Annotated in this window: 50 protein-coding genes (1 of these 50 running past the window's edge); 33 read left to right on the top strand and 17 right to left on the bottom strand. The window is 55.0% G+C overall.

The genetic code is table 11. The annotated features are described in order from the left end of the window. Nucleotides 1-626, bottom strand: partial view of a sigma-54-dependent Fis family transcriptional regulator gene (locus ACT3UM_RS14020; RefSeq protein WP_498899726.1) — the beginning only. Its footprint begins 1,357 nt before the window's first position; the window shows 626 of its 1,983 coding nt (coding positions 1-626); its start codon is at nucleotides 624-626; the stop codon falls past the left edge of the window. A 290-nt stretch (nucleotides 627-916) separates the two neighbouring features. On the opposite strand from ACT3UM_RS14020, the gene ACT3UM_RS14015 reads away from it, so the two are divergent. The 3 genes from ACT3UM_RS14015 to ACT3UM_RS14005 all read left to right on the top strand — a co-directional run bounded on the left by ACT3UM_RS14015 (nucleotide 917) and on the right by ACT3UM_RS14005 (nucleotide 4,945). Then, entirely contained in the window at nucleotides 917-2,725 is a 1,809-nt protein-coding gene (locus ACT3UM_RS14015) for an NAD(P)-binding domain-containing protein (protein WP_498899724.1), read from the top strand. A gap of 15 nt (nucleotides 2,726-2,740) precedes the next feature. Beyond that, the gene (locus ACT3UM_RS14010) at nucleotides 2,741-3,805 is read left to right on the top strand and encodes a 2,3-butanediol dehydrogenase (RefSeq protein WP_498899722.1); all 1,065 of its coding nucleotides are present in this window, start codon (nucleotides 2,741-2,743) and stop codon (nucleotides 3,803-3,805) included. A gap of 543 nt (nucleotides 3,806-4,348) precedes the next feature. Further along, entirely contained in the window at nucleotides 4,349-4,945 is a 597-nt protein-coding gene (locus ACT3UM_RS14005; protein ID WP_215093776.1) for an OmpW/AlkL family protein, read from the top strand. A gap of 77 nt (nucleotides 4,946-5,022) precedes the next feature. Here the strand turns inward: ACT3UM_RS14005 and pepQ are convergent, their stop codons facing one another. From pepQ to ACT3UM_RS13970, 7 genes are all read right to left on the bottom strand, one after another. After that, entirely contained in the window at nucleotides 5,023-6,321 is a 1,299-nt protein-coding gene (gene pepQ, locus ACT3UM_RS14000; RefSeq protein ID WP_498899719.1) for a Xaa-Pro dipeptidase, read from the bottom strand. A gap of 58 nt (nucleotides 6,322-6,379) precedes the next feature. Further along, a complete protein-coding gene (locus ACT3UM_RS13995; RefSeq protein ID WP_498899717.1) occupies nucleotides 6,380-7,291 on the bottom strand; it encodes a LysR family transcriptional regulator in 912 nt (303 codons plus the stop codon). 49 nt (nucleotides 7,292-7,340) lie between these two features. Beyond that, nucleotides 7,341-8,402 (bottom strand): ABC transporter ATP-binding protein, encoded by a 1,062-nt coding sequence (locus tag ACT3UM_RS13990; RefSeq protein ID WP_498899715.1) that lies wholly within the window; start codon nucleotides 8,400-8,402, stop codon nucleotides 7,341-7,343. Continuing rightward, a complete protein-coding gene (locus tag ACT3UM_RS13985; protein ID WP_035579890.1) occupies nucleotides 8,399-9,415 on the bottom strand; it encodes an ABC transporter ATP-binding protein in 1,017 nt (338 codons plus the stop codon). The genes ACT3UM_RS13990 and ACT3UM_RS13985 overlap by 4 nt, the downstream gene beginning before the upstream one ends. A 7-nt stretch (nucleotides 9,416-9,422) precedes the next feature. Further along, nucleotides 9,423-10,376 (bottom strand): ABC transporter permease, encoded by a 954-nt coding sequence (locus ACT3UM_RS13980; protein WP_498899713.1) that lies wholly within the window; start codon nucleotides 10,374-10,376, stop codon nucleotides 9,423-9,425. Then, nucleotides 10,373-11,422, bottom strand: a complete 1,050-nt coding sequence (locus ACT3UM_RS13975) for an ABC transporter permease (protein WP_498899711.1) — start codon at nucleotides 11,420-11,422, stop codon at nucleotides 10,373-10,375. The genes ACT3UM_RS13980 and ACT3UM_RS13975 overlap by 4 nt, the downstream gene beginning before the upstream one ends. A 192-nt stretch (nucleotides 11,423-11,614) precedes the next feature. Then, nucleotides 11,615-13,195, bottom strand: coding sequence for an ABC transporter substrate-binding protein (locus ACT3UM_RS13970; protein ID WP_498899709.1), 1,581 nt, complete (start codon nucleotides 13,193-13,195; stop codon nucleotides 11,615-11,617). Between the two features lie 299 nt (nucleotides 13,196-13,494). Between ACT3UM_RS13970 and ACT3UM_RS13965 the strand changes: the two genes are divergently transcribed. After that, complete coding sequence (locus ACT3UM_RS13965) at nucleotides 13,495-14,034, top strand: hypothetical protein (RefSeq protein WP_498899707.1); 540 nt, start codon at nucleotides 13,495-13,497, stop codon at nucleotides 14,032-14,034. A gap of 62 nt (nucleotides 14,035-14,096) precedes the next feature. Here the strand turns inward: ACT3UM_RS13965 and ACT3UM_RS13960 are convergent, their stop codons facing one another. Beyond that, a complete protein-coding gene (locus ACT3UM_RS13960) occupies nucleotides 14,097-14,483 on the bottom strand; it encodes a glutaredoxin family protein (RefSeq protein WP_498899705.1) in 387 nt (128 codons plus the stop codon). Nucleotides 14,484-14,756: 273 nt separating this feature from the next. Between ACT3UM_RS13960 and mpl the strand changes: the two genes are divergently transcribed. The 3 genes from mpl to ACT3UM_RS13945 are packed head-to-tail and all read left to right on the top strand — an operon-like array spanning nucleotide 14,757 to nucleotide 17,434. Next, nucleotides 14,757-16,166 carry a UDP-N-acetylmuramate:L-alanyl-gamma-D-glutamyl-meso-diaminopimelate ligase gene (gene mpl / locus ACT3UM_RS13955; protein ID WP_498899703.1) on the top strand — a complete coding sequence of 470 codons (1,410 nt, stop codon included), beginning with the start codon at nucleotides 14,757-14,759 and terminating at the stop codon, nucleotides 16,164-16,166. Then, complete coding sequence (locus ACT3UM_RS13950; RefSeq protein ID WP_498899701.1) at nucleotides 16,163-16,807, top strand: flavin prenyltransferase UbiX; 645 nt, start codon at nucleotides 16,163-16,165, stop codon at nucleotides 16,805-16,807. Before mpl ends, ACT3UM_RS13950 begins: the two co-directional genes overlap by 4 nt. A gap of 3 nt (nucleotides 16,808-16,810) precedes the next feature. Further along, on the top strand, nucleotides 16,811-17,434 hold the full coding sequence (locus ACT3UM_RS13945) for a LysE family translocator (protein ID WP_498899699.1): 624 nt from the start codon (nucleotides 16,811-16,813) through the stop codon (nucleotides 17,432-17,434). A gap of 5 nt (nucleotides 17,435-17,439) precedes the next feature. On the opposite strand, the gene ACT3UM_RS13940 is transcribed toward ACT3UM_RS13945, so the two are convergent. Genes ACT3UM_RS13940 through ACT3UM_RS13930 form a run of 3 tightly spaced genes read right to left on the bottom strand, consistent with a single transcriptional unit; the run spans nucleotide 17,440 to nucleotide 20,664 of the window. Then, on the bottom strand, nucleotides 17,440-18,837 hold the full coding sequence (locus ACT3UM_RS13940) for a bifunctional DedA family/phosphatase PAP2 family protein (protein ID WP_498899697.1): 1,398 nt from the start codon (nucleotides 18,835-18,837) through the stop codon (nucleotides 17,440-17,442). A 43-nt stretch (nucleotides 18,838-18,880) separates the two neighbouring features. Then, nucleotides 18,881-19,813: a diguanylate cyclase domain-containing protein gene (locus tag ACT3UM_RS13935; RefSeq protein ID WP_498899695.1), complete on the bottom strand. Its 933-nt coding sequence runs from the start codon at nucleotides 19,811-19,813 to the stop codon at nucleotides 18,881-18,883. After that, the gene (locus tag ACT3UM_RS13930) at nucleotides 19,810-20,664 is read right to left on the bottom strand and encodes a hypothetical protein (RefSeq protein WP_498899693.1); all 855 of its coding nucleotides are present in this window, start codon (nucleotides 20,662-20,664) and stop codon (nucleotides 19,810-19,812) included. Before ACT3UM_RS13930 ends, ACT3UM_RS13935 begins: the two co-directional genes overlap by 4 nt. Before the next feature lie 198 nt (nucleotides 20,665-20,862). Between ACT3UM_RS13930 and ACT3UM_RS13925 the strand changes: the two genes are divergently transcribed. The 11 genes from ACT3UM_RS13925 to lipB all read left to right on the top strand — a co-directional run bounded on the left by ACT3UM_RS13925 (nucleotide 20,863) and on the right by lipB (nucleotide 31,496). Beyond that, on the top strand, nucleotides 20,863-22,170 hold the full coding sequence (locus tag ACT3UM_RS13925) for a glutamate-5-semialdehyde dehydrogenase (RefSeq protein WP_498899691.1): 1,308 nt from the start codon (nucleotides 20,863-20,865) through the stop codon (nucleotides 22,168-22,170). Between the two features lie 41 nt (nucleotides 22,171-22,211). Beyond that, nucleotides 22,212-22,862, top strand: coding sequence for a nicotinate-nucleotide adenylyltransferase (gene nadD / locus ACT3UM_RS13920; RefSeq protein WP_498899689.1), 651 nt, complete (start codon nucleotides 22,212-22,214; stop codon nucleotides 22,860-22,862). Nucleotides 22,863-22,949: 87 nt separating this feature from the next. Next, nucleotides 22,950-23,336 carry a ribosome silencing factor gene (gene rsfS, locus ACT3UM_RS13915; protein ID WP_007112938.1) on the top strand — a complete coding sequence of 129 codons (387 nt, stop codon included), beginning with the start codon at nucleotides 22,950-22,952 and terminating at the stop codon, nucleotides 23,334-23,336. After that, nucleotides 23,333-23,800 (top strand): 23S rRNA (pseudouridine(1915)-N(3))-methyltransferase RlmH, encoded by a 468-nt coding sequence (rlmH, locus tag ACT3UM_RS13910; protein ID WP_498899687.1) that lies wholly within the window; start codon nucleotides 23,333-23,335, stop codon nucleotides 23,798-23,800. The genes rsfS and rlmH overlap by 4 nt, the downstream gene beginning before the upstream one ends. 88 nt (nucleotides 23,801-23,888) lie before the next feature. Further along, nucleotides 23,889-25,796: a penicillin-binding protein 2 gene (gene mrdA / locus ACT3UM_RS13905; protein ID WP_498899685.1), complete on the top strand. Its 1,908-nt coding sequence runs from the start codon at nucleotides 23,889-23,891 to the stop codon at nucleotides 25,794-25,796. Nucleotides 25,797-25,799: 3 nt separating this feature from the next. Further along, nucleotides 25,800-26,960, top strand: coding sequence for a rod shape-determining protein RodA (gene rodA / locus ACT3UM_RS13900; protein WP_498899683.1), 1,161 nt, complete (start codon nucleotides 25,800-25,802; stop codon nucleotides 26,958-26,960). A 107-nt stretch (nucleotides 26,961-27,067) separates the two neighbouring features. Then, on the top strand, nucleotides 27,068-28,108 hold the full coding sequence (gene mltB, locus ACT3UM_RS13895) for a lytic murein transglycosylase B (protein ID WP_498899681.1): 1,041 nt from the start codon (nucleotides 27,068-27,070) through the stop codon (nucleotides 28,106-28,108). Beyond that, nucleotides 28,105-29,142, top strand: a complete 1,038-nt coding sequence (locus tag ACT3UM_RS13890) for a septal ring lytic transglycosylase RlpA family protein (RefSeq protein ID WP_498899679.1) — start codon at nucleotides 28,105-28,107, stop codon at nucleotides 29,140-29,142. Before mltB ends, ACT3UM_RS13890 begins: the two co-directional genes overlap by 4 nt. Nucleotides 29,143-29,238: 96 nt before the next feature. Continuing rightward, the gene (locus ACT3UM_RS13885; RefSeq protein WP_498899677.1) at nucleotides 29,239-30,453 is read left to right on the top strand and encodes a D-alanyl-D-alanine carboxypeptidase family protein; all 1,215 of its coding nucleotides are present in this window, start codon (nucleotides 29,239-29,241) and stop codon (nucleotides 30,451-30,453) included. Nucleotides 30,454-30,519: 66 nt separating this feature from the next. Continuing rightward, nucleotides 30,520-30,831 carry an HP0495 family protein gene (locus ACT3UM_RS13880; protein WP_498899675.1) on the top strand — a complete coding sequence of 104 codons (312 nt, stop codon included), beginning with the start codon at nucleotides 30,520-30,522 and terminating at the stop codon, nucleotides 30,829-30,831. Between the two features lie 2 nt (nucleotides 30,832-30,833). Further along, a complete protein-coding gene (gene lipB / locus ACT3UM_RS13875; RefSeq protein WP_498899673.1) occupies nucleotides 30,834-31,496 on the top strand; it encodes a lipoyl(octanoyl) transferase LipB in 663 nt (220 codons plus the stop codon). 89 nt (nucleotides 31,497-31,585) lie between these two features. On the opposite strand, the gene lipA is transcribed toward lipB, so the two are convergent. Both lipA and ACT3UM_RS13865 read right to left on the bottom strand, forming a co-directional pair. Continuing rightward, entirely contained in the window at nucleotides 31,586-32,650 is a 1,065-nt protein-coding gene (lipA, locus tag ACT3UM_RS13870) for a lipoyl synthase (protein ID WP_144813393.1), read from the bottom strand. A 176-nt stretch (nucleotides 32,651-32,826) separates the two neighbouring features. Further along, nucleotides 32,827-33,813 carry a LysR family transcriptional regulator gene (locus ACT3UM_RS13865; RefSeq protein WP_498899670.1) on the bottom strand — a complete coding sequence of 329 codons (987 nt, stop codon included), beginning with the start codon at nucleotides 33,811-33,813 and terminating at the stop codon, nucleotides 32,827-32,829. A 246-nt stretch (nucleotides 33,814-34,059) separates the two neighbouring features. Between ACT3UM_RS13865 and ACT3UM_RS13860 the strand changes: the two genes are divergently transcribed. The 6 genes from ACT3UM_RS13860 (at nucleotide 34,060) to ACT3UM_RS13835 (ending at nucleotide 41,817) form a co-directional block, all read left to right on the top strand. Next, complete coding sequence (locus tag ACT3UM_RS13860) at nucleotides 34,060-36,627, top strand: DUF3141 domain-containing protein (protein WP_498899668.1); 2,568 nt, start codon at nucleotides 34,060-34,062, stop codon at nucleotides 36,625-36,627. Between the two features lie 313 nt (nucleotides 36,628-36,940). Further along, entirely contained in the window at nucleotides 36,941-39,568 is a 2,628-nt protein-coding gene (gene topA, locus ACT3UM_RS13855) for a type I DNA topoisomerase (protein ID WP_498899666.1), read from the top strand. Beyond that, nucleotides 39,565-40,026: a DUF6586 family protein gene (locus ACT3UM_RS13850; RefSeq protein WP_498899664.1), complete on the top strand. Its 462-nt coding sequence runs from the start codon at nucleotides 39,565-39,567 to the stop codon at nucleotides 40,024-40,026. The genes topA and ACT3UM_RS13850 overlap by 4 nt, the downstream gene beginning before the upstream one ends. A 39-nt stretch (nucleotides 40,027-40,065) precedes the next feature. Beyond that, nucleotides 40,066-40,530, top strand: coding sequence for a ferritin family protein (locus ACT3UM_RS13845; protein ID WP_498899662.1), 465 nt, complete (start codon nucleotides 40,066-40,068; stop codon nucleotides 40,528-40,530). 154 nt (nucleotides 40,531-40,684) lie between these two features. Beyond that, a complete protein-coding gene (locus ACT3UM_RS13840; RefSeq protein ID WP_498899660.1) occupies nucleotides 40,685-41,323 on the top strand; it encodes a L,D-transpeptidase family protein in 639 nt (212 codons plus the stop codon). A 230-nt stretch (nucleotides 41,324-41,553) separates the two neighbouring features. After that, complete coding sequence (locus ACT3UM_RS13835; RefSeq protein WP_022523170.1) at nucleotides 41,554-41,817, top strand: Lpp/OprI family alanine-zipper lipoprotein; 264 nt, start codon at nucleotides 41,554-41,556, stop codon at nucleotides 41,815-41,817. Between the two features lie 186 nt (nucleotides 41,818-42,003). Here ACT3UM_RS13835 and ACT3UM_RS13830 read toward each other — a convergent pair whose 3' ends face one another. Further along, nucleotides 42,004-43,173: a L,D-transpeptidase family protein gene (locus ACT3UM_RS13830; protein ID WP_498899658.1), complete on the bottom strand. Its 1,170-nt coding sequence runs from the start codon at nucleotides 43,171-43,173 to the stop codon at nucleotides 42,004-42,006. 92 nt (nucleotides 43,174-43,265) lie between these two features. Further along, nucleotides 43,266-46,715, bottom strand: a complete 3,450-nt coding sequence (gene mfd / locus ACT3UM_RS13825; protein WP_498899657.1) for a transcription-repair coupling factor — start codon at nucleotides 46,713-46,715, stop codon at nucleotides 43,266-43,268. A gap of 233 nt (nucleotides 46,716-46,948) precedes the next feature. Between mfd and ACT3UM_RS13820 the strand changes: the two genes are divergently transcribed. From ACT3UM_RS13820 to sthA, 9 genes are all read left to right on the top strand, one after another. After that, nucleotides 46,949-48,403 (top strand): glyceraldehyde-3-phosphate dehydrogenase, encoded by a 1,455-nt coding sequence (locus tag ACT3UM_RS13820; protein ID WP_498899655.1) that lies wholly within the window; start codon nucleotides 46,949-46,951, stop codon nucleotides 48,401-48,403. 309 nt (nucleotides 48,404-48,712) lie between these two features. Beyond that, on the top strand, nucleotides 48,713-50,092 hold the full coding sequence (locus ACT3UM_RS13815; RefSeq protein WP_498899653.1) for a Na(+)-translocating NADH-quinone reductase subunit A: 1,380 nt from the start codon (nucleotides 48,713-48,715) through the stop codon (nucleotides 50,090-50,092). Beyond that, complete coding sequence (locus ACT3UM_RS13810) at nucleotides 50,092-51,318, top strand: NADH:ubiquinone reductase (Na(+)-transporting) subunit B (RefSeq protein WP_498899651.1); 1,227 nt, start codon at nucleotides 50,092-50,094, stop codon at nucleotides 51,316-51,318. Before ACT3UM_RS13815 ends, ACT3UM_RS13810 begins: the two co-directional genes overlap by 1 nt. Continuing rightward, nucleotides 51,318-52,139 (top strand): Na(+)-translocating NADH-quinone reductase subunit C, encoded by an 822-nt coding sequence (locus ACT3UM_RS13805; protein WP_498899649.1) that lies wholly within the window; start codon nucleotides 51,318-51,320, stop codon nucleotides 52,137-52,139. Before ACT3UM_RS13810 ends, ACT3UM_RS13805 begins: the two co-directional genes overlap by 1 nt. Nucleotides 52,140-52,141: 2 nt before the next feature. After that, entirely contained in the window at nucleotides 52,142-52,810 is a 669-nt protein-coding gene (locus ACT3UM_RS13800) for an NADH:ubiquinone reductase (Na(+)-transporting) subunit D (protein WP_498899647.1), read from the top strand. 1 nt (nucleotide 52,811) lies between these two features. Further along, a complete protein-coding gene (gene nqrE, locus ACT3UM_RS13795; RefSeq protein WP_009286984.1) occupies nucleotides 52,812-53,429 on the top strand; it encodes an NADH:ubiquinone reductase (Na(+)-transporting) subunit E in 618 nt (205 codons plus the stop codon). Nucleotides 53,430-53,501: 72 nt separating this feature from the next. Further along, entirely contained in the window at nucleotides 53,502-54,734 is a 1,233-nt protein-coding gene (nqrF, locus tag ACT3UM_RS13790) for an NADH:ubiquinone reductase (Na(+)-transporting) subunit F (RefSeq protein WP_498899645.1), read from the top strand. A gap of 221 nt (nucleotides 54,735-54,955) precedes the next feature. Further along, nucleotides 54,956-55,210: a (Na+)-NQR maturation NqrM gene (gene nqrM / locus ACT3UM_RS13785; RefSeq protein ID WP_498899643.1), complete on the top strand. Its 255-nt coding sequence runs from the start codon at nucleotides 54,956-54,958 to the stop codon at nucleotides 55,208-55,210. Nucleotides 55,211-55,272: 62 nt separating this feature from the next. After that, on the top strand, nucleotides 55,273-56,664 hold the full coding sequence (gene sthA / locus ACT3UM_RS13780) for a Si-specific NAD(P)(+) transhydrogenase (protein ID WP_498899641.1): 1,392 nt from the start codon (nucleotides 55,273-55,275) through the stop codon (nucleotides 56,662-56,664). 53 nt (nucleotides 56,665-56,717) lie between these two features. On the opposite strand, the gene ACT3UM_RS13775 is transcribed toward sthA, so the two are convergent. Then, nucleotides 56,718-57,638: a PA2778 family cysteine peptidase gene (locus ACT3UM_RS13775; protein ID WP_498899639.1), complete on the bottom strand. Its 921-nt coding sequence runs from the start codon at nucleotides 57,636-57,638 to the stop codon at nucleotides 56,718-56,720. Nucleotides 57,639-57,671: the final 33 nt, after the last annotated feature.

Raw genomic sequence — 57,671 nt, 5'->3', positions numbered from 1 at the left:
GTTACCAGCGAGAGGCTGAAATTTTGGCTCTCATGCTGAGTAGGCGATTGCAGCGCGGAGATATCCAGCACCGCTATGACATTGCCCTGAGGGTCAGCGATAGGCGCGGCGGTGCAGGTGAGCGAAATATGCGAGGCGTCGAAGTGCTCCTGGCGGTGGCAGATAATTGCCTGGCGGTCGTGCAGGCAGGTACCCACTGCACAGGTGCCCGCAAAGCGTTCGTCCCAATCGGCCCCCAGGTAGAGGCCCGCTCTGCGCAGCTGCTGGTCCTGGTTAGGGTCGCCGCGAAACTCGACGGTAATGCCGCGATGGTCGGTGAGCAGCAGCACATAGCCTAGCTGGGCGATTTGCTGATAGAGCTGGTCAACCCCGGCTCTTGCCACGTGCAAAAGCTCATCGACAGATTCCCGGTGCTCAATCAGGGTCTGCTGGGGTACGACGCGGGCAGGGCGAGGCCGGGTGGGATCGAGCTGGTACTCGTTTAGACAGCGCAGCCAGGAGCGCCGGATGGTCGCTTGCGCCGGTAGCTGCGGAACATCCAAGCCTTCGCCGAGCTGGAAAACATGTTCGATATGCTGGCGCTGCACGGATTGCAGCCGTGCAGGTAGAGGCGATTGAGTGGGCATGGCGTGGTTCACCCTGGGGCTTGTTATTGTCCTTCCAGACTATGCGCTCTGGCGTGGGTGTCAACGACGTGCCATTACGCCGTTAGTCGTGTGTTACACCTGTAACACCAGAGTGTAAACGGTGTGACAGGTGTACGCTCTACATAACGCCCAATTGCTAACGAGTTTTTGATTTTTTATTTATATTTTTCAATATCTTGAGTTTTATTTTGAGTGATTGGCATAGCGGGTGCTTAGGGTTGTGTGTCAAAAGGCAATCAACAATAACAAACCTGCATGGAGTACTCGCTATGTCAGAGACACAAGTCCAACAAACCGCCACAGCTACTGTTCAAGGCTGGCTGAGTAATTTTGATCAGGCGCTGCAAACCCAGGATATTCAGGGTGTGCTCGCGCTGTTTAATGAAGAGTGCTACTGGCGCGACTTCCTTACCTTCACCTGGAATTTAAAGACCTGCGAGGGCAAAGACGCGATTCAAGCCATGCTCAATGCCACTTTGGAGAACGCACGCCCTTCGAACTGGCAGCTAGAGGGCGAAGCGACCCAAAATGGCGATGTTGCTGAGGCGTGGTTCATCTTCGAGACCGCGGTCGCCAGCGGCAAAGGCTACCTACGGCTGAAAGAGGGTAAATGCTGGACGCTACTTACCACGATGCAGTCACTGCACGACTTCCCCGAGCCACGTAATCATCACCGTCCTAAAGGCGCTGAGCACGGCGCCAATAAGCAGCGTGAAACCTGGTTAGAAGCACGACAGCGCGAAGAGGCGGAGCTTGGTTACACGCAGCAGCCTTACTGCGTGATTATTGGCGGCGGCCAGGGCGGTATTGGTTTGGGCGCCCGGCTAAAGCAAATGGGCGTGCCGACCATTATTATCGAGCGCAACGAGCGTGCAGGGGACTCCTGGCGAAATCGCTATAAGTCGCTCTGCCTGCATGATCCAGTCTGGTACGACCACCTTCCCTATATTCCTTTCCCTGAAAACTGGCCGGTGTTTGCGCCCAAAGACAAAGTGGGAGACTGGCTGGAGATGTACACAAAGGTGATGGAGCTCAATTATTGGAGCTCCACCGAGTGTCAGAATGCACACTTCGATGAAGTCGCAGGCGAGTGGGTGGTAAACGTCAAGCGTAACGGAGAAGCGATCACTTTACGGCCCAAGCAACTGGTGATGGCCACCGGGATGTCGGGTATGCCCAATGTGCCGACATTCCCCGGTGCAGAGAGCTTCGCAGGCGAACAGCAGCACTCCAGCCAGCATCCGGGGCCGGATGCTTATGCTGGCAAGAAGTGTGTGATTGTAGGCTCGAATAATTCTGCTCACGATATTGCTGCGGCACTCTGGGAGCACGATGCTGATGTGACCATGCTGCAACGCTCGTCCACCCATATCGTCAAGTCGGATTCGTTGATGGAGGAAGTATTGGGGCCGCTCTACTCCGAAGAGGCCGTGGCCAATGGCTTAACCCACGACAAGGCTGATCTGATTTTTGCCTCGATTCCCTACAAGGTGCTGCCGGACTTTCAGCGCCCGGCGTTTGAGGCAATCAAACAGCGCGACGCCGAGTTCTATCAGAAGCTGGAAGACGCGGGTTTTATGCTCGATTTTGGTGACGACGACTCGGGTCTGTTCTTGAAGTACCTGCGTCGTGGCTCGGGTTATTACATCGATGTGGGCGCCTGCGATCTGGTCGCCAGTGGCGATATCAAGTTGCGCAGCGGCGTAGGCATTGAGCGTATCAATCCGCACTCCATCACGCTTACAGATGGCAGCGAGCTAGAGGCAGATTTGATCGTCTACGCCACCGGTTATGGTTCCATGAATGGCTGGGCGGCGCGGCTTATCTCTCAGGAAGTGGCGGATAAAGTCGGTAAATGCTGGGGCTTGGGCTCCGACACCACCAAAGACCCCGGCCCTTGGGAGGGCGAGCTGCGCAATATGTGGAAACCCACCCAGCAAGAGGCGCTGTGGTTCCATGGCGGCAACCTGCATCAGTCGCGGCACTACTCACACTATTTGGCACTGCAGTTGAAAGCTCGCATGGAGGGGCTGGCAACGCCTGTCTATGGGCTGCAGCCGGTTCACCATACGTCTTAACAGGAAGGGTAACCCATGAGTCAATCAAGCATGCAGGCAGCGGTTTGGTACGCGGCAAAAGATCTTCGCGTTGAGCAAGTCCCGGTTCCCATTATCAGCGACCCCCATGAAGTGAAGGTGAAAGTGGCTGCCTGTGGTATTTGCGGCAGTGATTTGCACGAGTATGCCGCCGGGCCGATTTTTATTCCGGTGGGCCAGCCGCACCCCATTAGCGGCGAACAGGCGCCGATCATCATGGGCCATGAGTTCGCTGGAGAAGTGGTAGAAATAGGCGAGAAAGTGACGCGGGTGAAGGTAGGCGACCGCGTCGCCATTGAACCGATTCTCTCGCCCAATCAAGACGGCGCTTACCAGATGGAGCGCTATAACCTGACGCCCATGCTGGGCTTTCATGGCCTCTCAGGCGGTGGCGGCGGCTTTTCCGAGTTCACCGTGATGGGGGAGCATATGGTGCATAAGCTGCCGGATGACCTGAGCTTCGAGCAGGGTGCACTGGTAGAACCCGCGGCGGTAGCGCTGCATGCGGTGCGCCAAAGCTGCCTGAAGGCAGGGGACAGTGCGGCGGTATTCGGCGCGGGGCCCATTGGGTTGATGACCATTGAAGCACTTAAGGCCGCAGGGGCAGCACGGATTTATGCCGTAGAGGTCGCGCCTTCACGCAAAGCCAAGGCCGAAGCGTTGGGGGCCATTGCGGTTGATCCGCAGCAGGAGGATGCGGTGGCAAAGATTCAATCACTGAGCGGTGGCGGCGTGGATGTGGCGTTTGAAGTGACTGGCATTCCCGCGGTGCTCAATCAGGCGCTGCACAGCACCCACGAAGGCGGCGAAGTGGTGGTGGTCAGTATCTGGGAAGGGGAGGCCAGCTTTCAGCCTAACGACTTGGTCATAAAAGAGCGCACCATGAAGGGCATTATCGCTTACCGCCATGTTTACCCAGCGGTAATGGCGTTAATGCAGCGGGGCTATTTCCGGGCCGAAGATATGGTCACCCAGCGTATTCCACTGGCAGACATCGTCGAGGAGGGGTTTGAGGCGCTGCTAAGCGACAAAGCGCAGGTAAAAATCATCGTGACACCTTAGCCACTTTGAGAATTGCCAAGCGCTAACGAACTCACATGATGCTTTGTGATGCACAAAGGCTGAAAATTGCGCAATGCTGGTGCAGTTTATTTGTTGCAGTGCGAGAAAGATGAATGTGAATCAAGCGATATTATATTAAACCATTGTTTTTTATATTTTTTTTAAAAAGTGGCACGCAGATCGCAATATATATGGCAAAGGGTGATTGAATAGAGAGGCCCAAGTCACTATCTAGCTTCTCTTCCTTCTTCATCCACGTTGTTACCCCTTGGTAGCAACACACCGAGTGAGCTGGCGTGCTCCACCTGGGTCCCCTTCGGGGGACTTTTTTTATGCCTGTATTTTATGTCTTAGTTTGATGTTTGAGCTTTATGACCGAGTTTTATAAATAAAAAAACTATCAGGACGCACTTTCTTATAACAATATTTCACAAGACATTTGGAAACAGTGTTCGTATACTACAGTCTGTATAGGAAAGTTGGATAGCAACTACCGCAATCCCCAAGCGCATGGAACTGCGCGCTGCATAGAGGATGACCCTGATGAGTAATATGAAACTGATTTCTGCCGCTGTTATCACCGCTAGCTTTGCTCTGGCAAGCCAGGCCGCTCTCGCCTACAACGCGGGTGACGTATTTGTTCGTGGTGGCGTAGCCCAAACGGATACGGGTTCAGGTAATGGCAATCTGAATGGTGATTCACTGAACGTGCAGAGCGCTCGCGGCTTCACCTTCGGTGCTGGTTACCTGTTTACCGATAAGGTGGGCGTTGAGCTCAACAGCTCTGAGAAATTTGAGCACGATCTGAACACCTCTGCTTTAGGCGATGTGGGCAGCGTAGATCGCCTGCCGATAAACCTTTTGGTGAACTATTACCCGATGGGTGGCCTGGATTCTAAAGTTCAGCCTTACGTAGGTGCTGGCCTTAACTACACACGCTTCTCTGGTGAGCCCAGTGGTGTGAACGTTGACGAAAGCTATGGCGCGATTGGCCAAGTGGGTGTTGATCTGGCCGTGACTGACAATATTATGCTTAACGGTTACGCCAGCTATGCTGACGTAAACGCAGACATCAATGTAGGCGGTGAAGTCGACATCGAACCTGTCACCATTGGCGGTGGTGTTACTTACCGCTTCTAAGTTTGATCTGATAGCCAGACACAATTCAACGCCCGGCCATGTGCCGGGCGTTGTTTTTTTGCGCTTGGAAAGAGAGCTTAGGGCGTGAGGTTCGCAAAACCACTTTCCGTCACTGCTATATTATCTTCAACACGAATACCGCCACAGGGCGTAAGTTGGTCGACAAGTTGCCAGTTGATGGGTAGGTCAGTATTGCGCAGCGGAGCGAGTAGCATATTGATAAAATACAGCCCAGGCTCGATGGTGACGACCATGCCTGGGCGCAGCGTGCGTGTCAGCCGTAGCGCTGGGTGCTGCTCTGGGGCAGGGGCGGGAGTGCCATCCGGGTGGCGTAACCCGGCCACATCGTGTACCTGAATGCCCAGCGAGTGACCCAGCCCATGGGGGCAGAATGCTCGTGTAACGCCTTCGGCCACCGCTTGTTCCGCGGAGCCTTTAAACAGGTCGTTAGCCACCAATATTTCACCTAGCTGCTGATGCATCTGCTCGTGGAGTGTCACAAAGCTAACCCCAGGCGCAACGCCTCTCACCAGTTCTTGCTTTAAACCCTGCATGGCGGTGACCAGTTCGCCAAACGCGACGGGGGCATCGGGGCCCGCATAGGTACGGGTAATATCGGCGCAGTACCCGCGAAAGCGGCGGCCCGCATCGACTAGCAAACTGTAGCGTTGTTTTGGCGCAGTAAGGTCGTAGTGTTGATAATGCAGCACGCCTGCGTGCTCATTTAAGCCAATAATGTTTTGGTAAGGCACGTTTGATTCGCGCTGACGGCTAGCCCCCAGGTACGCCAACTGAATATCCAGTTCAGCGGATGCACCAATAAAAGCGGCTTGCGCCGCCTGATGGCCTGCTATCGCTAAGCGGTTGGCTTCACGGAGACAGGCGATCTCATAGGGCGTTTTAAATAGCCGTAACTCATCAAGTGCCTTTATAACTGGCTCTGGCTGAATATCAGCCTTTGACGCCAGTTGGGCGCCGGAGGTGAGTCGCTCAATATCGCCAATAACGGCGGTATTGCCGGTCAGTGGGGGGGAGACTTTATCGCTGCATAGGTGAATATCAAACGCCGCTACCCAGGGCTCTTCAGGTGGGTGAGTGGGCAAGTGCCAAAAATCAGCGGGTGCATATAAGTAGAGCTGTGGGCGCTCTCCCGGCTGAATAACCAGCCAGCTATGCTGTACATCGGCTAACCCCACCCAGTGCATAAAGTGCCCATAGGTTTGAAAAGGCGGCGTATGGTCATCCGCAAAGTGGACGCTGGCGTGACCACTATAAATCGCCAGGCTATCCAGCTTGTGATCAGCCAAAATCTCCGTATAAGCACGCTGCAGGTGCGCTATATGATCGCGTTGCAAATTAAATAAGGTGGTTGACATATAAAGCTGTGCTCTCTGTTAAGTAAGCTTTCTCGTATTCGCTTTCTCAAACACGTGTTCAGGCACGTGGCGGAGTAAGCCCACTCCAGAAACCGTCGAGTTCAGCATGGTGATGGCTTTGGTGGCGGTATAACCGCAGCTCCATGGGTACATCCCAGCGGCTATCGCCTGCTCTTACCAGGGTGCCTTGAGCAAGCTCTGCGGCCACGTTGCGCTCAGGTAACCAGCTCATGCCATAGCCCAGTAGCACCAGCTCTTTAATACCCGCAGCGTAGAGGTTTTCACTCTGTGCGGTTAGAAAGGTGGTTTGCGGTAGCCTGGCTAAGTGTGCTTTCACCGCAGACCCCAACAACCCGCGCTTGGGATAGGCAAGCCAGGACAACGGCTGGGAGCGCGACCCTGGCAACAGCGCGCGGGGTTCTCCCTCTGGACTTAGCCCGGTCACTGGAATCAGTCGTTCATGCCCAATCACGCGATAGTTGCAGGCGCTGGTGTCGATATCCAAATCGCAACGTCCAATCGGCCAGTAACAAATTGCCAGGTCGCACTCGGCCCGCGCTAAGGCTTGAAAGTAGTCATTGGCCACCCAGCCGGTCGCCCGCAAATAGGGCTGCACGCGATCTTGCCAACCCGTAGAAGCCAGCCATTCAGGTAAAAAGTGCGGCAATAGACTCTGCGGTGCGGCGACCATAATACGTCGCTGCTGGCCTGCGTTAATCTCGCGTACCCGGTCACGGGTCAGCCGCACGCGCTCTGACACCTGTTCGCACAGGGTCAAAAATTCCTCTCCGGCCGGGGTGAGCGAGAGCGGCAGCGTTTGACGATTAATCAGCGTTACGCCCATCTCTTCCTCAAGCAGTTTAATCCGCCGGGAGAAGGTGGGCTGGGTAACATGTTGATCATCTGCTGCGCGGGAGAAGTGCCGCGTCCTGGCCAGGGCAATAAAATCTTCTAGCCAGCGAATTTCCATGCTTTACCTCTCAGCGCCTGGGTTCGCTGTGTTGAATACGACGTCCGCTTCATAGGCGTCCCTCCTCAACAGCGTGGCACGCAACACGGGTTCCGTCATCCTGGGTTTGCAGCAAGGGGATCTCTTGCTTGCAGCGTGAGTTGGCATAGGGGCAGCGGCCATGGAACACACAGCCGCTGGGTAGATTAACCGGGGTCGGCACTTCGCCGGTTAGCCGGATATGCTGGGGGCGGTCGTCCTTCAAGCGCGGAATCGCCGAGAGCAGCGCCTGGGTATAGGGGTGGCGCGGCTTTTCAAACAGCGTTGCCGTGGTAGCAATTTCACACACCGTGCCTAAGTACATCACTGCCACGCGGGTACCAAAGTGCTCCACGACGGCTAGATCGTGAGTGATAAACAGATAGGTCAGGTTGCGCTCTTGCTGGGCTTCCATGAGCAGGTTGAGCACCTGGGCTTGAATGGAGACGTCCAGTGCGGAAATGGGCTCATCGGCAACGATAAACTCCGGGTCGACGGCTAGTGCACGGGCAATGGCAATACGCTGGCGCTGGCCGCCGGAGAACTCGTGGCCAAAACGCTTACCCCAGTCCGGATCGATACCCACCGAGCGCATTACCTCTTCAACCTTGTCGAGAATCTGCGGCCGCTTCCAGTCAGGGTGGTGCAGACGCAGCGGCTCTTCCAGGGTTTGCTGAATCGTCATGCGCGGGTTGAGCGATGCATAGGGGTTCTGGAAGATCATCTGCATGCGCTTGCGATAGGGCAGCAGCTGGCGGGAGCTTAAGTTATCAATGCGGTTGCCGTCGTAGCGTACCTCCCCTTCAGAGGGGGTTAGCAGCCCCATCACAGTGCGTGCCACGGTGGACTTACCGCAGCCTGACTCGCCCACCACACACAGTGCTTCGCCGCGTTTGATGTCCAGGTTGACGCCGTTAATGGCGTGAACGTGCTCCTGGTGGCGTACCAGTTTACCGCCCTTAAAGCGCAGCTGATCTAGAAAATCCCCAGAGAGAGAAAAACGCTTTTTAAGATCGCGAATCTGCAGCAGCGAATCAGCGCTCTCTTCATTCTGTGTGTGAGGAGCGTTAAGCGTTTCTGCCTGTGCACTCATAAGGTTTCCTCTTTCAAACGGCGATCTTCGAGCATTTCAGCGACCATATGACACGCCACACGGCAGTTACCCGATTCAACAAATTCAGGCACCTGCTGGGTGCAGGCGGGGCGGGGCTGACCATCGGCACGATTGATGAAATCGCAGCGCGGATGAAAGGCGCAGCCGCTGGGGAGGTTGGAGAGCGACGGCATGCTGCCGCGAATCTGATTGAGCCTTTCGCCCGGCGTTGCCATTTGCGGCAGGGCGTTGATTAACCCCTGGGTATAGGGGTGCTGCGGGTCGTTAATAATTTCCCGGGTTGGGCCTTGCTCAATGACTCGACCGGCGTACATGACCAGCATGCGCTGGGTGACCTGGCTGACCACGCCCAGGTCGTGGGTGATCAGAATTAGCCCCACATTATGCTGTTCGCAAAGGTCGAGCAGCAGCGCCATGATTTCGGCCTGAATCGTCACGTCGAGTGCCGTGGTGGGCTCGTCGGCGATAATAATGTCCGGGTCGAGCAGCAGCGCAATGGCGATAATAATCCGCTGGCGCATACCGCCTGAAAGCTCGTGAGGGTACTGATCCAAGCGTGTATCCGGCGAGGGGATTTGCACCTGACGCAGCTTGTCCAGGGCAATCGCGCGAGCCTCTTTGGAAGAGATGCGTCGGTGCGCTTTTAAGCACTCGACCATCTGCTCGCCAATGGAGAGCACCGGATTCAGCGTCATCATTGGGTCTTGAAATATCATCGAAACGCGATTGCCGCGTACTTTTCGCAGGCCACGTTCAGACATGCGGTTAAGCACCTGACCGTCAAACGTCACCGTGCCACCAGCGATAAAGCCCGGTTTGGCAATCAGGTTGAGTAGCGAGAACGCGGCGACGGATTTACCCGCGCCGGACTCACCGACAATGCCCAGGCGCTCACCACGCTCAAGGCTGAAACTAATATCGCGTAGGGCGTGTACGTCACCCTGGCGCAGCGCAAAACGGACATCGAGGTTGTTGACTTCAAGTAGTGCCATGGTGTCCTCAGCCTTTATAGAGTCGTGGGTTCATGACATCACGCAGCCAATCGCCGAGTAGATTGATCGACAGCACCAGCACCACCAGTACGGCACCTGGAATCAAGGTGATCCACCAGGAGCCGGACTGGATATAGTCAAAGCCCGATTTGATCAGGGAGCCCAGCGACGGATGCGTCTCTGGCATGCCCAGCCCCAAAAACGACAGTGCCGCTTCAGAGATAATCGCGTTGGCGATCTGCACAGTAGAGATAACGAAGATGGGTGACATGGTGTTGGGTAGCACGTGGCGGAACATAATTCGCTTGCTGCGTAGCCCCATCACCCGGGCGGCGTCAACGTACTCTTTATTTTTCTCTGCCAGCACCGAGGCGCGCACGGTGCGCGCATATTGGGGCCATTCGGCCAATCCAATAATCAGGATCAGCATCATTACCGCGTACTGGCTATAGAAGGCGCTGCCCATGGTTGCTTTGACCAGAGCGCCCACCACGATGGCGACCATTAGCGTCGAAAATGACAGCTGAATATCCGCCAGACGCATCAAAATAGAATCAACGCGTCCGCCCAGGTAGCCTGCCATCAGGCCGAAGGTGACCCCCAGCAGGGCTTGCAAGATGACGGCGCCGAAGCCGATGAGTAGAGAAACACGGGTGCCATACAGTACCACTGACAACAAATCACGGCCCTGAGCGTCGGTACCCAGGGCGAAGCGTTCGTCGGCGCCGCTGATCCAGAAGGGCGGCAGCTCGGATGACATGATGTCGATCTGTGAGAGGTCATAAGGGTTCGTGGGCGCCAGCAGCGGTGAGGCAAAAGCCGCGATCACCATGCAGATAAACACGGCCAGGCAGAGCTGGGCAGTGTAATCACGTTTAAAGCTGTACCACATATAAGAGTCGCGCAGGCGTGCCCAGCGGCTGGGGGTAGCGCTCGCGGGGGAATTCGTTGTCGTACTCATGCGGGCTTCCCTGTCAGTTTAACGGTGGGATTCACGAAACCGTAGATCAGATCCACAATCGTATTGGTGACCACAAAAATAACCCCGACAATCATCAGGTAGGTCACAATCAGCGGGATATCGGCGCGGTTGATCGCGTCCAGGAACATCAATCCCATGCCCGGCCATTGGAAAACGGTTTCGGTCAAAATGGTGTACGCCACCATAGTGCCGATCTGCACGCCGCCGACGGTAATGACTGGCAACATGGTGTTCTTGAGGGCGTGAACGAAATACACCCGGCGCATTGAGATGCCTTTAGCGCGGGCGTATTTCACATACTCCGACTGGAGTACTTCCATCATTTCGGCACGAATCAAGCGAATAAACAGCGGTAACATAATGGAGGCCAATGAAACCGCTGGTAGCACTAGATGCTGTAAACCGTTCCAGGTGGCGAGGTTGGTATCCCAGTGACCCACCACGTTAACAAGGTCATAGCCTCGGCCGAAGGAAGGCATACTGCCTTCGGTAGAGAAGAAATCATTCAGCCACGCACCCCAGCCGGTACTTCCAGGAAATAGCGTCACGGTGACGCCTATGGCAAAAATTTGAATCAGTACGATAGCGGTCAAAAACACCGGAATCGAGATGCCGACAATTGACACACCCATAAATAGTCGCGATATAGGCGAGCGCGGTTTGATGGCGCTATATACCCCTATGGGGACTGAAAAAAGCACAATAATCAGCGTCGAGGCGAATACCAGTTCCAGGGTGGCGGGTAGATGGCGAGCAATCACTTCTAACGCTGGTTCACGGTAGAAATACGAATTGCCAAAATCGCCTTGCACTGCGTTTTTGGCAAAACGAACGTATTGGACCAGGAAGGAGTCATTTAGGCCCAGGCGCTCGCGAAGGGCTTCACGTTCGCTTTCCGGCACTGACTGGCCGACCATCTGCTGTACGGGGTCACCCAGGTTGTCCTGAATGGCGAAGGCCAGCACGCTGATGACAAACATCACCAAAATCGCGTGCATCAGCCGCTTGATTAAAAAGGCAATCATGGCGTACGCCACCTATGTGAAGGGTTCATCAAAGGGAGTAGGGGCATGTTATGCAGAGCTCTTACAGTCGCGAACCGCCAAATAAAAGACTTCGCCCCCTAAATACTTAGGGAGCGAAGCATCCTTGCGGATCACTCTTTTACCGTTAACTCTTAGCTAGTTAAGGCTGCAGTGACTCTTTTGATTTAATGCTTAGTCGTCACTGCGATTAATCACCAAGTCACCCAGGTAGGGGAAGTCAATGGCATTAACCACCGGCTCAATCTCAACACCATCGGCGGCGGCGTAGGCAAGGTTCTGCCAGTGCAGCATGATGAAACCAGTGTCTTCATAGAGCATGGCTTCGGCTTCGCGCAGCATTTCGTTGCGTTTTTCCAGGTCGGTTTCGCTATCAGCTTCGGTGACGAGTGCGTCAATCTCTTCATTGCAGTAGCCACCGTAGTTGTACTGGCCAGCACCAGTCTCTTCATCGAAGCAGAAAGAGAGATACTGGAAGAAGTTAGCGGTGTCTTCGGTGTCAGCGTGCCAGCCGATCATCGCCATATCGGATTGGCGGGTATCGTACTCCGGCCAGTACTGCGCTAGCGGCATGGTACGCAGATCAACGTCAATATTGATCTGTGCCAGCATATTGGCGACCGCTTGGGCAATCTGAGCATCGTTCACGTAACGGTTGTTGGGGGCGATCATCTCAACGCTGAAGCCCTCTTCGTAGCCCGCTTCGGCCATCAGTTCCTTGGCGCGCTCAATGTCGTAGCGCGGCACTAGATCTGGGTTGTGGCCTGAGTAACCCTCCGGTGAGAACTGTCCCGCCGGGTTAGCAAAGCCACGCATGAGACGGTCGGCAATGCCTTCCTGATTAATGGCCAAATCCACTGCTTGGCGAACCCGGGCATCCTGGAAGGCTTCGACGCGCTCTTCGTTCATTTGGAAGCCAATGATGCGTGTGCCGTCAATCTCGACCAGATTGACGCCGTCGGCTTCGCGTACGCGATCCAAGTCGTTGGGCGGTACGGCATCAATAAAGTCGACACCGCCGGAGAGCAGCGCGGCAACCCGTGAGGCGTTCTCAGCGATAGGCGTCAGCACAATGCTGGACACATTGCCTTCAGTTTCGGTATCCCAGTAATCTTCAAAGCGTTCAAAATCTACCCGGACACCCTGACGGCGGTCAGTGACAACGAATGGGCCGGTGCCAGAAACATTACGCGAAGCATAGGAGTTGCCCGCTTTAACAATTTCCGCTTTGTCGTTGCCGCTGTCGGTTTCGCCGCTATAGAACTCGCTATCCATCGGGAAGATGTAGGTAGCCAGGTTAAGTAGCAGCGGGTAAGGTTCGGTGGTGACGATCTCAATGGTGTAGTCGTCAACGGCTTCGGCGCTGGCAACCGGCTCAAAAATAGCGCGGTAGTCAGGGCTCTCTTTTAGACGCTCAATGGTCCATACCACGTCTTTGGCGGTGAATTCGTTACCTGAGTGGAAGGTAACGCCTTCGCGCAAGGTCATGCGCATGGTGGTTTCGTCTACCTGCTCCCACTTGGTGGCTAGGCGCGGCTCAAACTGAAAATCTTTTGTCCAGCGTACCAGCGGATCAAACGCTAGATGAGAAAAGCGCAGCATGCCGCCAGAAAGCTGCTCGTGGATATCAAGGGTTTCAGGGTCAGCGGCGTAGCCAATGCGCAGGGTTTCAGCACTTGCGGTCATCGGCAGTAATGTCGTACCTGCCACCACTGCACCAACAACGGAAGCCAGTATGGTTTTCTTGAGCGTCATTATCGTTCCCTTAGGTCATTGTTTATTGTTCGTTTTACCGTCAATTACCTGACTAAAAGTACCCTTACAATCAGGCAAGCGTCAGCAAAACAGACACGGTCAGTTGGTAAGCTCTATTTACAACACAAGCATACAACCTAGGCTTACAACATAGAGAGTGCCTATCGCGTCATACAATCGAAATAATGACAGGCATCATTCGTCTGCTGAATGATGGGGCTAAGAGCGGCACGCTGCTGGCTTTGTTTAAGACGAAAGTCGTAAGCAAAAAGCTGCGCATAACAGGACGGAAAAGCATTATGTGGAGACAAGTTGGGGTAGCGCTGTTGGCTGCTTGGCTACCTACAAGTGGTTTTGCCAACGAGATAAGTGGTTCTGAGCCCAGTACTTCTGAGCACGCGGCGCCTGAAGTCACAGGATTGCTGGATGGTGAGCGACGCGAGTGGTTTATTTTGAGTCATGGCAATGACTCCAATGCATCCTTCGTTGAACTGGGCGACGATATCAATATTGATATCACGGGCTCAGTTGATGATGAGGCTTGGGAAGGCGAAGAGGCGCTCTCGATTAGCCTGACCATGAACGAAGAGCAGTTGATCAATGCGGTTGTTATCTATTCTATTGGCGCTTCTATTGCCCCGCCGCTGTACACCTCCGAAGGCGGCGAAGTGTCCGTAACGCTGACGCGCTATGAACGCACCAGCCAAACGGTGCACGTGGCGGGCAAAATAGAAGGGATACTGGCGTTGCAAATTGAGCTAGGTGAATCGCCAAGCCAGGCAGAGGGCATCGAGATTGATGTAGCGTTCGATGTAGAAGCGCAAAAAATAGAGTTTTAATCCAGCAGGCCGGTTTTTGCCGACCTGTTGAAAGCACTTAGCCGCCAGTCTTCGTACAAAGCTTAGCCAAACTGCTGGTGTAACCAAGCATTAATGGTGTCCGATTCGTACATCCACTCTTCACGCCCATCGTCGTGGGTGATTTTCAAGCAGGGCACTTTGACTTTACCACCCCCTTCCTGCAGCGCCTGCTTATGCGCAGGGTCAAGCTGGGCATCGCGTCGTTCAATGTTCAGGCCTAAGCGTGCCATTTCTTTGCGCACCTTGATGCAAAAAGGGCAGGTGCGAAATTGGTATAGCGCTAGCTTCTGGCAGGCTTTATCCACGTTAGCTTGCTCTTCAGGCGTACGCTCTACGGACTTGGGCGTGGAGAGCTTCTCGGAGATCAGCATGACCGGGGCAAGCACTAGGCGAAGACCACGGAAAAAATAGCGAATTAAAACGCGCATCGAAAGACTCCTTTGCTGATGTGTCGGCTTACACCAGCGTGACGAGTGGGCAGGCAGAGATAGCCATAACTGATAAACAGTGGCCGCATCCTGCAACAACTGAAAGGATTTGTCACTTGAGGGGCGTTTTGCCAGCGTTTATAGCGATGAGGTGATGAGCAAATAGCGTCAACATGCTAGGCTGCTTAGCTATTTTTAAACCATCTGGCTATTTTTACGCCATTTTTTGGCTTTTAGTAACTTAGTTTACGGGCGATTAACGGGGCGAGAGCCATGCATCTGCATATTATGGGTATCTGTGGCACCTTTATGGGTAGCCTGGCACTGCTGGCGCGAGAAATGGGGCACCAGGTGAGTGGCTCCGATCAGAATGTGTACCCACCGATGAGCACCCAATTGGCTGATGCGGGCATCACCTTAATGCAGGGCTACCATGCCGAGCATCTGTCTCCATCGCCGGATCTTGTAGTGGTGGGCAATGCGCTGTCACGGGGCAATGACGAGGTTGAAGCGCTACTCAATAGCGGCTTGCCGTATACCTCGGGTGCGCAGTGGTTGGCAGAACACGTGTTGCCCGGTCGGCGGGTGATTGCTGTGGCAGGCACCCACGGCAAAACCACCACCGCGAGCGTATTGGCTTGGCTGTTAGAAAGTGCCGGGCTAGCCCCAGGGTTCTTAATCGGCGGCGTGCCACGTAATTTTGGCGTGTCAGCGCGTTTGGGTGATCCGCAAGCGCCGTTTGTGGTGGAGGCCGATGAGTACGACACCGCCTTCTTCGATAAACGTTCCAAGTTCGTTCACTACCGCCCGCATATCGCCATCCTCAACAACCTTGAGTTTGACCACGCCGATATCTTTCCCGACCTGGCGGCTATTGAGCGCCAGTTCCACCACCTGGTGCGAACTGTGCCCAGCCAGGGCCACTTGCTAGTCGCCGATCAGCAGCCCGCGCTTGAGCGTGTATTAGAGCAGGGCGTTTGGACGCCGGTAGTCCACTTTGGTGACCAGGACACGTCCGAATGGCAGCTTAAGCTAGAGCGCGCCGACGCCAGTCGCTTCCAAGTCATTTATAGCGGTGATAAGCAGGGCCTGGCGGTGAGTAGTCAAGAGCAAGATGGGGTCGTTGAGTGGCCACTCACTGGCGAGCACAACGCGCGCAATGCCCTGGCAGCGCTGGCAGCGGCGCATTTGTGTGGGGTTGATCTAGTCCGTGGCTGTGCGGCGCTGGCGCGTTTTGAAACGCCCAGGAGACGTCAGGAAGTACGTGGTGAGATTAATGGCATCCAGGTCATCGATGATTTCGCCCATCACCCCACGGCGATTGCCGCGACGCTCAAAGGTCTACGTGCAGCTACTACTAAAGGTCGCCTGCTGGCGGTGATTGAGCCGCGATCTAACACCATGCGTTTAGGCGCGCTGCGCGAGCGGTTAATTGAAAGCGTGGCTGACGCTGATGGCGTGTTTTGGTTTCAGCCCGCCGGGCTTGACTGGTCGATGGACGAGCTGGTCGCCACCCAGGGTGCGCATGCCCAGCTGTTTAGCGATATTGATGCGCTGGTGGCCGCTGTGGTCGCTCAAGCGTCACCTTTGGATCGTATTGTGGTGATGTCCAACGGCGGTTTTGAGGGGGTGCATGAACGCTTGCTCGCCGCATTAGCAGCAGCCAAGGAGGGGGAAACGTGACAGCTAGCGCCGACACCGCATTCAAAAAACCGATTACCGTGGCGCTCACTGGCGCGTCGGGGGCGCAATACGGTTTGCGCTTGATCGATGTATTAGTCGCCGCTGGGCATGAAGTGTGGGTCATGATTTCGAAAGCCGCACACATGGTCATTGCCACTGAAACAAATATTGAGCTGCCCGCGCAGCCCCAGCGCTTAGCCGAGGCGCTGAGTGAGCGCAGTGGGGCGCGACCAGGTCAGATTCGTTGCTTTGGCCGCGAGGACTGGATGGCGCCGGTGGCGTCAGGCTCTGGTGCCCCCTCTGCCATGGTGGTGTGTCCATGCTCTACCGGCACGCTTTCTGCCGTGGCAACGGGGGCCAGCAATAACCTGATTGAGCGGGCGGCAGATGTGGCGATTAAAGAGCGCCGCACGCTGGTGCTGGTGCCGCGAGAAAGCCCGTTTTCGCCAATTCACTTGGAACACATGCTGGCATTGAGCCGTTTGGGTGTTGTGATTCTGCCCGCTGCACCTGGGTTTTATCACTGCCCACAAAGCATTGATGATCTGATTGATTTTATTGTCGCGCGTATCCTCAACCAGCTAGGCATTGAGCACTCGCTGGTTCCTCGCTGGGGTGAGGTCGCAAACAAGGATGACTGATCTATGATGTCGTGGGCTACGCTTTCGGTTTTTGTGCCAACGTTTCTGTTTGTTTCGCTAACCCCCGGTATGTGCATGACGCTCGCCATGGTGCTGGGCATGACCCAAGGCGTTAAACGTACCCTGTGGATGATGATGGGCGAGCTGCTCGGCGTTGGCCTGGTGGCGGCGGCCGCTGGCGCAGGCGTGGCGGCGTTAATGCTGCGCCAGCCCGAGCTGTTTGTGCTGTTTAAGTGGGTGGGCGGCGCTTACCTGGGTTATTTAGGTATTATGATGTGGCGCTCACGTGGGCGCATGGCGATTCCCAGCGAACTTGATGCGGGCCCTCCCGCCAGCCCGCTGCAGCTAGCCATGCAAGGGTTTGTTACCGCAGTGGCAAACCCCAAAGGGTGGGCATTTTTTATGGTGCTGTTGCCGCCCTTTTTGGATAGCAGCCGCCCATTGCCAGGACAGCTTAGCCTACTCATCGCGGTCATCTTAACCATTGAGTTTGCCAGCATGCTGGTCTACGCCACTGGCGGCAAAACGCTGCGCGGTGTGCTCGGCAAAAGTGGCAATGTACGCTTGCTCAATCGTATCGCGGGTACATTGATGATTGGCGTTGGTTTGTGGCTGGCGCTCGGTTAGTGCTTTTAAACCGGCGGCAAGAGGCTCACGCGGGCGCTAATCAGCACCAGCGAGGCGACGCTGAGTAGAAGCCAAGGGCAGGGGCGCATTGAAGGGCGAGGCTGTTGCTGCCAGTGCAGCAGCGTCAGTGCGCAGACGACCAGACCCAGTAGCGCACCGCCCACCAGGTCACTGAGCCAGTGCACGCCCACTATCAGTCTTGATAGTGCCATGGGCAGGGCAAGGGCTAGCGCAATCCAGTAAACCCAAAAACGTTTTTGCCGGGGTATCTCGGCAGCAACGAATGCTGCGGTTAGGCCAAATAACACCACGGCAGTTGAGGTGTGGGCGCTGGGGTAGGAGAACGACCCTGTCAGGTAGTCCGGTGTGTCTGGGCGAGCGCGCCCAAACAGTGCTTTGCCGATAATGTTCAGCAGGGCAATGCCAGCAAAGGCACTACACCAGTGCAGCAAAGCCGCCCATCTTTTCGTCATCAGCATCCATGCCATCCAGGGGAGTATTAAGGCGATAATGCCCAGGGTGTCGCCGAGGCGCGCAAAAATATCCCCCACTAGGTAACTGACATCACTCTGCAGCTGGGTGAATAATTGCTGAATCAGCAGATCCATTTCCAGCGGGCCATCGTGGGCAATGACTAGCAGAGTCCAGCCCGACAGGCTGCCTAGCGCGATTATCAGCAGCAATAGTGAGGCCAACGGAACATCACCGCTTTGGCTCATAGCTAGCCATGGTCTGCGTAGCAGCGGAACACGGCGAATGCTGCCGGCAATTGCCCGGTAAAGTCGGCCATGCCGTGTCGCCTGGTGTCTGCCCCAGGAAAAAATGACCGCGAGCACGACAATGATCGCGGCAAGGGTCAGTAATGCCGCCTCTAAGCCTGGCGGAAGGTTTAAATGGTGCTGCCAGGTACGGCCCAGCAAATAGCCGGGCAGCACATAAGCAGGAGCCCACAGTGCTGCAGAGGTGACGTTGGCCCAAACAAAGGTCCGTGGTGACATCCGCATCATGCCGGCTACCAGCGGAATAATGGGCCGCACTGGGCCGACAAATCGGCCGATAAACACTGACCATATGCCGTAGCGTTCAAAGAATCGCGCCCCGCGGCCTAACCATTCGGGATGCTGCGAAAGCGGCCAGCGTTGGGTGACCTGATCGCGGTGCTTAAAACCCAGCGAAAAACTGATCCCATCCCCTAAAATTGCGCCGAAAAACGCCGCGCCGATTAACCACGCCAAGCCAATATCCTGGTGTCCTGCCAGTGAGGCGGCGGTCGTGATTAACACGACCCCAGGTACCAGTAAGCCCACTAGGGCAAGTGATTCTACCAGTGCAATCACCAATACCAGGCAGACGATTAGTGGAGGTGATGGCGTTAAGGAGTGGAACATATCGGCTAGCGGCACTGAGTACTCCGGCGGCGAATAATAGAAAGTGCAAAAACGCAGCTTAGACGTTGGCAAGGGCCGTGCCGCGTGACTCCAGGCGCTTTAGATACTGATCAAAGTGTTCCGTGCGGCTGGGTAAGCAGGCGGCAATGCGTGCTTCCAACTGGCCGGTCTCTACCAATACTCGCTGTGAGAGTGCTCGCTGCAAGCGTTCGCGTACCAGTAGGGCGCCGCTTTCACTGGTGTCCGGTAGCACAAGCCAAAAAGTAGCGCTGTCTGCGCGGCCAAGCACGTCATGATCGCGACAACGGCTGTTGACTTCACTGCACAGCGCACCCAGTAGCGCTGTTTGCGCGCGGTGGCCAAACTGCTCTTCTGCCATATCCAACTGAGGTAGATGAAGTACCAGTACCGCCAGTTGCTGATTGAGCATGGCCGCGCGTTGAAATTCGCTGTGTAAACGCTCTTTTAGCGTGTCAATGTGGTAGGCATTGCAGTCGCTGTCGTTAGGATCAGTGGCGCGCAGAAGCGCCCGGCGACGGGCGTGTTCCCAGCGGGGAAGCGCGAGCAGCAGCGTTAAGGCCGCATAGCCAACGATAATCGCCGGTGGCGCGGCGGCAACTGAAGGGAGTAGCCACCATAACGGCCCGATGGCGATATTAATCAGTAACGCGGCCCATAGCGGCAACAGTAAAAAGGCGGCGGTAATCGGTAGGCCTAGCCAAATAGGCGACACCTGGGGCTGATAGTAGAAAGCCCCCAGCACTACCGAGTAGGTGCAGCCAAGCAGAATAATACGCGGTAGGTGGCTTTTAACCCCTTGGCCGATATGCATTAGCAGTGCCGATAAGAGCAGCAGGGTCATAAAAGTGGGGATTAGCAGATCGCGGTAATCGCCCATGGCATACAGCCATAGCGCGTAGCCCACCATCAGCGCGATGCTGGCAGTGTAGGCGAGTGTCATTAATCGCTTGGGAATATGATGCTCAATCATACCGACTCCCGCACCCGCTCTGTTGGTCGTTTGCTGATTTCAAACACTGAAAGCGTTGTCGGTTCGATATCAATGAGTTCAAGGTGTTCGCTGGTGATATTGTCGGGTAGATCGGTAAACAGTAGATGGCGTCGCTGGGAAGCTTCCTTAGGTGAACGGGCGAGAATTAATGTCACCAGCGTTGTGCTGCTTAAGCGGTAAACGTTTTCAAAATCATAGGTAAGCTCGCAGAGTTTTTGCGCCGTTGGCCACAGTTGGTGGCGTTTTACATGCAGAATAAACAATTCTGCATGAACGCCTTCGCGCTCGCAGCGCGTTTGTTCCCGGGCGATATCGCGTAGCAGTTGCTCGCCAGCCCATAGGTTGCGGCCGGGAATCAGCCGCAGGCGCTGACGAATGGAACCGTTGATGTCGATAAGCTGCTGTGCTCTGGATAAGGCCAGCAGGCCAAGTACCAGCAGCGAGCAAATCAGCAGAATAAACGACGGCGCCTCCAGCTCAGGCGCTACCATGACAGCGCTAACCAGCGCAGCGCTGAGATTGAAAGCAGCTACCCAGTTGTTTTGTGGCAGCATCAGCATCGCGGCCCACGCCCAGATTAAAATACCATGGCGTTCTGGGGCGGCAGCAATTAAGCCAACCAGCAGCGCCCCCGGTACAATTTGCCATGGCAGCCCCCGCGAGCGGCGGTGGCTAAAATCAAGCATTAGCGCGGTGATAAATAGCCAGCCGACGGATAGCCATAGCACTAGCGCCGCAGCGGGTGGCGTGGCAGGTGTCCAGAATGCCAGGGCAACGGCAGCGGCTAAAAGGTTGGCTCGTAGTAGGCTGATTTTGTACTTGCTTTGCATGGTGGCTTACTATTCGTCCTGAATAACCAGATGTATCCCATCAATTAAGGTAATTGTAGGATATTTAATGTACACGACCCACATTAGTGCCTTAAGCGTCCTGAGTATAACGGCGAAATGACGTAATATAAGCAAAACGTTTAAATCGGCACACTCGGCTAACTAAAAAATTAAAGCACCCTTCTGCACGGAGACACTATGAGCGCTTCAATATCGTTCCAAGACGAGGCCCATCAGCACTTATCTGCCGGTAATGTGCCCGCCTATATGCAGGCCTTGGGGCAGGCGGCCCGGCGCGCGGCCAGCGAGCTGCGTCGGGCGGATACTGGGTTGAAAAACCGCGCTCTAATGGCCATGGCACAGCGCTTGGCAGAAGCGCGTGGGCAAATACTAGCCGCCAACGCTGATGATTTGCAGCGTGGCCGTCAGAATGGGTTGGAGAGCGCGCTGCTGGATCGTTTAGCCCTCAACGATGCGCGTATTGACGCCATGATTGAAGGGTTGCAGCAAGTTTCGGGCCTGCCCGACCCGGTAGGCGAAATTAGCGATATGCGCTATCGGCCTAGCGGCATACAGGTGGGTAAAATGCGTGTGCCGTTAGGCGTTATCGGCATTATTTACGAGTCGCGCCCCAATGTGACGCTGGAAGCCGCCAGCCTGTGTTTGAAATCGGGCAACGCCTGTATTTTGCGCGGCGGGTCGGAAGCCAACTTGTCAAATGCCGCCATTAGCGCCTGTATTCAAGCGGGGTTAGCTGATGTGGGGCTGCCTGCCGGTAGCGTACAGATCGTAGCCACCACTGACCGCGCGGCGGTGGGGGAAATGATCAGCATGCCAGAATATGTCGATGTGATTATTCCGCGAGGCGGAAAGTCGCTGATTGAGCGTATTAGCCGTGATGCGCGCGTGCCGGTTATTAAACATCTCGACGGCGTGTGCCATGTTTACATTGATACCACCGCCGATCCCGCCAAAGCGTTAGCCATCGCCGTGAATGCGAAAACCCATCGCTACGGCACCTGTAATACCATGGAAACGCTGCTGGTTGATGCACCGGTTGCGGATCTGCTATTGCCGGAATTGGCTCGTGCCTATGCCGAGCATGAAGTCGAACTGCGTGGTTGCCAGCGCACCCAGGCGCTGTTGCCACAGGCAGCCGCCGCCGAAGAGGCGGATTGGTATGCTGAGTATTTGGCCCCAGTGCTGGCCATAAAAGTGGTCGATGGTATCGACGAGGCGATTGCCCACATTGAGCAGTACGGCTCTCACCACACGGATGCGATTGTCACCCAGGATTATTCGCTGGCGCGCCGTTTTATGGCGGAAGTTGATTCCAGCTCGGTGATTGTGAACGCCTCGACTCGCTTCGCCGATGGTTTTGAGTACGGTCTGGGCGCCGAAATTGGTATTTCCACCGACAAGCTTCATGCTCGCGGCCCTGTTGGGTTAGAGGGCCTAACCACGCAGAAATACGTAGTTTTTGGTGATGGTCAGGTGCGTGAATAGGCTGTTGGTATGAAGGGTGTTGGTATAAATAGAGAGCTGGTATGAGTAAAACGCAGCAACGTATTGGCATGTTAGGCGGCACCTTTGACCCTGTTCATTTGGGGCATTTGCGCAGCGCGGTAGAGCTGCATGAGGCGCTGTCGCTTGATCGGCTGCATATGATACCCGCCCAGCAGCCGCCGTTACGTGGACAGCCCCAGGTCTCCGCCCAGCAGCGTTTAAGATTGTTAGAAGCGGGCATCGCGGGGACCCCGGGGCTGGTCGCCGATGACCGTGAATTGCGCCGTGACGGTCCTTCTTACAGTGCCGATACGCTGGCCGAGCTGCGCGCTGAATACGGTGAACAGGCGCGTTTGGTGATGGCGATTGGGGTTGATGCCTTCTTACGACTCACCCAGTGGCACCAGCCAGAGCGCCTGTTTGAGCTTGCCCACCTGGTGGTGATTGCCAGGCCTGGCTATGGCGATGCGCTGCCGGCATCATTAACGGAACTGGTGAAGCATCGCAGAGTCGATAGCGTAGAGGCGTTAATGCAGCGGCCCTACGGAAGCTACCTGGCGTTGGAACTGCCATCGTTGATGGCGATCTCTGCGACCTACATTCGTGAGTGTTTGGAGGCCGGTAAAAGCGTGCGCTATTTGCTGCCAGACCCCGTCGAAAAGGCCATTGAGCAGGGCGGTCTTTATCGATAGCGTGAATAGCGCTGGCAGTCATCAAAGAAGCCGTTACAATGGCCGGCTTTATTGACCGATTAACCAATAAGGTTGTCTTTAGGAGTCATGCACATCGATACATTGAAAAATCTAGCGGTTGACGCGCTAGAAGAACTGAAAGCACGTGACATTACGCAGTTGGATGTTGCGAAATTAACCGAGGTTACCGACCTCATGTTGATTGCCAGCGGCACTTCAACACGCCATGTGGCGGCGCTGGCACAAAACGTCGTGGAAAAAGCCAAGGCCGCTGGGCTTGGGCCGCTGGGCGTTGAAGGTGGCGATAACGCCGATTGGGTGCTGGTTGACCTGGGCGATGTTGTTGTCCACGTGATGATGCCTGAGGCACGCACTCTCTATGACTTAGAGCGCCTGTGGGCCGACTTACCCAGTGACTCGGGTGCAATTGGCGAGTCTCTTGAGCGTTTTCAAGAGCGAGCCGGCATGTCATGAGGATTCGGCTGTTAGCGGTGGGAGGTAAAATGCCTGGGTGGGTAGAAGAGGGCGTCGACACTTACCGCAAGCGGCTGCCAAGAGATTTTAATCTCGAAATAGAAGAAATTGCCCTCGGCCAGCGTGGCAAAAACGCCGATATCACGAAAGCGCGTGCCCAAGAGGCACAGCGTATTCGCGATAAACTGCGGGGCGACGAATACGTAGTTGCCCTGGAAGTCAAAGGTAAACCTTGGACCACCGAGCAGTTGGCACTAGAAGCCGACGCTTGGCGTATGGCTGGGCGCGATGTTGTCTTGCTGGTGGGTGGGCCGGACGGTCTTGAGCCTTCGCTCTCTGCGAAGGCTGATAAAACGTGGTCGATTTCTCCGTTAACGCTGCCACACCCGCTGGTGCGGATTATGTTGGCCGAGCAGCTCTACCGCGCCTGGACATTACTGATAGGTCATCCTTATCACCGCTAACGGCTGACTGAGACGGTGAGTGATCACTGTTATAGCCTGCTGCGCCTTTTGTCTGATTTGATTGTTTGAGTTGAGAGTCATCGTTGCTATGCCCAAGCGCCCCAACACGCTAAAAAACTCCGAGCAAGAACTGCGTATTTTTCGTGTTAGAGCGCTGCTGGCGGTGTTAGTGGTGCTGACGCTGGCTAGTTTGCTCACGGGACGCCTAATCTATTTACAGATCGTTCAGCATGATATGTACAGCACGCGTTCCGAAAATAACCGGGTACGCGTTGAGCCGTTACCGCCCAATCGTGGCTTGATCTATGACCGTAACGGCGTGCTGCTGGCTGAAAACCGGCCCACCTACAACCTTACGTTGGTGCGCGAGCGTGTTGATAACCTAGATGAAACCCTGGCGCTGTTGGTCGACCTGCTCGAACTGCCTGAAGAAGAGATTGAGGCGTTCAATGTGCGCTCCCGCCAACGCCAGCGTCCCTTCCAGCCCGCGTTACTCACCAGTGACCTAAGCGAAGAGCAAATTGCCCGCCTTGCAGTAAACCGCTACCGCCTGCCTGGCGTTGAAATAGAGGCTCAGCCGCTGCGTTTTTATCCCGATGCCGAAATCATGGCGCATACATTAGGCTATGTTGGGCGGATCAATGCTGAAGAGATGGAAACGCTGGATGCGGGTCGTTACGCGGGTACCCACTTTATCGGTAAAACCGGCGTTGAGCGCTTTTATGAAGAGGAACTGCACGGTCAGGCAGGCCTGCGCAAAGTAGAAACCAACGCCCGAGGCCGGGTATTGCGGGAGCTTAGTCGAACCGACCCGGTGCCAGGGAAGAACCTGACCTTAACGCTGGATAAGTCGCTGCAGACGCTGGCCTATGAATTGCTGGATGGTCGTCGCGGCTCTATCGTGGCCATTGCGCCAGCAACGGGTGAAATTCTTGCCATGGTATCGACGCCGGGGTTTGACAGTAATCAGTTTGTCACCGGCATTGATGTCGCCTCCTACCGTGGTTTGCAGCAAGACCTTGATTTACCCCTTTTTAATCGTGCGACCCGCGGTCACTATCCGCCGGGTTCTACCATTAAGCCCTTCCTGGCGCTGGCCGGTTTGGTCGAAGGGGTTATCACCCCAGACAGCACCATCAACGACCCCGGCTATTACCAATTACCCAATGATTCCCGCCGCTACCGCAACTGGCTGCGTTGGGGGCACGGGCGGGTAGATTTAGAACGCGCGTTAGCGGTATCTAATAACACCTATTTTTATACCCTTGCGCACGATTTAGGCATCGATGATTTACATGATCAAATGAGCAATTTTGGTTTTGGCCAGCGTGTAGCCCATGACGTGCAGGGAGAGAGCGGCGCGTTAATGCCTTCGCGAGACTGGAAGCGCGGGCGTTTTAACCAGCCCTGGTACCCCGGTGAAACCCTCTCGGTGGGGATCGGGCAAGGCTACTGGCAGGTAACACCTCTCCAGCTTGCCAGCGCTATGGCAACCCTGGCCAATCGCGGCCACTGGGTGAAGCCGAGGCTGGCGCGTCAAATTGGTGATACTACGGTGCCACTCGATCTGCCCGATACGTTAGATGATATTCAGCTCGCCAACGACAGCTGGTGGGATCGTGTGTTCAGCGGTATGGAAAAAGTCATTAGCGGTACTGAAGGCACGGCCCGGCGCACCGGTGTGGGCCTTGAGTACCGCATGGGGGGTAAATCAGGGACAGCGCAGGTCTTTTCGCTGGGTCAGGATCAACGTTACAACGCCGATGAGCTGGCTGAACGGTTACGTGATCATGCGCTGTTTGTGGCCTTTGCGCCGCTGGAAGATCCTCAGATTGCCGTGTCTGTCATTGTTGAGAACGCCGGCGGCGGTAGTACCCATGCGGCTCACTTGGCCCGTGCCATGACCGATGCCTGGTTACTTGAAGAGGATGCACCCGATGTAGAGGAAGTGCGTGAAGTGTTGGAAGAGGATGATGCCAATGTGGAGGGGAACTAAACCATGCCTTGGCATTATATAGCCCGTTCGATGCGTGGCCATCCTGTACGTCCACCCGAGAGTGGCATTGCCCGGCGTAAAAGTATTTGGGAACGGATCCATCTTGATCCCTGGCTGCTCGGCTTGCTGCTAGTGCTTATGGGAAGCGGTTTAGTCGTTCTGTACAGCGCATCAGGACAATCCATTGATGCGGTAATTGGCCAGGGCATGCGCTTTTGCATTGCACTGGTGGGAATGGTCATCATTGCCCAATTTTCTCCGTCGACTTTTCTGCGTTGGGCGCCGCTTGCCTACGGCATTGGCGTCGCCATGCTGGTGGCCGTTGATGTGGTCGGGGATGTGGGGATGGGGGCGAAGCGTTGGCTAGAGATTCCTGGGGTGATTCGTTTTCAGCCATCGGAAATGATGAAGCTGGCGGCCCCGTTAATGGTTGCGGCCTATCTTAATCGCTGCGAATTGCCGCCGCGCCTGCGTGATATCGTGGTGTGCGGGGTCATCATTGGCGTTCCTGTGGTGCTAACGGCGATCCAACCTGATTTAGGCACCTCGCTGCTGGTGTCTAGCGCTGCCCTGATCGTGGTGCTGTTAGCGGGCCTGTCGTGGCGGTTAATCGGCTTTATTACCGCGTTGGGCGCGGCGGCGGTACCGCTGCTGTGGATGAATATGCATAACTACCAGCGCCAGCGTGTATTGACGTTTCTAAACCCAGAGAGCGATCCGCTAGGCGCTGGTTGGAATATCATCCAGTCGACCACGGCCATTGGCAGTGGTGGGCTATGGGGCAAAGGATGGCTGCAGGGTACCCAGTCACAGCTTGAGTTTTTGCCTGAGCGGCATACGGATTTCATTATTGCCGTTTTGGGTGAAGAGTTTGGTTTGGTAGGTATGCTGGTTCTATTGTGTCTGTACCTACTAATTATTAGTCGTGGACTGTGGATGGCTAGCGCTGCTAAGGATACGTTTGGCCGGTTGGTGGCGGGCAGTATCATTTTGACGTTTTTTATCTACGTGTTTGTCAATATGGGGATGGTCAGTGGCATTCTACCTGTTGTGGGCGTGCCGCTGCCGTTAGTGAGTTATGGCGGTACCTCAAGCGTGACCTTGTTAGCGGGTTTCGGTATTCTCATGTCGATACATGCGCATCGTCGGCTGCTATCACGCTAGCGACATTGCCCTGCTCAAACGTCTATTTTGCTTGTCAATTTTTGCTCGTCAATGGAAAGCTCAGGCATGGATGATTGTGGAATGAATAGCTCAGGAGTGGAGAACCAATGAAAAAGGTTCAAGGGAAGACGAGCTGCTATGTGTTGGCCGCGTTGATGTATTGGGCAACGACCGCGGCATTTGCCGATCAGGACTTTGCACCCCAACAAAATGCTGACAGTCAGGCGCTAATGGAAGAGCTGGTCGAGCAAGGCCTGCCCCAAGCTTGGCTCGAAGAAATCCTGCAGCAGGCGAATTATACCCAAAGCGTGTTAGATGCGATGGAAGGGGCCGCTGAGCGCCGCCTAAAATGGTATGAGTACCGCGCTATTTTTCTGACCCAGCAGCGTATTGACGAAGGCGCAGCATTTATCGACGCGCATGCTGATGCCTTGGCGCGAGCGGAAAGCACCTACGGCGTACCCGCGGAAGTCATTACCGCCATTATTGGTGTTGAAACCTACTATGGACGGCACAAAGGCGAGCACCGCGTGTTGGACTCGCTGGCCACGCTGGCGTTTCATCACCCGACAAGAGGAGCCTTTTTTCGCGGTGAGCTAGCGGCCTTTTTACGCATCGCCTATGAGCAGCAGGTCGACCCTACTGAGCTGCGCGGCTCTTACGCGGGCGCCATGGGTTACCCGCAATTTATTCCCACCAGTTATCAAGCTTATGCCGTCGATTTTGACGACGATGGACGGCGTGATCTTTGGGAAAACCCGGTCGATGCCATTGGCAGCGTTGCCAATTACTTTGCCGAGCACAACTGGCAGCCGGAGGGGGATATCTACCACCAGGCCAGCGGGCCTGACGTCATGCCAGTTGAACTTCTGCAGGAGCTCTCTTTTAATCAAACATCGCCTCCCGCGGTGAGTGTTGCTCAGTTGGCCACGCATGGGCTTGAGCCTGACGAGCCACTCGATGATAGTTTGCGGGTGGTGCCGCTGGCGCTCGAGTTCGCCAATGGGGAGACGCGTTACCGGTTTGGCGAGTATAATTTTTACGTGATTACCCGCTATAACCATAGTCACCTCTATGCCATGGCCGTCGCCGAGTTGGCCGAAGCGATTGCCGAACGGCACGATAAGCTACACGAGGACGGGGCATGAAAAGCAAACTGACGATGACCCAGCGAGCGGGCGGAGCGATTGCCTTATTGGCGCTGGTCAGCGGCTGTGCTAGTAATGATACTCAGCGAGTAGACGCGCCCAGCTCCGCTAATCAAGCGTCAGCACCTGCTCCAGCGGCGGCCAATACTAGCGGTGGTCGCTATGCCATGAGCGGTGATGCCTATCCGCTTGAGCCACCGGATGTTGCCAAGGTGCCTGACGCTGAGCCGCGTATTGAGCAGCCCTCCCGTACAGGCAATCGCTCAACTTATGAAGTGTGGGGGAAAACCTACCACGTGCTGCCGGATGCAACGGGCTATGAGAAACGCGGTACCGCATCCTGGTATGGCGAAAAATTTCATGGCTACGCAACGTCAAACGGTGAAATCTACGACATGTATAAAATGTCGGCGGCGCACCGTTCGCTGCCTCTGCCCACTTTTGCGCGGGTGACTAGCCTGGATACCGGGAGGTCGGTCATCGTCCGAGTGAATGACCGTGGTCCCTTCCATAGCGACCGGGAGATCGATCTCTCTTACGCGGCCGCTGCACGCCTGGGCTTTCTCGATAATGGTACCGGATCCGTTAAAGTTGAAGCGATCAACCCTGAGCAGTGGCTAGCCGAGCATGGCGGGAGCGGCAACGCTGCTCCTCAGCCAAGGGCATCCGAACAAGCAAGGGTATCTGAACAGGCACGGCCAGTGGCTGCAAACACTCCCCGTGAGGCTGATCGCCCGGCGGCGCCTACAACCCATTCGGCCGCTCCGTCGCCACAAGCACCAGCACCTCAGTCGGCGCCAAGCCAAGAAGAAGCAGGCGACGCTGTGTATTTACAGATTGCGGCGCTGGGTAATTCTGAAGGCGCTCAGCAGTTGCAGCAGCGTTTACAAGGTGAGCAGCCCCACGCGGTGCGTATTATGAGCGACGCTGACGTTTATCGTGTTCAAGTGGGGCCCATTGCTCCAAGCCAAGAACCCCAAGCGCGAGAAACACTGCGCCAAGCAGGGTTTCCCCAGGTCTTTGTTGTGCGATAATTCATCCCTGTTTATTTCCTGTGGCGCGTCTTACGCGCCGCCGTTTTTTACAAATAAGCTTTTCAAGTAAGCTTTCAAGTAAGTGAGACTGACGTTATGAACGTGTTTACATCCATTGGTCGCTCTGCACGCCTGTGCCTCTTTGCTGTTATGGCGACGGTTGCCGTGCCTGCCAGTGCCCAGTCAACGCCTCAACCGGTAATTCCACAGCCGCAGAACATTATCCCTTCAGCCCCTCAGTTAGCGGCAAGTTCGTGGATTCTGATGGATGCTAACAGTGGCCGTATCTTGGCCGAGCACAATTCCGATGAGCGTTTGCCTCCGGCGAGTTTGACCAAATTGATGACGGCTTACTTGGTAGAGCGTGAGCTTAATCGTGGCACTATCAAGCCGGATGATATGGTCAATATTAGTGAAAAAGCGTGGCGTACCGGCGGCTCGAAAATGTTTATTGAGGTGGGTGATCAAGTGTCGGTGGATGATCTACTCCACGGCATCATTATTGTGTCGGGTAACGATGCCAGCGTCGCCATGGCAGAGCACTTGGCGGGTGGCGAGACGCCGTTTGCCGATTTGATGAACCAACATGCCACCCGTTTGGGCATGGTTAATACCAACTTCCAGAATGCCACTGGCTTGCCCGCCGAAAATCACTACTCAACGGCCCATGACTTGGCGCGTTTATCTCAGCACATCATTAATGATTACCCCGATCACTACGAAATTTACTCCCATCGTACGTTCTCCTATGGTGGTATTGACCAGCCCAACCGTAACCGTCTGCTGTGGCGTGACCCGTCCGTGGATGGCTTGAAAACCGGCTGGACCACGGAAGCGGGGTTCTGCCTGGTATCATCAGCTAAGCGTGACGATATGCGCTTGATTTCAGTGGTAATGGGCACCAATTCCGATGAAGCGCGCGCCCAAGAAACCCAAAAACTGCTCAGCTACGGTTTTCGCTTTTTCGAAACCATGAAGCTCTATGAGCGCGGCGCCGTACTGGCAACCCCGCGGGTTTGGGGCGGCGAAAACAATGAGCTGCGTGTTGGGGTGGATGAAGAAGTGTTTATGACCCTGCCGCGCAACCGCAACGAGGAGCTGCGAGCGCGTCTCAACCTCAACCCAGATCTGCAGGCACCGATTGCCATTGGTGACGAGGTCGGCACGCTGGAAGTGCATTTAGGTGACGAAGTGGTCGGTGAGCGTCGTTTGGTCGCGCTGGAAAACATCGAAGAGGGTGGTCTTTTCAAGCGTCTGTTCGATCAGGTGCAGCGCTTTTTTAGTAATCTGATTAGTAATTTTACCGATTAATCCGCTCTACGAACTGAACACTGATGAGTTCCATCGTGAGCGGTATCTTTGCGAAATAGGCTTGTTATGAAAAAAGATGCTCCTCAGGGGCTGCGTGATTTGCGCCAACCGGCGGCTCAAGAGCCGCCTAAGATCACTTTTCCCTGTGATTACTCGTTAAAAGTTGTCGGTGATGCCGCCGAAGATTTTCCTGCCTGTGTGTGCCAGGTAATTGTGCGTCATGACCCCGATTTCGATGCAACAGCGATGCAGGTGGTCGATAGCCGCAATGGCCGTTTTCAATCGGTACGTGTGGTGATAAGAGCGACCGGAGAGCAGCATATTAAAGAGTTGTTCGACGACCTCAAGGCTACTGGCCGTGTGCATATGGTGGTGTGAGCGTGGACAACGCCGTACCGATTGAGTTACACGATTTGGGTCACCAAGCCTACCTGCCGGTTTGGCAGGCGATGCGTACGCTCACCGATACACGGGATGCGCAAACCCCTGACCAGTTCTGGCTGGTCGAGCACGACCCGGTGTTTACCCAAGGGCAGGCTGGCAAGCCTGAACATCTTCTGCTGCCCGGTGATATTCCGGTGGTGCAGGTTGATCGCGGGGGGCAAGTTACTTACCACGGGCCGGGGCAGGTGGTGCTGTACCCACTGCTGGATGTGCGGCGGGGTAAAATAGGCGTGCGTGATTTAGTCACTGCATTGGAGAATGCCGTGATTGATGTGTTGAGCCACTATGGTGTGAGCGCCCGAGCACGGCCCGATGCGCCCGGTGTTTATGTGATGACGGAAGCAGGTGAGGCGAAGATTGCTTCACTTGGCCTGCGTATTCGGCGGGGTGCTAGCTTTCACGGCGTGGCGTTAAATGTAGACGGGGACTTGGCGCCTTTTTTGCGCATTAACCCCTGCGGCTATGCGGGTATGCCGATGACGAAGTTGGCTGACTTGGTGGCATTGCCAAGCGACCATCGGGTAGGGGAACAACTGGCCGAAGCATTAGCGATGCGTTTAAAGCGTGGTTTGGTGACAGGTCAGGAATGGCCGTTATAATCAGAAATGAACACAATTAAGAGGGGGCTGCCCTCTTAATCGTGTTTGAAAGCTTAATCGTGGTTGATAGCGGCTTGAGCGGTTGGGTGTTAACCCACATTCATTGCCGGAATCAGGTTGGGGTTCGCTTCCTGCTCCTGACCGGGAATCGCTGCAGGTGAGGCGAGCCCTAGGTTATTTTTCTCGAACACGCGATCCGCGCGGTAGCTGGAGCGTACCAGCGGGCCAGAAGGTACTTCCATAAAGCCTTTTTCCAGGCCAATCTCGCGGTAGCGATCAAACTCTTCAGGCGTCACCCAGCGCTCCACCGATAGGTGGTTTTTGGTCGGGCGTAGGTATTGGCCGAGTGTGACGATGTCCACACCGATCTCACGAAGATCGTCAAAGGTTTGCAAAATCTCTTCGTCGGTTTCACCCAGGCCCAGCATCAGGCTGGTTTTGGTGATGATGTCAGGGCGGTAGCGCTTGGCATGGGCGAGTACATCGAGGGTTTTGCGGTAGCCCGCCCGCCGGTCACGCACGCGGCCAGTTAGCCGTTCGACGGTCTCCACATTCTGGGCAAATACCTGCAGGCCAGAATCGACGACGCGTTCGATCGCGGTCAGTTCACCGTCAAAGTCGGGCGTTAAAGCTTCCACTACCACTTCTGGCGTGCGCGCCTTGATCGCGCGGATGCAGTTGGCGTAGTGGGTGGCACCGCCGTCGTCGAGGTCGTCACGGTCAACCGAGGTGAGGACGATATAACGCAGCCCCATGAGCTCAACCGACTTGGCCGTGTTTTCAGGCTCTTCGTGGTCTAGCCACCCCTGGGGGTTGCCGGTATCCACCGCGCAGAATCGACAGGCGCGGGTACATACCGAGCCCATTAGCATGATAGTGGCGGTGCCGTTGCTCCAGCATTCGCCCATGTTAGGGCAGTGGGATTCAGCGCAAACAGTGCTTAGCCGATGGGTGGCAACATTTTTCTTGACCGCCTCAAAGCGTTCGCCCCCAGGGATCTGCGCCCGTAACCACTTGGGTTTGCGTTCAAGCTCAACAGAAGGGGCCTCTGGCTGCGCTTTGCGCTGCTTCATGCCATCCTTGATCACCGACATGCCATGTTCATTACGGTATTTTTCACCGCTGGACACGCGCTGCGAGGGGTTATTGCTCATAGGGACAGAGCCTCTCTTCTGTGCGGTAGGCCGAAGGCATGAAAGGGCGTTGATCCTTCCAAGCCTGCCAATTGTTACCTAATTAATACGAAGTGCGCCCAAGATTTAATCGCGCTAGTTACCACTAATGTAACATATCTCGGTGTCTACAAGACACCGTAAACCGTTACTCGCCTTCAGGGTGAAAGTATTGGTAAACAGGCGACACCGTGGCTGGGCAAGGGGCTTGAAGGTGCCTGAAAATGGCGGCGGTAGTCGGGTAAGTGTTCACGAACAAAGCTTAAAAAGAGCTCAGCAACCGGAGTGGGTAAGCGCTCTCGGGTATAGACCGTGCACCAAGACCGGTGGATGGGAAAATCTGGCAACCCCAGTTCAAAAAGCAACCCCTGCTCTAGCTCCAGCTGTACCGCCAAGCGCGGCAGCACGGCGACACCCAAGTGGGCCATAACACCGCCTTTGATCGCTTCATTGGTGCCTAGCTCAATACAGTGGGGAAGGGCGACCTGCTGGTTGGCGGCCATTTGCTCAAAGGCATTGCGCACACCAGAGCCGGGTTCGCGCATTAGCACGTAGTGGCGAGCGAAGTCTGCTAACGAGGGTTGCGGCATCGAAAGCAGCGGGTGATCGGGCCAGACCACGGCGATCAGTTCGTTATCAATAATCGGCATGACGACTAAGCGGTCATCTTCAGGAACCATTGCCATAATGACCAGATCATCCTGCTGCTCGGTCAGCCGTTCAAGTGCCTGGCGGCGGTTGCACACCTTTAAGCGCACGTGTACCTCAGGGTAGTGGGCACGAAAACGGGCGAGTAAGTAGGGCACTACATATTGGGCCGAGGAAACCGCGGCGATATTGAGTTCGCCGCTTATTTTGCCGTTAATGTCCGATAAATTCATTTCCAGCCGCGACAGCTGGCCAAATATTTCTCGCGTCGAGTGGGCGAGGGTATCGGCGGCAGGAAGCGAGTGGAGTGTTTTGCCCGCATAGTTAAACAGTGGCTGGCCCAGTACCTGTTCAAGCTGACGTATTTGCGCGCTCACCGCCGGCTGGGTAAGCCCCAGTTGATCAGCCGCACGAGAATAAGAGCGCTGCCGATGTACTGCCTGGAAGACCTGCAGCTGTCTAAATGTAAGGCGATAGATCAGATTAGGGGATGACATGGCAACCTCGTAGTCAACGTCCTATATCGACGTAGGAATTAATATCAAAATCAGGCTTCATCGCCAGGGCAAAGCATGCTACCACTGAATCTTTGGCACTGCCTAAACAGGGCCTCATTAGTCGCATAAGGCGTAATTATCAGGGTTAATGATCGACGCCGCGCACGTAGTGGCCTAGACTATATTGCATTGCAGCATCATTGCTTTCGGGTCTGGTGCTTGTGCATCAACCCAATGGGAGACCCTATGAACTTTCTTGCCAATCCTTTGACCACATCTATGTTTCCAGTCAGCGCTTTTACAAACGCCTGGTTGCAGCACAAAAATGATTCCACCACGCCTGGTAGTGATGCGATCGCTGCTGTTTTCGACCCGTTTGGATTTGGGCGCGCCGCTTTTGGTTATTGGCGCGATAGCATGGAGCGCAGCGTTCTCTATCTGGATGTGATGCGCGAACGGGGTAATCAATACCTTGAGCACATGGAGCAAACCAAGCCCAATGTGCTGGGATTTGATACCGAAGTGCTGATGGATGGTCGTACATTACCGCGGCCGACCAACTATGAGCTGTTGCGCGTGTTGCCTCGCGAAGGGACAGACATTGATCCTCAAAAGCGTCCTTTTGTGGTAGTGGACCCACGTGCGGGACACGGGCCAGGGATTGGTGGATTTAAGCCGGACAGCGAGTTGGGCGTGGCGCTCAAAGCGGGACACCCCTGCTATTTTATTGGCTTTTTGCCGTTTCCAGAGCCGGGCCAAACTGTCGAAGACGTGGTTGAGTCGGAAATTGCCTTTCTGCGCCATGTGATCGAGCTTCATCCCGAAACCACCGAAAAACCGATGGTGGTGGGCAATTGCCAGGCGGGCTGGCAAATCATGATGGCGGCGGCGTTAGAGCCGGACGTATTCGGACCTATCCTGATTGCCGGTGCGCCGCTCTCCTACTGGGCCGGTGAGCACGGCAAAGCCCCGATGCGCTATACCGGCGGTATGGCCGGGGGCAGCTGGATTACCGCACTGACGAGTGATATTGGTGACGGCCTGTTTGACGGCGCGTGGCTGGTGCAGAATTTTGAGCGCTTGAACCCGGCTAATACCTACTGGAAAAAGCAGTATCACCTTTACGACAACATCGATACCGAAGCGGGCCGATACCTCGATTTTGAACGCTGGTGGGGCGGTCACGTCGTACTTGGCGGTGAAGAGATTCAGTATATTGTCGATAACCTGTTTGTCGGTAATCGACTCTCTACCGCGCAGCTGGTGACCCGTGATGGACGCCGCATCGACCTGCGTAACGTGCGCTCGCCAGTGGTGGTATTCTGCTCGCGTGGGGACGATATTACCCCGCCGCCCCAAGCCCTTGGCTGGATTCGTGATCTATATGAGAACACCGACGACATCATCGCCAACGAGCAAACCATCGTCTATTGCCAGCACGATACCACCGGTCACTTAGGCATATTTGTTTCGGGCAGTGTGTCGCGCAAAGAGCATACCGAATTCACCGCTAATATGGATTACATCGACGTACTGCCGCCAGGCCTGTATGAGACCTCCATATCCCCGGCCGAAAAGGGCGAAGACGCTGAGCTTTTCGAGCGTGATTATTTGCTCGAATTTATGCCGCGTAATTTTGAAGAGTTAGATCAGGCAGTAATGCACAAGCCGGAGGATGACCGTCGTTTTGCCACCGTGGCGCGTATCTCGGAAATCAATTTGGGATTGTATCGGCTCTTTATGCAGCCCTGGCTAAAAGCCATTATGACGCCGGAAGCTGCCCGCTTTATTCGTCGTATGCATCCGATTCGCTTGGGCTACAAGCTGCTTTCAGATCGTAACCCGCTTTCTGTACCGCTACCGGTGATGGCCGAATCGGTGCGTAAAAACCGTCATCCGGTCTCTCAAGACAATCTATTCAAAGCGCTTGAAACCATGGGCTCTGACCAACTGGTCGCCAGCCTCAATGCGATGCGCGATCTGCGTGATAGCAGCACTGAAAAAATGTTTATGGATATCTACGGTCAGCCACTGCTGCAGGCCGCCGTTGGCCTCTATGGCGATGCCCATGTACATCGTCGCCGCCCAGGCGCTGAGCCCGAGCATCGTCGCTTCATTGAACAGCGTCAGGAAGAGCTGCGCGATAAGATCGCAAAAGGCAGCGCCCATGAAGCAGTCATGCGCTCGCTTATCTATGTACTGGGTGGTGCCCCCGCCACGGATGAGCGTAACTTTAAGCGGCTGCGCGCCTCCCGTGCAGAGCTTGAACCGGGTATCAAGCTGAGTGATTTTAAAAACTTGGTACGTGAGCAGTTCTTTATCTTGAAACTGGATCGCGAGCAGGCGTTGAATTCGCTGCCTAATTTGCTCGCAGGGCAGAGCAATGACGATATCGATGGCCATGTGAGCCACCTGGAGCACGTTTTCGCCGCTAGCGGGGAGCTCTCAGAGCATGCCGCTGAGCGCTTTGCTCAAGTTAAAGCGCTGTTTGATAAAGCCAGGCCCAGTAAGCCAGTAAAAACTACTGAACCCGCCGCTGCCCAGAAGACCGCCGGCAAGGTTGAAGCCGTGCCTGCTAAGCCTAAAGCAGCCGCAAAGCCTAAAGCGACCGCTGCTACAGCTAAACCAGCAGCCAATAAGCCCACAGAAGCTAAGCCTGCAGAAGCTAAGCCTGCAGAAGCCGCTAAATTGGCATCCGTTAAGCCAGCAACTGAAGCGACCTCTAAATCGTCTTCCAATGGCGAGGAGTCAACTGAGCCAACGGCGAAACCCGCTAGTACTGCCGGTCGTCGAAAGACCCCGCGTAAGCGCTAAAACAGTGCGTTAGCTCACTGCGCCCCCGCCTCTTTGGTGGGGGCGCTTTGTTTGTCTCAATCGTTTTTGGGTTGCTGTAACGCTGGTGGCAGTCTAGTGTCTAGCTACTATTTACCTGAAATATAACCTTGGTTGCCTAAAATCTACGGATTCTCCCTACACCATGGTTGCTACTGGCGCTTAGCTTAGGGCTGGGGTAGGGTAGGCGCATTTTTTCATCCGTATCTTTTTAACGGGCGGTTTCATCCCGGCGATACGGCACCGAGTTCAGAGCACGCGCTAGACAGTCCGTGCATTAGGAAAGTGGAGCACTATGGGCAAGTCACTGGTCATCGTCGAGTCGCCAGCGAAAGCGAAGACGATTAACAAATATCTCGGCAACGATTTCATCGTGAAGTCGAGTGTGGGTCACATTCGTGACCTGCCGACCAGCGGCTCGGGTAAGGCAGCCTCCGATCCCAAGGAGCGCGCGCGCCAGGCCGCAGCGACACGCAAGATGTCGGCGGAAGAGAAAGCAGAATATAAAAAGCGTAAAAGCCAGGATCAATTGATTCGGCGGATGGGGATCGACCCCGACAACGGCTGGGAAGCCCGCTATGAGGTGCTGCCCGGAAAAGAGAAAGTCGTTGCCGAACTCAAAAAGCTGGCTGAGAAAGCGGATGCTGTCTATCTCGCAACGGATTTGGACCGCGAAGGGGAGGCCATTGCCTGGCACCTGCGCGAGACCATCGGTGGCGATGACAGCCGTTACAAGCGCGTTGTGTTTAACGAAATCACCAAAAACGCTATTCAAGACGCCTTCAAGGCGCCTGGTGCGCTCAATATACCGCGGGTGGAAGCGCAGCAGGCCAGGCGCTTCCTGGATCGTGTTGTGGGCTTTATGCTCTCGCCTCTATTGTGGGCGAAGGTGGCGCGTGGGCTGTCGGCCGGCCGTGTACAGTCAGTTGCGGTACGTCTGATTGTCGAGCGCGAGCGTGAAATTCGCGCCTTTATTCCTGAAGAGTTTTGGGATGTACACGCGGATTTGGCCTCTCCCGAGGGAGAGCTGGTGCGGTTTGCTCTGGTTCGTCAGGATGGCAAAGCCTTTAAGCCCACCTCCGAAAAAGACACCTTGGCGCGTATTGAGCAGCTTCGCAAAGCCAAGCTGGCGATTACCTCCCGGGAAGATAAGCCCACTAGCTCAAAACCCACCGCGCCTTTTATTACCTCTACGCTGCAGCAAGCGGCGAGTGGCCGGTTAGGCTTCTCAGTCAAGAAGACCATGACCATGGCTCAGCGCCTCTATGAGGCGGGCTACATCACCTATATGCGTACCGACTCCACCAACTTGTCGAAAGATGCGGTGGAGAGTGTTCGCAGTTATATCGGTGAAGAGTTCGGCGAGCGCTACCTACCAGAAGCGCCTAATCGCTACAGCAGTAAAGAAAGCGCCCAAGAGGCCCATGAGGCGATTCGCCCCTCCAGCGTTGAACGAAAGGCCTCCGATCTGGCCGGGATGGAGCGCGATGCGGAGCGCCTTTACGAGCTGATCTGGCGTCAGTTTGTGGCTTGCCAAATGACCCCTGCAGAGTACCTGTCGAGTACGCTCAGCGTAGAAGTCGATGGCTATGAACTGCGTGCAAAAGGCCGCGTCTTGAAGTTTGATGGTTACACTCGGGTGATGAAGCCCAGTGGTAAAAATGAAGACCAGAGCCTGCCTGACTTGCCTAAGGGCACGCCCATGGCGCTGGAAGCACTTGACCCCCAGCAGCACTTTACCAAGCCTGCCCCGCGCTATACCGAAGCAAGCCTGGTGAAGGAGCTTGAGAAGCAGGGGATCGGCCGTCCTTCTACCTACGCTTCGATTATTTCGACGATCCAGGATCGCGGCTATGTGAAGTTGGAAAACCGCCGCTTCTACGCCGAAAAACTGGGCGATATCGTTACCGAGCGGTTGAAAGAGTCCTTCCCTGATTTGATGGACTTTTCGTTTACCGCCCGCATGGAAGATGGCCTGGATGAAGTCGCTGAAGGCGAGCGTAACTGGCAGGCCCTGTTGGATGCCTTCTACGGCGAGTTTCGTGAAGAGCTGGCCAAGGCAGAGAGCGAAGATGGTATGCGGCCTAATCAGCCGGTGCCAACGGATATCGACTGCCCGAGCTGTGGTCGTCATATGCAGATTCGTACCGCTTCTACCGGGGTTTTCCTGGGGTGTAGCGGTTATAACCTACCGCCCAAAGAGCGCTGCAAAACCACCATTGACCTGATTCCAGGCGAAGAGGCAGTGGCCGAAGACGCGGGCGAAGAGGCCGAAACGGATGCGCTGCGTGCCAAGCGTCGCTGCCACAAGTGTGGCACGGCGATGGATAACTATCTGATCGACGAAACGCGTAAGCTGCACATCTGCGGTAATAGCCCCGATTGTGACGGCTACGAAGTGGAGAGCGGCAAATTCAAGATCAAGGGCTACGACGGCCCGATTATAGAATGCGACAAGTGCGGCTCTGAAATGCAGTTGAAATCTGGCCGCTTCGGCAAGTATTTTGGCTGCACTAACAGCGAATGTAAGAACACCCGTAAGTTGTTAAAGAGTGGGGAAGTGGCGCCGCCTAAAATGGATCCGATCCCCATGCCGGAGTTGGCTTGTCAAAAAGTTGACGACCACTATGTGCTACGTGACGGAGCAAGCGGACTGTTTTTGGCCGCCAGCAAGTTTCCGAAAAATCGTGAAACGCGACCGCCGCTGGTGAAAGAGCTTAAAGCGCACGCCGATGAGCTGCCTGATAAGTACCACTTTATTCTCAAGGCACCCAGCGAAGATCCCGATGGCCGCCCGGCGCAGATCCGTTACTCGCGTAAGAGTAAAGAGCAGTACGTGATGACCGACGAAGAGGGCAAGGCCACCGGCTGGAAGGCTATGTTTGATGCCGGTAAATGGCACGTGGAGGACAAGCGCAAGTGAATGCACGGTCACGAACCAACCAACTGCTCTACCAAGCGGAGCTATTAGCTGCTTTGTCGGCGGGGGATGATGAACATGCCCCGGCGCGGCAAATGGCGCTGGAGGAGAGTGCTTTAGCGCTTTTTGAGCTGGCGCTGGAGTCGCTGCTGCGAGAAGTTACTGAGCACGCCCGCTTGTCTGACCATCGCTGGACGGTGTTGCTGGCCCAGGAAGGCCCTGCTTTAGCCGAATTACAGCGTCTGCGCGACTTAGCGGCTCAGCCGGAAAGCTGGCTGAATTGGTTGGTGGTGCAGCTTGAGCGTCTGCATAGTGACGATGGAGCCGCCCGGCGTCCGACGCACAACCCGGCTATGATTGCAGTGGGTAACTCAACCGGTTTGCGTCAGCAGCTGCTGGATAATCTCCAGGCCGCCAAGCGTGAAATTGATGCGCTGCGCGAAACCAGTTTGGAGTGGTGAGTGTTAGGCAACGCTCAGTCGTCAGGAGAGGAGATTATAATGCGCTACAACCAAGTCAAAGATTTAGTCAAATGGGCCGCTGGTTTTCATGCGCGGATGGCGGCACAGTATAGCGAGGCCGCTGAAAAGGCAGACAATGAGCGCCTGCAGATGGCCTTTAATTACCTAGCCAGTCGCGAGCTAAAGATGAAAACGGGCCTTGAAGCGCTCTTTCATGATGGCTCTAATCAGTCAGAGGTGCTGGAATTATGGTTCGATGATTCGAGCGATTTCCCCCAGCCGCCTGAACTGGATCGCCTGGCAGAGCAAACGATAGCAGGCTCCTTAGAGGATGCGATGAGGACGGCAACGTCTTCGCACCAGCGTCTTCAAGGGCTTTATGAGCATCGTGCTTCGCGTGCGAAAATTGAGCCTGAAGAGGAATTCTTCAACGCCCTGGCTCAAGGGCATAATTCTGAAATACGCCATATAGCGGCCAGTATGGAAGAGTTGCAGGGCGTTTAATGGGGTTTTATCAGTGGTTTGTAGCTAATGGCTTATGGGGTGCGTCAGTCGTGACCATGACGAAATTACTAACGGCGGATGTGGGAATAAGGTATAACAGCCAGCAGATGTGCCCAGTCGGTCAATCACGGGCTAACCTGTTTCGAGAGCTTTCATGTTTTTAGTTAATCGCCGTCGATTTTTAGCCATGGCACTGAGTTTGCCGGCCGTGGCCAGCGCTGCCGTCACCGCGCCTGCCGGGCCTGGTCAGTCTGCCTCAACGGATCTTGTAGAGACAATGCTTAGCCGCGCCCATGTACCGCGCCATAGCAACGAGCTGTGGGTGCTGGTGGATGATAAAGAGGCGACGCTTAGCGTCTTTCGTGGCAATGCGCTACTGGAGCGGTTTGCGCCCATTTCGCTTGGCCGCGCTGGGGCTAAAACCCAACGGGTTCGCGGCGATAATGTGACTCCCATGGGTGAATTTCATATCAATCGTTTTAATTATGAAAGCCAGTGGCGTACCTTCATTGGCATTGATTACCCAACGCCGGTGCACGCTAGAATGGCGCTGGAAAAAGGCATTTATTCCCAAGCTGACTATGATGATTACTTCGACTACTATCGACGTTATGGTCACCCGCCGCAAAACACCGCACTGGGTGGGGCGATCGGGATACACGGTCTGGGTAGCGCGGATCCCGATATTCACGGGCGCTATCATTGGACCCAAGGGTGTGTCGCCGTGACTAACGAGCAAATTGATCGCTTGGCCGCGCTAGTGGGTGTTGGCACTCGCGTAGTGATCCGTTAAGCTATTGCCGTTGATGGAAGTTCGAGGTTTTAAATAAGTGGCTATAGACAACCGCTGTGGTCTATTATAAAACAGCGTTTGACTTGCGTGCTTCGCAGCACAAGTCACTGACAAGAACCTGCACCGCAGGTAGACAAATTTAAGCTAAGAACTTATTCTGATTTAAGTGACTAGCCTTACCTTTGTCATACCCTTAATGTAGTACCCAAGGACGACTCAAGGAGAACATTATGACTCTGAAAACTACTCTGAAGATGACTGCTGCTGCCGCTTCACTGGCAATTCTTGCTGGTTGTGCTTCTACCAGCGCGCTGGAAGAAGTTCGCATGACTGCAGAATCTGCACAGGCTGACGCTGCAGAAGCACGTAGCATGGCTTCACAAGCAATGAACACTGCAAACCAAGCCCAGCGCGATGCGCAGGCTGCTCTGCAGATGTCTGAGCAGAACCGTGAAGAAATGAACCGTATGTTCCAGCGTTCCATGCAGAAGTAATTCTGCTTGGGCTGCTGAGGGAGTCGCCCGGCTCTCTTCGCAGTTGCTGGAAAATGTAGTTAGTAGATAGATCGAAAATAGGGCGCTGTAAGTTGAGGCGTCAGATAATTAGGTTATTTTACTAGCTACGCAAAAAACCCCGCCTCGGCGGGGTTTTTTGTTGCTTTTATACGGCAGAGGCGTCGTTTAGGCGTCTTTATCAGTGTCCTGGTTGACGCTGAGCTTAAGTTCGTCGATCAGTTCAACAGGCTCGGGTTCTGGCTCGGGTGCCTGAGGGCCGAAGAGGGCAATAAATTGACCGTCAGGGGCTTCGACGGCGCGCTGAATCCGTTCGGCGTCTATTTCAGCATCATTGTCAGTCAGCTCTGTGACGCGCTCCAGGGCGTTAAGCAGGGGTTCGAAACCTTCCGCGTTCTCTTCTAGTTGCGGAAACGACTGTACAAACAGCGTGCCGTCAGCAGCAAAGCCTGCTTTGAATGGCGCATCCATCAGGTTGACCTGGGTGCCACTGGGCAAGCGCTCATAAAGCGATTTGATATCTTCCGGGTACATGCGAATACAGCCACGGCTAACCCGCATGCCCACGCCATCGGGACGGTTGGTGCCGTGAATCAGATAGCTCGGCATGGCCAGCAGAATAGCGTGCTCGCCAAGGGGGTTCTGTGGGCCAGGTGGAACCACCGACGGGGCAGGTTCGCCACGCTCAGCTGCTTCGCGACGCATCGACGCTGGCGGTGCCCAGGCGGGGTCTTTGACCTTGACCGTCGTGCGGGTGATGCCGACAGGAGTGGCAAACTCTTCACGCCCCACGCTAACCGGGTAGGTTTCGACGATGCCGGGTTTATCGGCGGGGTAGTAATAGAGGCGCAGCTCAGAAAGGTTGATCACAACGCCTTCCCGCGGCGCAGGCGGCAGAATGTATTGGGCGGGGATCACCACCTCGGTGCCTACCCCCGGTACCCATAGGCTGACGCCCGGGTTGGCCATGCGGATCTCTTCGTAGCCAATGTTGTGGCGGCGGGCGATATCAATCAGCGTCTGCTTGGGGTCTTCAACCACGACAGTGTAACGCTCGCCGATCACGTCGCCTTGTTCGGGGAGGCGGAAGTGGCCACGGGGCAGCTCGTCCTGGTCGGCAACCTGAGCAGCGCTATCGACGGCGTCGATACTGACTTCCTGGGCCTGCTCTTGTGGCGCCTCGGCTGATTGTTCCTGGGTCTGCTGTTCTTGCGCCTGGGTTGGGCTGTCGGCTTGCTCGTCAACCGTCTGCGCATAAGTGGGGCTAATCAGGCTGGCGGCTAATAGCACGGCCAAGCTGGTGGGGCCCCAGAGGGTAAAGGTATCGCGAATGTTCATGGTCGTTCCTAATGTGTTGATTCACTGCTGCTGCGCGTTGTGGGGCCACTGTTGCTAATAGCGGCTGGTTACTGGCAATTTTGCCCCAAGCGTCACGCCGCCGCTACTTTTTGATTCAGGGTGCTAAGTAGGTTTTCAAGCTGCTGGAAGCGCTTGTCGACACTTTCCATTGGTAATTCAAATCGTAAGGTGTCAGATCCATCCAAACGGTAGTGCTTGGGTGACGTCTGAATGAGGTTCACCAGGGTTAACGGATCCACTTGGGTACTGCTATCAAACAGTACTCTACCGCGGCTTTCCCCAGCCTCGATCTTGCTGATGCCGAGCTGCTCAGCGCGGTGGCGCAGCTTGGTCTGGCGAATCAGGTTTTTAAGCGGAGCGGGTAGTAAGCCAAAGCGGTCAATGAGCTCAACCTGCAGCTCTTTAAGCTCGCTATCGCTCTGGGTGTTGGCGATCCGCTTATACATGACCAGCCGCTGCTGGACATCGTGAATGTAATCATTGGGAATCAGCGCGGGTAGGTTGAGGTTAATCTCCACGCCGGTATTGAAGGGCGCATCAATATTGGGCGTTTTGCCGGCACGAATGGCCTTCACTGCACGATCCAGCATCTCCATATAAAGCGTGTAGCCGATGGTTTCCATCTGGCCGCTCTGCTCGTCACCCAGCAGTTCACCCGCGCCGCGGATCTCCATATCGTGGCTGGCCAGGGTAAAGCCTGCGCCTAAATCGTCCGAAGCGCTAATCGCTTCCAGGCGTTTGATGGCATCGCGGGTCATCGCTTTGGGTGGCGGGGTCAGTAGGTAGGCGTAAGCCTGGTGGTGGCTACGCCCAACCCGGCCCCTCAGCTGATGCAGTTGCGCCAGGCCAAATTTATCGGCGCGCTCAATAATAATGGTATTGGCACTCGGCACATCAATGCCGGTTTCAATAATGGTCGAACATACCAGCACGTTAAAGCGGCGGTGGTAGAAGTCCGACATGATGCGTTCCAGGCTGCGCTCGGGAAGCTGGCCGTGGGCAACGCCCACGCGTGCCTCGGGGATCAGCTCACGGATCTTTTCAGCACTGTTTTCAATGGTTTTGACTTCATTATGCAGCACATAGACCTGACCGCCGCGGAGTATTTCGCGCAGCAGGGCTTCCTTAATGATGCTGGCGTCGTGCTGCTGGACAAAGGTTTTGACCGATAGGCGGCGGGCGGGCGGCGTGGCGATAATCGACAGGTCGCGGATGCCGCTCATGGCCATATTGAGCGTGCGCGGTATAGGAGTGGCGGTCAGTGTTAAAATATCGACTTCAGCGCGCAGCGTTTTGAGTTTCTCTTTTTGCGCAACGCCAAAGCGGTGCTCCTCATCGATGATCAGCAGGCCCATTTTGGGCAGCTCAACGCTTTTAGCGAGTAGCTTGTGGGTGCCGATGACGATATCCGTTTGGCCGCTTTTAATGCTCTCGAGCGTCTGGGTGACCTCTTTGCCGCTGGTAAAGCGCGAGATGAGGCCAATATTGACGGCGGTATCGGCAAAGCGGTCGCGGAAGTTCTCGAAGTGTTGGCGCGCCAGCAGGGTAGTCGGTACTAGAACCACCACCTGACGGCCAGACTGCACGGCCAGAAACGCCGCGCGCATGGCGACTTCGGTTTTACCGAAGCCGACGTCGCCGCACACCACGCGATCCATGGGTTGTGGCGAGATCATGTCGCTGATCACCGCTTCAATTGCCGCGTGCTGGTCGGGGGTTTCTTCAAACGGGAAGTTGCCTGCAAAACGCAGGTACTCCTCGCCTGGCGCTTCGTAGACCACCCCTTGCTGGGCTTCCCGGCGGGCGTAGACATCCAGCAGTTCCGCGGCGGTATCACGAATTTTCTCGGCGGCTTTACGGCGGGCTTTTTCCCACTGATCCGAACCTAGTTTGTGCAGCGGCGCCAGTTCGTCACCGGCACCGCTGTAGCGGGAGATCATATGCAGGCTGTCGACGGGCACATAAAGCTTGGCGCCATCGGCGTAGGAGAGCGCCAGGAACTCATTCGCCTGGCCACCGGCCTCTAAGGTTTCCAGCCCTAGGTAGCGGCCAACGCCATGGGCTTGGTGAACCACTGGCGCGCCTTCGCGCAGCTCCGATAAGTGACGTACCGCAAGCTCGTTGTCGTCGGTGGCTTTTTCGCGCCGACGGCTCTGGCGTACCACGTCGCCAAACAGCTCGGTTTCGCTAATCACCGCAACGCTTGGGTTATTCAGCCATAGGCCGCTATCCACCAAGCCTTCGGTGATGGCATAGGGTTGGCCGCTGGCGAGAAAGTCGTGGAAGCTATCGGTGTGGGGGAGGGCGAGTCCGAGAGGCGCCAGTATCTCTTCCAGCGCTTCACGCCGGCCCCGGGACTCCGCCACAAACAGCGCCCGGGTTTGAGCGTGGGCATGCAGAAACGCCGACAGCTCGGCAAGCGGCTGCTTGGCGCGAGCATTAATAGACAGCGTGGGGAGCGGCGCGGCTTCAGGCTGCTGCGCGTGGCGCTGCTCGCTATCCTCAGTAAGTTCGATACGTGGTCGGGCTTTAATTGCTGAGAATACGTCATTGACCGGAAAAAACGCCCGGTGTGGGGGCAGCAGCGGTCGTGTGGGGTCAACACCCAGGTTAACGTAACGGGCGTCGATTGACTGCCAGTGCTGCTCTGCAGAATCAAAAACGCCCGGCAGTAGCGCTACCCGGGTATCGTCCGTTAAGTGGTCAAACAGCGATGCGGTCTGCTCGAAAAACAGCGGCAGATAGTGCTCAAGCCCGGGTGAAGGAATGCCTTTCAGGGCATCGTTGTAGAGCGGGCACTGGCGGGGGTCAACGTCGAACAAGGTCTCAAACTGTTCGCGAAAACAAGCGATCGCGCTGCGGCTTAACGAATATTCGTGTGCAGGTAGCAGCTCCAAGGCGTCTAGTTTGTCAGTGGAACGCTGGCTGCCGGGATCGAAGTGGCGCAGGGTATCGATCTCATCATCGAATAGATCAATGCGGATCGGCTCGTCCATGCCCATGGCAAACAGGTCAATTAGCGCACCGCGCATGGCGTATTCACCGGGCTCATACACGGTTTCGACAGCGCGATAGCCCGCCCGGGAGAGCGATTCACGAAACCCTTCGCGATCTAACCGCTCGCCGGCTTTAAGCGTCATTACCCGTCCGGCGATATATTCAACCGGGGGTAAGCGCTGCATCAGCGTATTGATCGGCACCAGCACAATACCGCGCACGCCATCTTGCAGTTGGCGCAGGGTGCGCAGCCGGGCCGAGACAATATCCTGGTGGGGCGAAAAACTATCGTAGGGCAGCGTTTCCCAATCGGGGAAAGGCAGTACCGGTACATCGCTATAGAAGTAGAGATCTTGTTCCAGGCGCTGGGCGCTGGCCGTATTGGGGGTAATCACCAATAGCGGGGCTTTAGCAGCAACGCGGGAGAGTGCCAGCGCCGTCGCGCTGCCCGGCGGCGATGTCCAGTAGAGCGTATCGCGAGTCCCTTGGGGCTGGGGCGGTTCGAGCAGTGAGAATGTCGGCATGAGCAAGATATCGTTTTGCGCTGAAACGGAAGGGAGATCATACACGATCACCGGTTTCAGTTAGAGTGCCGCGACGGATGGTAGCGGCTGAATCTTTTCCCATAAGGTCGTTTTGTAGTGAGATCGGCGTTTCTGTAATACCCCTACATGGTGTGCGACTATCCATTCATTGCGGCCGCGTAGCTCGCCCCGGATAATGCACCCACCGTTTCCACTACCTGATGAGGCCGCACGTGAGTCAGCAAGCGCTCGAAAACGTTTTTCAAGAATGGCAAGGCAACGAAGCCTTGGCGGAGCAGATGATCCCGTTAGTAGGGCAGCTCTATCGTCAGAATAATGTCGTTGCCACCATGTTCGGACGTTCGCTGATCAAACGCTCGGTCATTCGTATCCTTAAAGACCACCGTTTTGTGCGCAAGTTAGAGGGCACTGAGCTCTTGGTTGAGGATACCTACCCCATTGTGAAGGGCATGGTCGCTTTGAACCTTGGTCCTGCTCATGTGGATATAGGCAAGCTGGCGGTGATGTTCAAGCGCCAGGGCGGTGGTGATGTCGACGCCTTTCTGCGTAAAGAGTTGCACGAAATTATTGATGGCTACCAGCCAGGCGCCAGCACCGGCGAACCACAAGATGTGGTGCTCTATGGTTTTGGCCGCATTGGCCGCCTACTGGCGCGGGTGATGATTGAGAAAGCCGGTGGCGGTAACTTGCTGCGCCTGCGTGCGATTGTGGTTCGTGGCCGTGGTGATGTGGCCAAAGATCTGGAAAAACGTGCCAGCCTACTGCGCCGCGACTCTGTTCATGGGCCCTTTGACGGCACCATCATGGTTGATGCTGAAGCGCGTACGCTGACGGTTAACGGCAATGTTATACAAGTCATTTACGCCGATTCTCCCAGCGAGATTGACTACACCAAGTACGATATCGATAACGCAGTGATTGTGGATAATACCGGTATTTGGCGTGATGAAGAGGGCCTGGGGCAGCACCTACAATGTAAAGGCGCTGCCAAAGCACTGCTGACGGCGCCAGGTAAGGGCGATATCAAGAATATCGTTTATGGTATTAACCACGAATCTATCGGTGATAGCGATCTTATTGTCTCCGCTGCATCGTGTACCACCAACGCCATCGTGCCGGTATTGAAAGTGCTTAACGATGAGTATGGTGTGGTCAATGGTCACGTAGAGACCGTGCATGCGTATACCAACGACCAGAACCTTATCGATAACTACCATAAAGGCGATCGTCGCGGCCGTAGTGCAGCGCTGAACATGGTGTTGACCGAGACAGGCGCCGCCAAGGCGGTAGCCAAAGCGCTGCCAGAGCTTGAAGGTAAGCTGACCGGTAATGCCATTCGCGTGCCGATCCCCAACGTCTCCATGGCGATTCTTAACCTGACCCTCGATAAAACCACCGATGCAGTCGCACTCAATGACTATTTGCGGCGCATGTCGATTGAGTCAGCCTATCAGAAGCAAATCGACTTTGTTGACTCTGCAGAAGTGGTGTCGTCGGACTTTGTCGGCAACCGCCATGCCGGTATTGTCGATGCGAAAGCGACCATCGCCAATGGTCATCACGCTGTCGTATACATGTGGTATGACAATGAATTTGGCTACAGTTGCCAAGTTGTACGTATTTTACAGCAGATGTCTAACGTCCGATTTTTGAAACTTCCCCGCTGACGTGCGGAGGCTAGATTGCCCTTATGCGGGGCTGTCCGGCTGAATGCTATTGCCAACGCCACCTTAGGGTGGCGTTTTTTTTATCTCAATAAAGCCTTTTTTCGTTGTCTATAACACTTTAGGCGACCCTCAGGGATGTGGTCATTGGACGCGCTTATCTTTATAATGCGAGGGATTTTTCGGGGTGGTTCAAGTGCTGCTTGGGCCCGACTGGTAACACTCTGAGCAGAAAATAACAATTCACTGAGCAGAACATAAGCATTCGAACCCCATACCTTCGTATATCCGATCCAACAACTGGGCGAGACTATGATCGAAGTCAAAAAAGGCCTGGATCTCCCCATCACGGGAGCGCCCGAGCAGCGTATTGAAGATGCGCAGGCTGTGCGCCACGTGGCAATCCTGGGAACTGACTACGTTGGCATGAAGCCGACAATGGAAGTCCAGGAAGGGGATAAGGTCAAACTGGGCCAATTGCTCTTCACCGATAAGAAAATTGATGGTGTGCGCTATACAGCGCCCGCTGCCGGTGAAGTGCTTGCAATAAACCGTGGCGAAAAACGTCGTTTACTATCTGTCGTAATCAAAGTCGATGAAACTGAGGAAGCGGTTGAATTCGCTGCTCACGATCGTAATGCCATAGCGCAGCTTGAGCGTCAGGTCGTTGTCGACCAACTGGTAGAGTCGGGACTCTGGACTGCATTACGCACTCGTCCTTTCTCACGCACGCCGGCCATTGATAGCACCCCGGCCGATATTTTTGTAACCGCCGTGGATACCCATCCACTTAGCCCTGACCCTGCCCTGATCATTAATGAACAGGCGCAGGCATTTGAAGATGGCCTCAAGGTGTTAGCGCGCCTGACCGAGGGCAACGTCTTCTTATGTACAGGGGAGAATGGTACAGGCGAAAAGGGTACAGGCGAAAATGCCTCGATCCCGGGTGGCGATATTGACGGCGTAAAAACCGAAAGCTTTGCCGGCCCTCATCCTGCGGGGCTTGTCGGCACGCATATTCACTACCTCTCTCCAGTCGCACTGCATAAAAAAGTGTGGCACATCGGTTATCAGGACGTTATTGCGTTCGGTAAGTTGTTTGTCGAAGGGAAGTTGGATATGAGCCGAGTGGTCGCCATTGGTGGCCCGCGCGCTGAAAACCCTCGCTTGGTCCGTACACGTGTCGGCGCCAGTACGGAGGAACTCCTGGCAGGCGAAGTCATCAAACCCGATGACACCCGCGTTATCTCTGGTTCTGTATTCTCTGGTTTTGCCGCTGAGGGTAAACTGACTTACCTTGGTCGCTTCAGCAATCAACTAAGCTTGCTGGAAGAAGGCAACAAGCGTACGTTTATGGGTTGGCTCTCTCCTGGTGCCAATCGCCACTCGGTCTTGGGGATCTACATCTCCAAGATCAAAGGCCTGAGCAACTATGCGCCGACTACCTCTACCAATGGCTCCGAGCGTGCTATGGTGCCGGTAGGTGCATATGAAACGGTCATGCCGCTGGATATCATGCCGACTCAGCTACTGCGTTCGCTGATCGTGGGCGACATTGAGGTTGCCATGCAGCTTGGGTGTTTGGAGCTGGACGAAGAGGATCTGGCGCTGTGCACGTATGTTTGCCCCGGCAAATACGAATATGGCCCCATCCTGCGTGACAATCTCACCATGATCGAGAAAGAGGCCTGATGATGGGTATTCAACAGACACTCCAAAATATCGAGCCGCATTTCCACAAAGGCGGAAAGTACGAAAAGTTCTATCCGCTATTTGAAGCGGTAGATACCATTTTCTATACACCGCCGAGCGTGGCTAAAACCACCGCGCACGTGCGTGATGGTATCGATCTAAAGCGCATCATGATTACCGTATGGCTGTGTACCTTCCCAGCCATGCTGTTCGGTATGTGGAACGCAGGCTGGCAGGCTAACACCGCCATCGACGCAGGCTATGCCTCTATGGCTGGCTGGCGTGAAGCCATTATGATGACGTTGGCAGGTGGACATGACCCAAGCAGTTTCTGGGCTAATTTTGTCCTCGGCGCTACCTACTTCTTGCCTATTTATCTTGTCACCTTTGTGGTTGGTGGCTTCTGGGAAGTGCTCTTTGCTATCAAGCGTGGCCACGAAGTTAACGAAGGTTTCTTCGTTACCTCGGTGCTGTTTGCGCTGATACTTCCGGCCACTATTCCGTTGTGGCAGGTGGCTCTAGGTATCACCTTTGGTGTGGTGATCGGTAAAGAAATCTTCGGTGGCACGGGTAAGAATTTCTTGAACCCAGCGCTAACCGGCCGTGCATTCCTTTACTTTGCCTACCCAGCGCAAATCTCCGGTGACTCTGTATGGGTGGCCGCCGATGGCTATACCGGTGCGACGGCACTCTCTATGGCGTTCCAGGACGGTATGTCTGCGCTGACCGACGCCTTTAGCTGGTGGGATGCTTTCCTTGGCTTTATTCCCGGCTCTGTGGGGGAGGTCTCGACGCTGGCGATCTTTATCGGCGCTGCGGTGCTGCTGTGGACGCAGATTGCCTCCTGGCGAATCATGCTGGGGGTATTCTTGGGAATGGTGGTAACCAGCACGCTGTTTAATCTGATCGGCTCTGACTCGAATCCAATGTTTGCCATGCCGTGGTACTGGCACTTGGTCATTGGTGGCTTCGCCTTCGGTATGGTATTCATGGCGACTGATCCGGTGTCAGCCTCGATGACCAACCAAGGTCGTCTGCTGTTTGGTGCGCTGATAGGTGTGATGACCGTCTTGATTCGCGTTGTGAACCCGGCTTTCCCGGAAGGCATCATGTTGGCAATTCTATTCGCTAACCTGTTTGCACCGCTGATTGACCATTTCTTCGTCCAGGCCAACATTAAGCGTCGCGTGAAGCGTACCGGCGTTCCGGCCGAGGAGACTGCCTAATGGCACAAGGTAACAACTCCATCAAAAAAGTCCTGATTGTGGCGTTCTCACTGTGTATCGTGTGCTCCGTCATCGTCTCGACCGCTGCGGTTGCTTTGCGGCCCATGCAGCAGCTTAACCAGGAGCTTGATCGTAAAACTAATATCTTAAACGTTGCCAAGCTTTATGAGCCGGGTATGGACGTTGAAAAGGTATTTAGCGACGAGATCACCGCTCGAGTCGTTGACCTGGATACGGGCGAGTACTCTGATGAGTTTGATCCCGATACCTACGATAGCTTTGAAGCTGCTCGTGACCCTGCCTCGGGTCGCACGCTTTCCGGCGAGCAAGACATCGCGGGTCTATCACGGGTCGAAAACTACGCCACGGTTTACTTGATTGGCAGTGAAGACGACCCGGAACAGATCGTGCTGCCGATTCGTGGTCAAGGCCTGTGGGGCTTAATGCGCGGCTTCCTGGCCGTAGAGGGTGACGGCAATACTATCGTTAGTATCACCTACTACGAGCACAGCGAAACGCCAGGTCTGGGTGCTGAAGTTAACAACCCGCGCTGGCAAGCACAGTGGGAAGGTAAGAAAATTTACGATGAAGAGGGCGACCTCTCACCGGCAATTCACCTAACCAAAGGCGGCGCCAGTGACGAATACGAAGTCGATGCGCTATCTGGCGCTACGCTAACCAGTAACGGCGTCACTAATATGCTGCAGTTCTGGCTAAGCGAAGAAGCTTTCGGTCCCTATTTGGCTAAATTCCGCAGTGGCACTGAGCCGGAAGACGCCGAAGACACCGATACCAACTTCGAAGACGTTGAGGGGGCCTGATCATGGCGGACGTAAATGCAAAAGGCGTTTTAACGGCGCCGATTTTCCACAACAACCCCATTGCGCTGCAAATTCTGGGGATCTGTTCAGCACTGGCGGTAACCACCAGTATGAGCGTATCGCTCGTTATGGCGCTGGCGGTTATTTTCGTAACGGCATTTTCTAACCTGTTCGTATCGTTGATCAGGAATCACATTCCCTCTTCGATTCGTATTATCGTACAGATGACCATTATTGCCTCGCTGGTTATCGTGGTCGATCAGATTCTCAAAGCCTACGCTTATGAGATGTCCAAACAGCTCTCCGTGTTTGTTGGCCTGATCATTACCAACTGTATCGTCATGGGGCGTGCGGAAGGTTTTGCGATGTCCAATACCCCGGGCATGTCGTTTTTAGACGGTATCGGCAACGGCCTGGGTTACGGTTTTGTACTGATGGTAGTGGGCTTTGTGCGCGAGCTGCTGGGGTCGGGCAGCGTATTTGGTATTACCATCTTCCAGACCATCCAAAACGGTGGCTGGTATGTTCCCAATGGCCTGTTGCTACTGCCGCCTTCGGCGTTCTTTATTATCGGTCTACTGATCTGGGTGATGCGTTCCGTTAACCCTGAGCAGGTAGAAGCTAATGAGTTCAAAATGAAGGAAAACACCCAACCCAAGGAGGCCGTGTAACATGGAACATTATCTGAGTCTTTTTGTTGCCTCGGTGTTTGTTGAAAACATGGCACTGGCCTTCTTCCTGGGGATGTGTACTTTCTTGGCGGTGTCCAAAAAAGTCTCCTCAGCGATTGGCCTGGGCATTGCGGTTATTGTGGTGCTGACGGTTACCGTCCCCGTTAACAATCTTGTCTATACCTTCTTGCTGCAGGAAGGCGCGTTGACCTGGACCGGAATCAGCGGTGCTGAAAACATTGACCTTTCATTCCTTGGGTTGCTTTCCTATATCGGTGTTATTGCCGCGCTGGTACAAATCATGGAAATGTTCCTTGATAAATACGTGCCGTCGCTCTATAACGCGCTAGGGGTATTCCTGCCGCTGATTACCGTTAACTGCGCCATTCTTGGTGGCGTATTGTTTATGGTCGAGCGTAGCTATAACTTCGGTGAAGCTGTGGTCTACGGCTTTGGTGCGGGTACCGGTTGGGCACTGGCCATTGCGGCCCTGGCGGGTATTCGTGAAAAGCTGAAGTACAGCGATGTGCCGGGTGGCCTGCAAGGGCTGGGCATTACTTTCATCACCGTGGGGCTGATGTCGTTGGGCTTTATGTCCTTCTCGGGCATTCAGCTTTAATCGGAGCCGGTTTTTCCCCGCGGTGTGAAATACCGCGGGGTAATAGAAAACCTCCAGCAATAGGAAACCGACATGGTTGATACAACAGTCATCTTGCTCGGTGTTGTCATGTTTACGGTCATCGTTATTAGCTTAACGGCGATCATTCTGGCAGCGCGTAGCAAACTTGTGAGTAGCGGGGACGTGACCATCGAGGTCAACGGCGACCCTGAGCACACCCTAAGTACGCAGGCCGGTGGTAAGTTACTCAATACCCTTGCCGCTAACGGCATTTTTCTCTCTTCCGCCTGTGGTGGCGGCGGTTCTTGTGCCCAGTGTAAGTGCCGGGTAGAAGAGGGCGGTGGCTCTATCCTGCCCACTGAAGAGTCGCACTTCACCATGCGTGAGAAGAAAGAGGGCTGGCGCCTCTCTTGTCAGGTACCTGTGAAACAGGACATGAAAGTCGAAGTGCCTGAAGAAGTCTTTGGGGTTAAGAAGTGGGAATGCGAGGTTATCGCTAACCCCAATGTGGCCACCTTTATTAAAGAGCTGAACCTAAAACTGCCTGAGGGTGAAGAAGTTGCCTTCCGTGCCGGTGGCTATGTCCAGCTTGTTGCGCCGCCTTACGATGTCAAGTTCTCTGATTTTGATATTGAAGAGGAGTACCGGGGCGACTGGGAAAAATTTGATATGTTCAAAATTTCCCACAAGAGCAACGAGGAAGTGATTCGCGCCTACTCCATGGCGAACTACCCGGATGAGAAGGGTATCCTCAAGTTCAACATCCGTATCGCTACGCCGCCTCCGGGCACTGATCATCCGCCTGGCTTGATGTCGACATACGTCTTTAGCCTTAAAGAGGGTGATAAGGTCACCGTGATGGGGCCGTTCGGTGAGTTCTTTGCCCGTGATACTGACGCCGAAATGATCTTTATCGGTGGCGGTGCAGGGATGGCGCCAATGCGCAGTCATATCTTCGATCAGCTGAAGCGCTTGAAGTCTGAACGCAAGATTACCTTCTGGTACGGTGCACGCTCCTGGCGTGAAACCTTCTACAACGAAGAGTACGACAAGTTAGCCGAAGAGTTCCCCAACTTTGAGTGGCACTTGGCGCTGTCTGATCCCCAGCCGGAAGATAACTGGGAAGGGCCGACAGGCTTTATCCATAACGTACTGTTCGAAAACTATCTGAAGGATCACCCTGCGCCTGAAGATTGTGAGTACTACATGTGTGGACCGCCGATGATGAACGCCTCGGTTATCAAGCTGCTGCTTGATATGGGCGTTGAGCCGGAAAATATCCTGTTGGATGATTTTGGCGGCTAAACTGTTGGCTTAGAGCTGATAGTCGTTGTAAGCGGGGCTGGCCTTTTGGTCGGCCCCGTTTGTTTATAGATCAAGACTCGCCCCAGGCGCTGATATGCATAGCGCGGCTGAGGTACAATAGGGCTAATCAATAAAGACCGTGAGGCACTTATCAGTACGGCTGTTGTCGGCAGGTAAGGCCAATAATTTAAAGCTAGGCAGTGTAATGCTGGGAGGTTGATATGACGATTTGGCTACTGGTATTTGGTTTTATGGCGCTGATCATGGGAGCAATGGCCGTGGGCGTCATTATGGGCCGCAAGCCGATTGCTGGCTCTTGCGGTGGTTTAAACCAAATTGGCATGAAAGATGGCTGCGATATTTGCGGCGGCAAAGACGAAGTCTGTGAAGAAGAGAATCGCAAGCGTGGCAGTATCCGCCGCCGCAGCGATGAAAGCCGCGGCGCTGACTTAGGCTATGACGCCACCCGTCGATAGAAAAGCCGTGCGGTAGAGGAAAGGGTCACGCTTAATAAACGGGAACAGGAGACGCAGTGAGTATGGCGGTTCACAATTACGATGTGGTGGTTATCGGTACGGGGCCTGCGGGGGAAAGCGCTGCTATCAACGCTGCAAAGAATGGCAAGCGTGTAGCCATTATTGAGAAGCAGGCGCAGGTTGGTGGCAATTGTACTCACTGGGGCACCATTCCTTCCAAAGCGTTGCGTCATCAGGTCAAACAGATCATGGCGTTCAACACTAACCGTATGTTCCGCGATATCGGTGAGCCACGCTGGTTCTCCTTTCCCAAAGTGATGGAGCGTTCGCGCGGCACAATTGATAAACAGGTAGAGATGCGCACCACCTTCTATGCGCGTAACCGCATCGATCTGTTTCATGGCGTCGCCCGTTTTAAGGATGAGCATACCCTGGTGGTGCGCGACCGCCAGGAAGGCATGGAAGAGCTGGTGGCTCAGAAAATCGTCATTGCCACCGGTTCACGCCCTTACCGCCCTGCTGATATTAACTTCCGCCATCCGCGTATTTACTGCTCTGACACCATATTAAGCCTTTCGCATACCCCGCGCACTCTGGTCATTTTCGGGGCTGGGGTGATTGGCTGTGAATATGCGTCGATCTTTTCCGGCTTGGGCGTCAAAGTCGATCTGATTAATAACCGCGACAGCCTGCTATCGTTTCTGGACGACGAGATTAGCGATGCGCTCTCCTATCATCTGCGTAAGCACGGCGTGTTGGTGCGTCATAATGAAGAGTATGAGAGTGTTGAGGGCGATGAGTCAGGCGTCGTTATACGCCTCAAGTCAGGTAAGAAAATTCGCGCCGATGCGTTTTTATGGGCCAATGGGCGAACCGGTAATACCGACAGCTTAGGCCTTGAGAATATTGGCTTAACCGCCAATGGGCGCGGGCAGCTAAGTGTCGATGAGCATTATCGTACCGAAGTTCCACATATCTACGCAGCGGGCGATGTGATTGGCTGGCCGAGTCTGGCCAGCGCGGCTTACGATCAAGGCTTGAATTCGTGCAATGAGTTGCTCGACAAAGAGTATCGCTTCGTCAGTGATGTGCCCACCGGGATCTACACCATCCCCGAAATCAGTTCCTTTGGCCCTAATGAGCGTGAATTGACCGAAGCGAAGGTGCCCTACGAAGTAGGCAAAGCCTTCTTCAAAGATACCGCCCGGGCACAAATTACCGGTGATACCGTGGGCATGCTTAAAATTCTTTTCCACCAGGACACCCTGGAAATCCTCGGCATCCACTGTTTCGGTGACCAGGCCTCGGAAATTTTGCATATCGGCCAAGCGATTATGCAGCAAGAGGGCGATGCCAATACGCTCAAGTACTTCGTGAATACCACCTTTAACTATCCCACCATGGCAGAAGCCTACCGGGTGGCTGCGCAGAACGGTTTAAACCGGGTTTTCTAAGTTGTTTTAATGCTGGGAGTGCAAGGGAGTACTCCCATTAGGGTGCTAACATCTCAAATTCCATCTAGCAGCCGCTGTGCCCGAGTTTGCCAGTCGCCTTTAATAGCGGCAGCATTGGCGAGCGCCTCGTGCGCGTCCTCAGGTGAATCGTTTTGCAGCAGTAAAAGGCCTAGATTTAGCCATGCAGCCCCCATTGACGCATCCAGCTCGGTTGCCCGCTCAAACGCCTTACGTGCGTTGTCGGGTTGTTGGTCAGCGTAAAGCGCGTTGCCCAGCGCAAACTGCCCCATGGCATTGCCAGGATGGCGCTCTACAAACGCTTGCCAGCTTGAAAGCGTGGCGAGCGGCCCATGGGACTCTTCGTAGGCGCTAATCGCTTCCAGCGCGTTACGGGCGCTAATGCCCGCGGGCAGTGTGCCCGGCTCGGCGACGACAAACCCCCAGCGTTCTGTGCGTGCCCAGGTGGCATCGAAGCGGCTGAACGACAGCGTATGACGCTCAATTTCTCCGCTGCGCAGGATGAGCGTTTCACTGGGCAGGTCGTAGCCAATAGCGACGGCGTAGTGCCACATAGGGTAAATCGGCAGCGACAAATTCTGCATGACGACCACCGGATCGCCCGCTGCCAAATGGTTTAATAGGGCATCCATGGTGCCGCGAATAGGAAACGCCAGCTGCTTATGCCGCCGCACTGTAGCGAGCATTTCTGGTTGCACACTGCCATCGCGGCCGGGTAGGAATACCTGAGGAATCAGCTCTTCAACGTCGGTGTCGACACCCTGATGATTGAGTACCATCGCCAGTGTGGCAGGGCCGCACTGATATTCCGTTTGGGCATAAAACGGCACGCTGGTGATTTCTGCATGGGGGGGTAGCGCTTGGTAGGTGCTTTGCAGTAATACCGGATTTCGCGCGCAGCCGCTAAGCAGTAGCAGCATAATAAAAACGCCCGCAAAGCGGGCGTTAGTAAGCATGTTATTCAAAAGCCTGTTATTCAACAACCGGTT

This window comes from Halomonas sp. AOP13-D3-9, assembly GCF_052379125.1.
In the GTDB taxonomy this organism is placed as follows: Bacteria; Pseudomonadota; Gammaproteobacteria; order Pseudomonadales; family Halomonadaceae; genus Vreelandella.
Note: the sequence above shows the minus strand (reverse complement) of the source record. Positions and strands in the feature narration are given on the sequence as shown.

Coding starts and splice junctions, on each gene's coding strand:
- ACT3UM_RS14015 (WP_498899724.1), top strand. CDS start 917: ATGTCAGAGACACAAGTCCAACAAACCGCCACAGCTACTGTTCAAGGC.
- ACT3UM_RS14010 (WP_498899722.1), top strand. CDS start 2,741: ATGAGTCAATCAAGCATGCAGGCAGCGGTTTGGTACGCGGCAAAAGAT.
- ACT3UM_RS14005 (WP_215093776.1), top strand. CDS start 4,349: ATGAGTAATATGAAACTGATTTCTGCCGCTGTTATCACCGCTAGCTTT.
- pepQ (WP_498899719.1), bottom strand. CDS start 6,321: ATGTCAACCACCTTATTTAATTTGCAACGCGATCATATAGCGCACCTG.
- ACT3UM_RS13995 (WP_498899717.1), bottom strand. CDS start 7,291: ATGGAAATTCGCTGGCTAGAAGATTTTATTGCCCTGGCCAGGACGCGG.
- ACT3UM_RS13990 (WP_498899715.1), bottom strand. CDS start 8,402: ATGAGTGCACAGGCAGAAACGCTTAACGCTCCTCACACACAGAATGAA.
- ACT3UM_RS13985 (WP_035579890.1), bottom strand. CDS start 9,415: ATGGCACTACTTGAAGTCAACAACCTCGATGTCCGTTTTGCGCTGCGC.
- ACT3UM_RS13980 (WP_498899713.1), bottom strand. CDS start 10,376: ATGAGTACGACAACGAATTCCCCCGCGAGCGCTACCCCCAGCCGCTGG.
- ACT3UM_RS13975 (WP_498899711.1), bottom strand. CDS start 11,422: ATGATTGCCTTTTTAATCAAGCGGCTGATGCACGCGATTTTGGTGATG.
- ACT3UM_RS13970 (WP_498899709.1), bottom strand. CDS start 13,195: ATGACGCTCAAGAAAACCATACTGGCTTCCGTTGTTGGTGCAGTGGTG.
- ACT3UM_RS13965 (WP_498899707.1), top strand. CDS start 13,495: ATGTGGAGACAAGTTGGGGTAGCGCTGTTGGCTGCTTGGCTACCTACA.
- ACT3UM_RS13960 (WP_498899705.1), bottom strand. CDS start 14,483: ATGCGCGTTTTAATTCGCTATTTTTTCCGTGGTCTTCGCCTAGTGCTT.
- mpl (WP_498899703.1), top strand. CDS start 14,757: ATGCATCTGCATATTATGGGTATCTGTGGCACCTTTATGGGTAGCCTG.
- ACT3UM_RS13945 (WP_498899699.1), top strand. CDS start 16,811: ATGATGTCGTGGGCTACGCTTTCGGTTTTTGTGCCAACGTTTCTGTTT.
- ACT3UM_RS13935 (WP_498899695.1), bottom strand. CDS start 19,813: ATGATTGAGCATCATATTCCCAAGCGATTAATGACACTCGCCTACACT.
- ACT3UM_RS13930 (WP_498899693.1), bottom strand. CDS start 20,664: ATGCAAAGCAAGTACAAAATCAGCCTACTACGAGCCAACCTTTTAGCC.
- ACT3UM_RS13925 (WP_498899691.1), top strand. CDS start 20,863: ATGAGCGCTTCAATATCGTTCCAAGACGAGGCCCATCAGCACTTATCT.
- nadD (WP_498899689.1), top strand. CDS start 22,212: ATGAGTAAAACGCAGCAACGTATTGGCATGTTAGGCGGCACCTTTGAC.
- rsfS (WP_007112938.1), top strand. CDS start 22,950: ATGCACATCGATACATTGAAAAATCTAGCGGTTGACGCGCTAGAAGAA.
- rlmH (WP_498899687.1), top strand. CDS start 23,333: ATGAGGATTCGGCTGTTAGCGGTGGGAGGTAAAATGCCTGGGTGGGTA.
- mrdA (WP_498899685.1), top strand. CDS start 23,889: ATGCCCAAGCGCCCCAACACGCTAAAAAACTCCGAGCAAGAACTGCGT.
- rodA (WP_498899683.1), top strand. CDS start 25,800: ATGCCTTGGCATTATATAGCCCGTTCGATGCGTGGCCATCCTGTACGT.
- mltB (WP_498899681.1), top strand. CDS start 27,068: ATGAAAAAGGTTCAAGGGAAGACGAGCTGCTATGTGTTGGCCGCGTTG.
- ACT3UM_RS13890 (WP_498899679.1), top strand. CDS start 28,105: ATGAAAAGCAAACTGACGATGACCCAGCGAGCGGGCGGAGCGATTGCC.
- ACT3UM_RS13885 (WP_498899677.1), top strand. CDS start 29,239: ATGAACGTGTTTACATCCATTGGTCGCTCTGCACGCCTGTGCCTCTTT.
- ACT3UM_RS13880 (WP_498899675.1), top strand. CDS start 30,520: ATGAAAAAAGATGCTCCTCAGGGGCTGCGTGATTTGCGCCAACCGGCG.
- lipA (WP_144813393.1), bottom strand. CDS start 32,650: ATGAGCAATAACCCCTCGCAGCGCGTGTCCAGCGGTGAAAAATACCGT.
- ACT3UM_RS13865 (WP_498899670.1), bottom strand. CDS start 33,813: ATGTCATCCCCTAATCTGATCTATCGCCTTACATTTAGACAGCTGCAG.
- ACT3UM_RS13860 (WP_498899668.1), top strand. CDS start 34,060: ATGAACTTTCTTGCCAATCCTTTGACCACATCTATGTTTCCAGTCAGC.
- topA (WP_498899666.1), top strand. CDS start 36,941: ATGGGCAAGTCACTGGTCATCGTCGAGTCGCCAGCGAAAGCGAAGACG.
- ACT3UM_RS13845 (WP_498899662.1), top strand. CDS start 40,066: ATGCGCTACAACCAAGTCAAAGATTTAGTCAAATGGGCCGCTGGTTTT.
- ACT3UM_RS13840 (WP_498899660.1), top strand. CDS start 40,685: ATGTTTTTAGTTAATCGCCGTCGATTTTTAGCCATGGCACTGAGTTTG.
- ACT3UM_RS13835 (WP_022523170.1), top strand. CDS start 41,554: ATGACTCTGAAAACTACTCTGAAGATGACTGCTGCTGCCGCTTCACTG.
- ACT3UM_RS13830 (WP_498899658.1), bottom strand. CDS start 43,173: ATGAACATTCGCGATACCTTTACCCTCTGGGGCCCCACCAGCTTGGCC.
- mfd (WP_498899657.1), bottom strand. CDS start 46,715: ATGCCGACATTCTCACTGCTCGAACCGCCCCAGCCCCAAGGGACTCGC.
- ACT3UM_RS13815 (WP_498899653.1), top strand. CDS start 48,713: ATGATCGAAGTCAAAAAAGGCCTGGATCTCCCCATCACGGGAGCGCCC.
- ACT3UM_RS13810 (WP_498899651.1), top strand. CDS start 50,092: ATGATGGGTATTCAACAGACACTCCAAAATATCGAGCCGCATTTCCAC.
- ACT3UM_RS13805 (WP_498899649.1), top strand. CDS start 51,318: ATGGCACAAGGTAACAACTCCATCAAAAAAGTCCTGATTGTGGCGTTC.
- ACT3UM_RS13800 (WP_498899647.1), top strand. CDS start 52,142: ATGGCGGACGTAAATGCAAAAGGCGTTTTAACGGCGCCGATTTTCCAC.
- nqrE (WP_009286984.1), top strand. CDS start 52,812: ATGGAACATTATCTGAGTCTTTTTGTTGCCTCGGTGTTTGTTGAAAAC.
- nqrF (WP_498899645.1), top strand. CDS start 53,502: ATGGTTGATACAACAGTCATCTTGCTCGGTGTTGTCATGTTTACGGTC.
- nqrM (WP_498899643.1), top strand. CDS start 54,956: ATGACGATTTGGCTACTGGTATTTGGTTTTATGGCGCTGATCATGGGA.
- sthA (WP_498899641.1), top strand. CDS start 55,273: ATGGCGGTTCACAATTACGATGTGGTGGTTATCGGTACGGGGCCTGCG.
- ACT3UM_RS13775 (WP_498899639.1), bottom strand. CDS start 57,638: ATGCTTACTAACGCCCGCTTTGCGGGCGTTTTTATTATGCTGCTACTG.